Source organism: Glutamicibacter sp. BW80 (genome assembly GCF_002332385.1).
Classification (GTDB): Bacteria; Actinomycetota; Actinomycetes; order Actinomycetales; family Micrococcaceae; genus Glutamicibacter.
This window is the reverse complement of the sequence record NZ_NRGV01000031.1, coordinates 262261-317402: the sequence shown is the minus strand read 5'-3', so window position 1 is coordinate 317402 and position 55142 is coordinate 262261. Positions and strand designations below refer to the sequence as shown.

61 protein-coding genes and 4 tRNA genes (2 of these 65 only partly in view) are annotated in these 55142 nt (G+C 60.3%); 35 read left to right on the top strand and 30 right to left on the bottom strand.

Translation table 11 applies throughout. The annotated features are described in order from the left end of the window. Window positions 1-456, top strand: partial view of a LuxR family transcriptional regulator gene (locus tag CIK76_RS09845; protein ID WP_096285858.1) — the end only. The gene continues 2226 nt to the left of window position 1, outside the view; only the last 456 of its 2682 coding nucleotides appear in the window; its start codon lies beyond the left edge, outside the window; it ends in the stop codon at window positions 454-456. A gap of 44 nt (window positions 457-500) precedes the next feature. Next, on the top strand, window positions 501-1112 hold the full coding sequence (locus CIK76_RS09840) for a GrpB family protein (protein WP_096286043.1): 612 nt from the start codon (window positions 501-503) through the stop codon (window positions 1110-1112). A gap of 115 nt (window positions 1113-1227) precedes the next feature. Here CIK76_RS09840 and CIK76_RS19380 read toward each other — a convergent pair whose 3' ends face one another. The 6 genes from CIK76_RS19380 to CIK76_RS09815 form a co-directional block, all read right to left on the bottom strand. Further along, complete coding sequence (locus tag CIK76_RS19380) at window positions 1228-1380, bottom strand: hypothetical protein (RefSeq protein WP_176484160.1); 153 nt, start codon at window positions 1378-1380, stop codon at window positions 1228-1230. 163 nt (window positions 1381-1543) lie between these two features. Next, window positions 1544-2401 carry a catechol 1,2-dioxygenase gene (catA, locus tag CIK76_RS09835; protein ID WP_096285856.1) on the bottom strand — a complete coding sequence of 286 codons (858 nt, stop codon included), beginning with the start codon at window positions 2399-2401 and terminating at the stop codon, window positions 1544-1546. 194 nt (window positions 2402-2595) lie between these two features. After that, window positions 2596-2874 (bottom strand): muconolactone Delta-isomerase family protein, encoded by a 279-nt coding sequence (locus CIK76_RS09830; protein ID WP_096285854.1) that lies wholly within the window; start codon window positions 2872-2874, stop codon window positions 2596-2598. A 30-nt stretch (window positions 2875-2904) separates the two neighbouring features. Continuing rightward, entirely contained in the window at window positions 2905-4005 is a 1101-nt protein-coding gene (locus CIK76_RS09825; RefSeq protein ID WP_096285852.1) for an enolase C-terminal domain-like protein, read from the bottom strand. Beyond that, window positions 4002-4895, bottom strand: a complete 894-nt coding sequence (locus CIK76_RS09820) for a LysR substrate-binding domain-containing protein (protein WP_096285850.1) — start codon at window positions 4893-4895, stop codon at window positions 4002-4004. The genes CIK76_RS09825 and CIK76_RS09820 overlap by 4 nt, the downstream gene beginning before the upstream one ends. 181 nt (window positions 4896-5076) lie before the next feature. After that, window positions 5077-6333 (bottom strand): DUF445 domain-containing protein, encoded by a 1257-nt coding sequence (locus tag CIK76_RS09815; protein WP_176484159.1) that lies wholly within the window; start codon window positions 6331-6333, stop codon window positions 5077-5079. A gap of 75 nt (window positions 6334-6408) precedes the next feature. Here CIK76_RS09815 and CIK76_RS09810 point away from each other — a divergent pair, with 75 nt between their 5' ends. The 4 genes from CIK76_RS09810 to CIK76_RS09795 are packed head-to-tail and all read left to right on the top strand — an operon-like array spanning window position 6409 to window position 8990. Then, window positions 6409-7278 (top strand): glycerophosphodiester phosphodiesterase family protein, encoded by an 870-nt coding sequence (locus tag CIK76_RS09810; RefSeq protein ID WP_096285846.1) that lies wholly within the window; start codon window positions 6409-6411, stop codon window positions 7276-7278. Next, on the top strand, window positions 7275-7964 hold the full coding sequence (locus tag CIK76_RS09805; RefSeq protein ID WP_096285844.1) for a hypothetical protein: 690 nt from the start codon (window positions 7275-7277) through the stop codon (window positions 7962-7964). Before CIK76_RS09810 ends, CIK76_RS09805 begins: the two co-directional genes overlap by 4 nt. Continuing rightward, window positions 7945-8676: an AzlC family ABC transporter permease gene (locus CIK76_RS09800; protein WP_255248418.1), complete on the top strand. Its 732-nt coding sequence runs from the start codon at window positions 7945-7947 to the stop codon at window positions 8674-8676. Before CIK76_RS09805 ends, CIK76_RS09800 begins: the two co-directional genes overlap by 20 nt. Continuing rightward, entirely contained in the window at window positions 8673-8990 is a 318-nt protein-coding gene (locus CIK76_RS09795) for an AzlD domain-containing protein (RefSeq protein WP_096285839.1), read from the top strand. Before CIK76_RS09800 ends, CIK76_RS09795 begins: the two co-directional genes overlap by 4 nt. Before the next feature lie 48 nt (window positions 8991-9038). Here CIK76_RS09795 and CIK76_RS09790 read toward each other — a convergent pair whose 3' ends face one another. After that, a complete protein-coding gene (locus tag CIK76_RS09790) occupies window positions 9039-9488 on the bottom strand; it encodes a MepB family protein (RefSeq protein ID WP_096285837.1) in 450 nt (149 codons plus the stop codon). A 90-nt stretch (window positions 9489-9578) separates the two neighbouring features. On the opposite strand from CIK76_RS09790, the gene CIK76_RS09785 reads away from it, so the two are divergent. After that, window positions 9579-9887, top strand: a complete 309-nt coding sequence (locus CIK76_RS09785; protein WP_096285835.1) for a thiamine-binding protein — start codon at window positions 9579-9581, stop codon at window positions 9885-9887. A gap of 4 nt (window positions 9888-9891) precedes the next feature. Further along, a complete protein-coding gene (locus tag CIK76_RS09780; RefSeq protein ID WP_096285833.1) occupies window positions 9892-10581 on the top strand; it encodes an O-methyltransferase in 690 nt (229 codons plus the stop codon). Here the strand turns inward: CIK76_RS09780 and CIK76_RS09775 are convergent. Continuing rightward, window positions 10578-10955 (bottom strand): hypothetical protein, encoded by a 378-nt coding sequence (locus CIK76_RS09775; RefSeq protein ID WP_096285831.1) that lies wholly within the window; start codon window positions 10953-10955, stop codon window positions 10578-10580. The two genes, CIK76_RS09780 and CIK76_RS09775, sit on opposite strands and share 4 nt — an antisense overlap. A 141-nt stretch (window positions 10956-11096) precedes the next feature. On the opposite strand from CIK76_RS09775, the gene CIK76_RS09770 reads away from it, so the two are divergent. Continuing rightward, complete coding sequence (locus CIK76_RS09770) at window positions 11097-11612, top strand: GNAT family N-acetyltransferase (RefSeq protein ID WP_096286039.1); 516 nt, start codon at window positions 11097-11099, stop codon at window positions 11610-11612. Further along, window positions 11605-12429 carry a fused MFS/spermidine synthase gene (locus CIK76_RS09765; protein ID WP_255248417.1) on the top strand — a complete coding sequence of 275 codons (825 nt, stop codon included), beginning with the start codon at window positions 11605-11607 and terminating at the stop codon, window positions 12427-12429. Before CIK76_RS09770 ends, CIK76_RS09765 begins: the two co-directional genes overlap by 8 nt. Here the strand turns inward: CIK76_RS09765 and CIK76_RS09760 are convergent. Beyond that, a complete protein-coding gene (locus tag CIK76_RS09760; protein WP_176484158.1) occupies window positions 12422-12862 on the bottom strand; it encodes a DUF2087 domain-containing protein in 441 nt (146 codons plus the stop codon). The two genes, CIK76_RS09765 and CIK76_RS09760, sit on opposite strands and share 8 nt — an antisense overlap. Window positions 12863-13074: 212 nt before the next feature. Here CIK76_RS09760 and CIK76_RS19800 point away from each other — a divergent pair, with 212 nt between their 5' ends. From CIK76_RS19800 to CIK76_RS09750, 3 genes are all read left to right on the top strand, one after another. Further along, window positions 13075-13332 carry a hypothetical protein gene (locus CIK76_RS19800; RefSeq protein WP_255248416.1) on the top strand — a complete coding sequence of 86 codons (258 nt, stop codon included), beginning with the start codon at window positions 13075-13077 and terminating at the stop codon, window positions 13330-13332. Beyond that, window positions 13329-13535, top strand: a complete 207-nt coding sequence (locus tag CIK76_RS19795; protein ID WP_255248415.1) for a hypothetical protein — start codon at window positions 13329-13331, stop codon at window positions 13533-13535. The genes CIK76_RS19800 and CIK76_RS19795 overlap by 4 nt, the downstream gene beginning before the upstream one ends. A 247-nt stretch (window positions 13536-13782) precedes the next feature. Then, window positions 13783-15081, top strand: a complete 1299-nt coding sequence (locus CIK76_RS09750; RefSeq protein WP_096285827.1) for an IS1380 family transposase — start codon at window positions 13783-13785, stop codon at window positions 15079-15081. Between the two features lie 243 nt (window positions 15082-15324). Here CIK76_RS09750 and CIK76_RS09745 read toward each other — a convergent pair whose 3' ends face one another. Beyond that, window positions 15325-16773 (bottom strand): NCS2 family permease, encoded by a 1449-nt coding sequence (locus CIK76_RS09745; RefSeq protein ID WP_096285825.1) that lies wholly within the window; start codon window positions 16771-16773, stop codon window positions 15325-15327. Window positions 16774-16943: 170 nt separating this feature from the next. Here CIK76_RS09745 and CIK76_RS09740 point away from each other — a divergent pair, with 170 nt between their 5' ends. Next, entirely contained in the window at window positions 16944-17912 is a 969-nt protein-coding gene (locus CIK76_RS09740) for a universal stress protein (RefSeq protein WP_096285822.1), read from the top strand. Window positions 17913-18069: 157 nt separating this feature from the next. Here the strand turns inward: CIK76_RS09740 and CIK76_RS09735 are convergent, their stop codons facing one another. Further along, entirely contained in the window at window positions 18070-19788 is a 1719-nt protein-coding gene (locus CIK76_RS09735; protein WP_096285820.1) for a C40 family peptidase, read from the bottom strand. A gap of 767 nt (window positions 19789-20555) precedes the next feature. Between CIK76_RS09735 and CIK76_RS19790 the strand changes: the two genes are divergently transcribed. Next, complete coding sequence (locus CIK76_RS19790) at window positions 20556-20681, top strand: hypothetical protein (protein ID WP_255248414.1); 126 nt, start codon at window positions 20556-20558, stop codon at window positions 20679-20681. An 880-nt stretch (window positions 20682-21561) separates the two neighbouring features. Here CIK76_RS19790 and CIK76_RS09730 read toward each other — a convergent pair. Further along, entirely contained in the window at window positions 21562-21933 is a 372-nt protein-coding gene (locus CIK76_RS09730) for a metallopeptidase family protein (protein WP_096285818.1), read from the bottom strand. 134 nt (window positions 21934-22067) lie between these two features. Between CIK76_RS09730 and CIK76_RS09725 the strand changes: the two genes are divergently transcribed. The 4 genes from CIK76_RS09725 to CIK76_RS09710 all read left to right on the top strand — a co-directional run bounded on the left by CIK76_RS09725 (window position 22068) and on the right by CIK76_RS09710 (window position 22529). Continuing rightward, window positions 22068-22140, top strand: a tRNA-Glu gene (locus CIK76_RS09725). Between the two features lie 56 nt (window positions 22141-22196). Continuing rightward, a tRNA-Asp gene (locus CIK76_RS09720) sits at window positions 22197-22270 on the top strand. Between the two features lie 49 nt (window positions 22271-22319). Next, window positions 22320-22392: transfer RNA gene (locus tag CIK76_RS09715), tRNA-Phe, on the top strand. Between the two features lie 60 nt (window positions 22393-22452). After that, a tRNA-Asp gene (locus tag CIK76_RS09710) sits at window positions 22453-22529 on the top strand. A 77-nt stretch (window positions 22530-22606) separates the two neighbouring features. Here CIK76_RS09710 and CIK76_RS09705 read toward each other — a convergent pair. Further along, on the bottom strand, window positions 22607-23461 hold the full coding sequence (locus CIK76_RS09705) for a hypothetical protein (protein ID WP_096285816.1): 855 nt from the start codon (window positions 23459-23461) through the stop codon (window positions 22607-22609). 2 nt (window positions 23462-23463) lie between these two features. Further along, window positions 23464-24264: an exodeoxyribonuclease III gene (locus CIK76_RS09700; protein ID WP_096285814.1), complete on the bottom strand. Its 801-nt coding sequence runs from the start codon at window positions 24262-24264 to the stop codon at window positions 23464-23466. 105 nt (window positions 24265-24369) lie between these two features. Here CIK76_RS09700 and CIK76_RS09695 point away from each other — a divergent pair, with 105 nt between their 5' ends. Both CIK76_RS09695 and mmsB read left to right on the top strand, forming a co-directional pair. Next, on the top strand, window positions 24370-25422 hold the full coding sequence (locus CIK76_RS09695) for a 3-hydroxyisobutyryl-CoA hydrolase (RefSeq protein WP_096286037.1): 1053 nt from the start codon (window positions 24370-24372) through the stop codon (window positions 25420-25422). After that, window positions 25419-26315: a 3-hydroxyisobutyrate dehydrogenase gene (mmsB, locus tag CIK76_RS09690; RefSeq protein ID WP_096285811.1), complete on the top strand. Its 897-nt coding sequence runs from the start codon at window positions 25419-25421 to the stop codon at window positions 26313-26315. Before CIK76_RS09695 ends, mmsB begins: the two co-directional genes overlap by 4 nt. Here the strand turns inward: mmsB and CIK76_RS09685 are convergent. Next, window positions 26310-26813 carry a MarR family transcriptional regulator gene (locus CIK76_RS09685; RefSeq protein ID WP_096286035.1) on the bottom strand — a complete coding sequence of 168 codons (504 nt, stop codon included), beginning with the start codon at window positions 26811-26813 and terminating at the stop codon, window positions 26310-26312. The two genes, mmsB and CIK76_RS09685, sit on opposite strands and share 6 nt — an antisense overlap. Window positions 26814-26884: 71 nt before the next feature. Between CIK76_RS09685 and CIK76_RS09680 the strand changes: the two genes are divergently transcribed. Next, entirely contained in the window at window positions 26885-28027 is a 1143-nt protein-coding gene (locus tag CIK76_RS09680; RefSeq protein ID WP_096285809.1) for an acyl-CoA dehydrogenase family protein, read from the top strand. 331 nt (window positions 28028-28358) lie between these two features. On the opposite strand, the gene nadE is transcribed toward CIK76_RS09680, so the two are convergent. Continuing rightward, on the bottom strand, window positions 28359-29183 hold the full coding sequence (nadE, locus tag CIK76_RS09675) for an ammonia-dependent NAD(+) synthetase (protein WP_096285807.1): 825 nt from the start codon (window positions 29181-29183) through the stop codon (window positions 28359-28361). Between the two features lie 93 nt (window positions 29184-29276). Beyond that, the gene (locus CIK76_RS09670; protein ID WP_096285805.1) at window positions 29277-29711 is read right to left on the bottom strand and encodes a helix-turn-helix domain-containing protein; all 435 of its coding nucleotides are present in this window, start codon (window positions 29709-29711) and stop codon (window positions 29277-29279) included. Window positions 29712-29946: 235 nt separating this feature from the next. On the opposite strand from CIK76_RS09670, the gene pyrE reads away from it, so the two are divergent. Beyond that, window positions 29947-30504 (top strand): orotate phosphoribosyltransferase, encoded by a 558-nt coding sequence (gene pyrE / locus CIK76_RS09665; protein ID WP_096285803.1) that lies wholly within the window; start codon window positions 29947-29949, stop codon window positions 30502-30504. A gap of 98 nt (window positions 30505-30602) precedes the next feature. Here pyrE and CIK76_RS09660 read toward each other — a convergent pair whose 3' ends face one another. The 4 genes from CIK76_RS09660 to CIK76_RS09645 form a co-directional block, all read right to left on the bottom strand. Then, window positions 30603-32987: a glycoside hydrolase family 3 N-terminal domain-containing protein gene (locus CIK76_RS09660; RefSeq protein WP_217990366.1), complete on the bottom strand. Its 2385-nt coding sequence runs from the start codon at window positions 32985-32987 to the stop codon at window positions 30603-30605. 210 nt (window positions 32988-33197) lie between these two features. Continuing rightward, window positions 33198-34508 (bottom strand): TRAP transporter large permease, encoded by a 1311-nt coding sequence (locus CIK76_RS09655; RefSeq protein WP_096285801.1) that lies wholly within the window; start codon window positions 34506-34508, stop codon window positions 33198-33200. A gap of 8 nt (window positions 34509-34516) precedes the next feature. Then, entirely contained in the window at window positions 34517-35020 is a 504-nt protein-coding gene (locus CIK76_RS09650; protein WP_096285799.1) for a TRAP transporter small permease, read from the bottom strand. 29 nt (window positions 35021-35049) lie between these two features. After that, a complete protein-coding gene (locus CIK76_RS09645) occupies window positions 35050-36060 on the bottom strand; it encodes a TRAP transporter substrate-binding protein (protein ID WP_096285797.1) in 1011 nt (336 codons plus the stop codon). Window positions 36061-36254: 194 nt separating this feature from the next. Here CIK76_RS09645 and CIK76_RS09640 point away from each other — a divergent pair, with 194 nt between their 5' ends. From CIK76_RS09640 to CIK76_RS09620, 5 genes are all read left to right on the top strand, one after another. Further along, window positions 36255-37262, top strand: a complete 1008-nt coding sequence (locus tag CIK76_RS09640; protein ID WP_217990365.1) for a LacI family DNA-binding transcriptional regulator — start codon at window positions 36255-36257, stop codon at window positions 37260-37262. Window positions 37263-37343: 81 nt separating this feature from the next. Beyond that, complete coding sequence (uxaC, locus tag CIK76_RS09635; protein WP_096285793.1) at window positions 37344-38750, top strand: glucuronate isomerase; 1407 nt, start codon at window positions 37344-37346, stop codon at window positions 38748-38750. Further along, entirely contained in the window at window positions 38747-40141 is a 1395-nt protein-coding gene (locus tag CIK76_RS09630; protein WP_096285791.1) for a mannitol dehydrogenase family protein, read from the top strand. Before uxaC ends, CIK76_RS09630 begins: the two co-directional genes overlap by 4 nt. Window positions 40142-40195: 54 nt before the next feature. Then, entirely contained in the window at window positions 40196-41425 is a 1230-nt protein-coding gene (gene manD / locus CIK76_RS09625) for a D-mannonate dehydratase ManD (RefSeq protein ID WP_096285789.1), read from the top strand. Then, on the top strand, window positions 41422-41979 hold the full coding sequence (locus tag CIK76_RS09620) for a gluconokinase (protein WP_343252121.1): 558 nt from the start codon (window positions 41422-41424) through the stop codon (window positions 41977-41979). Before manD ends, CIK76_RS09620 begins: the two co-directional genes overlap by 4 nt. Before the next feature lie 158 nt (window positions 41980-42137). Here CIK76_RS09620 and CIK76_RS09615 read toward each other — a convergent pair whose 3' ends face one another. The 5 genes from CIK76_RS09615 to CIK76_RS09595 form a co-directional block, all read right to left on the bottom strand. Further along, window positions 42138-42863, bottom strand: a complete 726-nt coding sequence (locus tag CIK76_RS09615; protein ID WP_096285787.1) for an ABC transporter permease — start codon at window positions 42861-42863, stop codon at window positions 42138-42140. After that, the gene (locus tag CIK76_RS09610) at window positions 42860-43645 is read right to left on the bottom strand and encodes an ABC transporter ATP-binding protein (RefSeq protein WP_176484157.1); all 786 of its coding nucleotides are present in this window, start codon (window positions 43643-43645) and stop codon (window positions 42860-42862) included. The genes CIK76_RS09615 and CIK76_RS09610 overlap by 4 nt, the downstream gene beginning before the upstream one ends. A 41-nt stretch (window positions 43646-43686) precedes the next feature. Further along, entirely contained in the window at window positions 43687-44226 is a 540-nt protein-coding gene (locus tag CIK76_RS09605; RefSeq protein ID WP_217990364.1) for a TetR family transcriptional regulator, read from the bottom strand. A 115-nt stretch (window positions 44227-44341) separates the two neighbouring features. Beyond that, on the bottom strand, window positions 44342-44581 hold the full coding sequence (locus tag CIK76_RS09600; RefSeq protein WP_096285783.1) for a hypothetical protein: 240 nt from the start codon (window positions 44579-44581) through the stop codon (window positions 44342-44344). Between the two features lie 57 nt (window positions 44582-44638). Further along, window positions 44639-45487, bottom strand: a complete 849-nt coding sequence (locus CIK76_RS09595) for an HAD-IIA family hydrolase (protein ID WP_255248413.1) — start codon at window positions 45485-45487, stop codon at window positions 44639-44641. Window positions 45488-45623: 136 nt separating this feature from the next. Between CIK76_RS09595 and CIK76_RS09590 the strand changes: the two genes are divergently transcribed. The 6 genes from CIK76_RS09590 (at window position 45624) to CIK76_RS09565 (ending at window position 51298) form a co-directional block, all read left to right on the top strand. Beyond that, complete coding sequence (locus CIK76_RS09590) at window positions 45624-46280, top strand: RNA methyltransferase (protein ID WP_096285781.1); 657 nt, start codon at window positions 45624-45626, stop codon at window positions 46278-46280. Window positions 46281-46395: 115 nt separating this feature from the next. Continuing rightward, entirely contained in the window at window positions 46396-47814 is a 1419-nt protein-coding gene (locus tag CIK76_RS09585; protein ID WP_176484156.1) for a M23 family metallopeptidase, read from the top strand. Between the two features lie 191 nt (window positions 47815-48005). Then, window positions 48006-49028: a class II fructose-bisphosphate aldolase gene (gene fbaA, locus CIK76_RS09580; RefSeq protein ID WP_096285777.1), complete on the top strand. Its 1023-nt coding sequence runs from the start codon at window positions 48006-48008 to the stop codon at window positions 49026-49028. A gap of 2 nt (window positions 49029-49030) precedes the next feature. After that, on the top strand, window positions 49031-49444 hold the full coding sequence (locus CIK76_RS09575) for a DUF3151 domain-containing protein (RefSeq protein ID WP_096285775.1): 414 nt from the start codon (window positions 49031-49033) through the stop codon (window positions 49442-49444). A gap of 364 nt (window positions 49445-49808) precedes the next feature. Beyond that, a complete protein-coding gene (locus CIK76_RS09570) occupies window positions 49809-50462 on the top strand; it encodes a DUF4956 domain-containing protein (protein WP_096285773.1) in 654 nt (217 codons plus the stop codon). Further along, window positions 50459-51298: a polyphosphate polymerase domain-containing protein gene (locus CIK76_RS09565; RefSeq protein WP_096285771.1), complete on the top strand. Its 840-nt coding sequence runs from the start codon at window positions 50459-50461 to the stop codon at window positions 51296-51298. The genes CIK76_RS09570 and CIK76_RS09565 overlap by 4 nt, the downstream gene beginning before the upstream one ends. Window positions 51299-51361: 63 nt before the next feature. Here CIK76_RS09565 and CIK76_RS09560 read toward each other — a convergent pair whose 3' ends face one another. The 4 genes from CIK76_RS09560 to CIK76_RS09545 form a co-directional block, all read right to left on the bottom strand. After that, entirely contained in the window at window positions 51362-52030 is a 669-nt protein-coding gene (locus CIK76_RS09560) for a response regulator transcription factor (RefSeq protein WP_096285769.1), read from the bottom strand. Continuing rightward, window positions 52027-53469, bottom strand: coding sequence for a HAMP domain-containing sensor histidine kinase (locus CIK76_RS09555; protein WP_255248412.1), 1443 nt, complete (start codon window positions 53467-53469; stop codon window positions 52027-52029). Before CIK76_RS09555 ends, CIK76_RS09560 begins: the two co-directional genes overlap by 4 nt. Further along, window positions 53459-53905, bottom strand: coding sequence for a hypothetical protein (locus tag CIK76_RS19375; RefSeq protein WP_096285767.1), 447 nt, complete (start codon window positions 53903-53905; stop codon window positions 53459-53461). Before CIK76_RS19375 ends, CIK76_RS09555 begins: the two co-directional genes overlap by 11 nt. A 159-nt stretch (window positions 53906-54064) precedes the next feature. Beyond that, window positions 54065-54550 (bottom strand): Lrp/AsnC family transcriptional regulator, encoded by a 486-nt coding sequence (locus tag CIK76_RS09545; RefSeq protein WP_096285765.1) that lies wholly within the window; start codon window positions 54548-54550, stop codon window positions 54065-54067. Between the two features lie 106 nt (window positions 54551-54656). On the opposite strand from CIK76_RS09545, the gene kynU reads away from it, so the two are divergent. Further along, window positions 54657-55142: the 5' portion of a kynureninase gene (kynU, locus tag CIK76_RS09540; protein WP_096285763.1), read on the top strand. 795 nt of this gene lie beyond the right edge of the window; the window shows 486 of its 1281 coding nt (coding positions 1-486); the start codon lies at window positions 54657-54659; the stop codon falls past the right edge of the window.

Here is a 55142-nt window from a genome sequence, read left to right as displayed (position 1 = left end):
GGGGACATCGATGCGGCGCGAGAGGCCTTCGAGCGGGCGTTGCTTTGCTTCCAGGGCGTTGGCACCGCCTATCACCGGGCGCGGATCGATTTTGCCTACGGGCAGTGCCTGCGGCGCGCGGGAAAGCGGGCGGACTGCGTTGCCCCGCTAACCCGTGCGCTGTCGATCTTCACGCACCTGGACGCCACCGTCTACGTTGAACGCTGCACCCGCGAACTGCAGGCGAGCGGCATTGGCATGGCGCGCCGCGAAGCGATGGACTGGTCAACGCTGACCGCTCAGGAACAGGCGGTCGCCAAGCTCGTCTGCGAGGGCGCAAGCAACCGCCGAGTGGCCGAGGAGCTGTTTGTCAGCACCAAGACGGTGCAGTATCACCTGACAAAAATCTACGCGAAGCTTGCGGTATCCACCCGGACCGAACTTGCCGCGCTGACTCGCGAGGGTTTTGAGCACTAGGTTGCGCGTCGCAAGGCCCGGTGGCCATCGGCGAGAATGGTTTCATGCCAAAGCTCATCGACATCGTCACTTTCCACGAACCGCCTGTTCCTGAAGGGCAATCGCCGTACCTTCCGGGGGCCGGCCCATCGCCAGAGGTTGAGCTAGCCGATTGGAACGATGCCTGGCCGCAACAGTTCCAGCTGCTTGCCGAACGGGTCCGGGAGGCCCTTGGCTGGCGGGCCTTGGCTATCGAACATGTTGGTTCGACCTCGGTCCGCGGGCTCCCGGCCAAGCCCATTATCGACATCGACCTGATTGTCGCCGACCCAGACGATGAGCGTGCGTATGTTCCCGCGCTTGAACGGGCGGGTTTCGAGCTGAGGGTGCGCGAACCTTGGTGGTTTGGGCATCGGTTCCTGCGCCATCTCGACCCGGCCTGCAATCTCCACGTTTTCGGTTTTGACAGTCCCGAGACGATCAAGCATCGGCTCTTCCGTGAGTGGCTCCGTGCGAATCCAGGCGATCGGGAACTCTACGCCAATGCCAAGCGAAAAGCCTCAGAGCTGTCACGCGATGCCGGCGAGCACTCCATGCAGTACAACGCACGCAAGGAAGCGGTTATCAGAGAGATCTACCAACGGGCTTTTACCGCCATGGGACTCCTCGAGGCTTAGCCCGGGCAATACATCGCTGCTGCCGGGCACCGGGTGCGGATGTGCGGAAGGCCCCGGACAGCGTCTTTGCTGTCGGGGGCCTTGCGCATGCGTCCGCGCTGCAGCGGACGGAAGTCTAGGCGGCTAGTGTTGAGCCGCCGTGTTCGGCCTCGGGCATCCAGCCGGTCCAAGCCCAGTGGTTCTGAGGTTCCCGAGTGCCGGTAGCGGGCCACGCAACGGTTCCGGACTGGAATGCTACGGCAGGGTTGATCAGTGTTGAGGCAATCATGATGTTCTCCCTTGAGATCGGTTGCTGCTGGGGTGGATTCGAAGGCGTGCGGTCTTCTGCCTGGGCATTGGCCAGGGCGGCAAGCGCAACGTTCGTTGTACGACAACGGCGGGGTGCCCAGCAGTGTTGCCGGGAGCCCCGCCGTGAGGAGGTGCGCTAGGACCTACTTGACTGGGTCAAGCACGAAATCGTAGGTGACCTGCTTGCCGTCGCCGGACTGCGCTGGCTGCAAGTCGAGCATCAATTCTGGCTTCACCGCGGTGGCGATGTCATCATCGTTGTGCGCGTCGCCCGGGAAGTACAGCTGCGCGGTGAGCAGCTCGTGGCCCTCGGCCGAGACCTTCAGGTGCAGGTGGGCCGGGCGCCATGCGTGCCAGCCGGCGGCGGCGATCAGCTGGCCGCAGGCACCGTCGGTAGGGATCTGGTACGGAGCTGGCTGCATCGTGTTGATCTGGAAGTTGCCTTCCGCATCGGCGATGAAGGTGCCGCGCAGGTTCCACTCCGGGATGCCGGGAGCGAACTGCGAGTAGAAGCCTTCTTCATCTGCGTGCCACAGCTCGATCTTCGCGTTCTTCAGCGCGCTGCCGTCGGTGGAACGGACCTGGCCCTGGAAGAGCAGGTTGGTGCCCTTTTCGTCTTCGCGCATCGCGATGGTGGCGGGGGAATCCTGCTCCGGAGCATTTGGCACGTAGTAAGGGCCCTCGATGGAACCCTTGTTGCCTTCGCGGTGGTCGGTAGCGACCTCTTCCACCGAGTGCTCCAGCCATACGTCCATGAACAGCGGCCATTCGCCATCGTCGCCGACCTTGATCAGCCAAGCCTTGAGGGCGTTGAACTCGTCGTAGCTCACGCGCTCTTCGAGGATGATGTCGTTTGCGGCCTTGACTAGCTTGCTCGCCAAGAGGTTCACGCGCTCAACGGACGTCTCTATCGCGGCAAGCTTGCCGGAGCTGCGGAAGCTGTCGGTAGCGGCATTTCCCGACTTGGCTGCTGTTGCCTCTGCTGGAGTTTCGGCGGTCATGATGACTCCCTTGTCTTTGTGTGGTGTGGCTGCTGGAGATTCATATTGTGACCCCCATCATCCTGTGCGATTGATATTCAATGTAGTGCAGGGTCTATAGCGTGTAAAATACTTATTTCCCGCACACTGAGACTGTTTGCCTATCAATACTTGTGGGCTGGCGTACGAGCCGGTGGTTGGCTCTTAAAAAGCCGCTAGCTCAGTGAATTCGGGTGCTTCGCCAGGGGAGTTACCTTGATTTTCATGTGCGCGTACATCGGGAAGCCGCTGAGGATCTGGTGAAGCTCGTCATTTGACTCGACGTTGAATAGCGAGTGGTTCGCGTACTCTCCGACGATGCGCCACAGGCCCTGCATCTTGCCGCTTTGCTGCAGCTGTGCCGAATAGGCCTTCTCGCGGACCTGGAAGTCGGTGACCTCTTCGGCCGTGAGGTATGCGGGGAAAGTTACGTCCATACGTGCAAGGAACAACATGGGTTCTCCTAAAGTTGGGGTGGGCTACTGCTAGTCCTGGCGGTAGTGCGCCAGCTTGGTTTCGTCGATGGCGGCACCGACTCCTGGAACGTTGCGCACCGAAATGCGGCCATCGGTGATAACCAGTGGATCGGCAAGCAGGTCATCGGTCATGTCCAAGAAGTTTGACAGCTCGCCGGCCTTGCGGGTGGTTGCTTGGTGGGCGGCGCCGAAGGTGACGGTGGCCAGCGAACCGACCTGGGTATCGATCTGGTTGCCCATGGTGACATCCACGCCCAACCCGGTGCACAGGCCCAGGATTTCGGTGGCTTCGGTGAAACCCGAGCGGGCGGTCTTGATGCAGATCGCGTTGGCACCGCCGGAAAGCAGTTCGCGCGAGACATCACCGGCGGTTGGCACGGATTCATCGGCGACAATCGGGATCGGGGAGTGCTCGACGAGGCGGCGCCGGCTCATGGCTTCCTTGGCGTCGCAAGGTTCTTCGAGCATCGTCAGCCCGAGGCCTTCGGTCTGACGCAGGACTTCCATGGCCTCGTTGGCGGTCCAGCCGCGGTTGGCATCGAGGTAGATTTCGACGTTTTCGCCCAAGCCCTCGCGCAAAACCCGGCAAGCCTCGATATCCAGCGCCAAGGGGCGCCGTCCCACCTTGAGCTTGAAGGTGGTGATTCCGTACTCTTCGCCGAAGCGCAGCGCTTCGTCGAGCAAATCCTGGGCCGGGCGGAAACCAAGCATGTGCGAGACCCGCATCGAATCGGTGAAGCCGCCCAGGAGCTTGTGCACCGGGGTATTGGCAGCCTGGCCGATAGCGTCCCAGATGGCGATGTCCAGCGCACCCTTGGCCACCTGATTGTGGATGGTGCGCTCCATGATCTGGCGGATCTTTTCCCGGTCGAAGATGTCCAGGCCGATCACCTGGGGGCCAAAGATGTCTTGCACGATGGTGCGGATCGAGGTCTGGGTTTCGCCGTAGGTATACGGGCGGGGCGGTGCGTCGGCGGTGCCGATGATCCCCTCGTCGGTGTGCACGCGAACCAGCACGTGGTCCGCGGTATGCACCTCGCCGCTGGCGAAACGCAAGGGGTGGGTATAGGGGATTGCGTAGGGAATCGCTTCGATGCGCGCAATTTTCATTCGGAATTTCCTTCCACGGAGGTCAAGGTGGTGCAGAGTTTCAAGAAGTTCTGGACCAGGGGAGCCTGGTTGCCGGCCTTCCACGCCACCGCAAGATCCACTGCCGGTGCGTTGCGCAGCGGCCGGAAGACGATCCGCTCGCTGTGCGGCAGGTAATTGGAGGTCGGGACCATGCCAATGCCCAGGCCCGCCGCGATGAAGGTGAGCAAGGTTGAGGTTTCGCGGGCCACCTGCGCGGTGCGCGGGATGAACCCGGCATTGCGGCAGGTCTCAACGAAAATGGTGTTGACCGCCGACGCGGTGGGGTAGCAGATGAAGTCCTCGGTGCGCAGTTCGGCGATATCGATTTCCCCGTGCGAAGCCAGCCGGTGCCCGGCCGGCAGAGCGACGGCGAGCAAGTCCTTCTCCAACAGGGAGTATTCAACCTCCTCGTTGTGCACCGGTGGGCGCAGGATCGCGATATCGAGCCGGCCTTCGGCGAGGGCTTCTTCCATTTCCGGGGTGAGCATTTCCCCCTGGACGTTCAGCTGCAGCCCTGGCATATGCTCGCTGGTCGCTGCAATGACCTGCGGCATGATGCGGTAGGTGGCGCTGCCGGTGGAGCCCAAGCGCAAAACGCCGCTGGCCCCGGCGCCCACGGTGCGCACGTCACGAGCCAGCTGCTGGTGCTCTTCGAGCAGCGCCCGGGCGCGGGTGAGCAGCAGCTCTCCGGCGGGGGTGAGGTCCACCTTGCGGGTGGTGCGGATGAAAAGCTGGGTCCCCAGTTGCTCTTCGAGCTGCTTGATCTGCTGCGAGAGCGGGGGCTGGGCCATATGCAGCCGTTCGGCAGCGCGGCCGAAGTGGCGTTCTTCGGCAACTGCGACGAAGTAGCGTAAAAGTCTGGTTTCCATGGATGCTCCGATCGTCGATCCGCGCTGAAGGCTGTAGCGACGTTCATGGCAACTCTAGCCAGCCGGTTCGATAGTGAGAAATACTTATTCGACAGTTATTGAGACTGCTTGAATACTAATCTCTTGTCGGCCTCGATGGAAAGATGCATCAACGGGTGTGACGAACGGAAGAATTGGCAGGTCAGCTCGAAAAAGCCAAAATCAGCTCCCCGGCAGAGAAAATGACCACGCCGGCCAGCGCGCCAATCACGGTTCCATTGATTCGGATGAACTGCAGATCCCGGCCCACCTGCAGCTCGAGTTTCTCGCTGGCCTCGGCCGGATCCCAGGCCTGGACCGTGTCGCTGACCAATCCGGCCAGCGTCGCACCGTGCCGTGCGACGAGCGAGGCAACGCCATCGATGGCGCGGTCCTCCAAATTTCCACGCAATTGCGTGTCGCTTTGCAGGCGCTCGCCGAAGGTGGCGATTGCCGCACGGAGTGCGCTGCGCAAGGGGGACGCCGGGTCCTGCAGGGAATCGATCAGCCCGGTCTTCAGCGAAGCCCAGCCGCGCATTGCCAGCTCACGCAGCTGTTGATCGCCGAGCAGCGAGTGCTTGAACCCTTCAACCTTGTTGATGGTTTCGGGATCGTGCTGCATTGCCACGGTGAATTCCGCCAACCAGCCGGTGAGCGCCAGCCGCAGCGGATGGCGCTTAGTTCCGGCCACCGCAAAAAGCAATCCACGCAGTTCCTGGTGGACCTTTTGCGCCAGCATCTCGTCGACCAAACGCGGAACCCATGAGGGGGAGCGCCCGGAAACTACCTCGAGGAACACCTCCGGATGGTCCGCCACCCAGGAACCTGCCCGCTCCGCAAGCAATTCGACCGCGGCCTCATGGTGCCCATCATCTATGAGTTTCTGGCCGAGCGTGCCTAAGGTCGTGGACCATTCGGGAGCGACCATGTAATCGGTGGCCAGCACCTGCAGCACCGTCAGCACCTGCTCATCGTCCAGGGAATTCAAGGCACCGGTAGCCATGGCGGAAACCTGTGCCGCCGTGGCCTGCGCCCCCGGGTCGCTGGAGAGGTAGCGGCCCGCGCGCAGGCCCAGATCCGCTTGGCGCAATTTGGCTGAGATGACATCCGGAGTGAGGAAATTCTGCTGAACGAAGTCGCCTAGCGAGGCACCCAGCTCGGTCTTCTTCCGTTGAATCAGATTGGTATGCGGGATCTTCAGTCCGAAGGGGTGCCGGAAGAGCGCGGTCACCGCAAACCAGTCGGCGACGGCGCCCACCATGCCGCCCTCAGCGGCCGCCTTCAGGTAGCTAAGCCCGGGGACAAGCTCCTGGAACAGCACGCTGATGATGAACAGGGCACACATCAGCAGGAAGAGCAGGGTAGCTACACGCTTCATCCCTCGGAGGTCCTGGGCGCGCTGATCGAGAAGTTCTGGCATGCGCCCCACTTTACCCAGTGCGCGGCACGGCATTAATCACGTGCGCCACAGGGGCAAACCAGTAGCGTAGGGGTTATGGACACGCTCTTCTTCGCTCATCGCGGCAGTTCGCACAGATATGCCGAAAATACCCGTGCCGCTTATCTGCAGGCGATGGATGAGGGGGCGGACGGCATCGAATGCGATGTGCATCTGAGCCGGGATGGTGTTGTGGTCTGCCACCACGATCCGACCGTGGACCGCACCTCGGATAGCACCGGAGAGGTGGCCGGATACACGCTCGACGAACTGCGATCCATGGACTTTTCCTCCTACATGCCGGTAGCGGTTCCCGCGGAGTATGGGGCGGAAAATGAACAGCTGCTGAGCCTTGGCGAACTCCTTGAGCTCATCGACGAACGCGGCCTCGGCATCGGGCTGGCCGTAGAGCTCAAGCATCCGAGCCCCTTTGGCCACCTGCTGGAGGAGGAAACGCTGAAGGTGCTTGCCGGCTTCGGGTTCGACCCGCAAACCGGCAAAGCCGGTCGGAGGGGGCAGATCCAGGTGACGCTGATGAGCTTCGAGCCGGACTGCCTCCGTTTCCTCTCGCGTACGGTCAATCGTGCACAGCTTTGCCAGCTGATGACCGAGATCGATCCGCAATACGTCACCGAGCTGATGGCCGGCGGGCAGACCGGACGCGCGGCGCTCTATGAGGTCATGCGCCGTTCGGTGGCCGAGGGCATCGAACTCATCGATGCCGGTGGCGCCGGTATCATTGGCCCTGGCAACGCCTGGGTCCGAGCCAACGAGCCGCTGGTGCGCAGGTGGCTGGAGCGTGGATTGACCGCCCGGATCTGGACGGTTGACCGCCCCGCCGACGCGCAGTACCTGATCAACTTAGGCGTCACCCAAATTACCAGCAACCGCCCGGCAGAACTCCGGCAGGAACTAGAGCAATCATGAGCACCGAAACAACCACTACGCAATATCAGCTGTATCTTCACGATTCCTACGTCTTCACCGCCCAAGCCACGGTCATCGGCTCGGGCAGCGACGAGACGGGGAACTGGATTGCGCTGAGCCCGAACATCTTCCACCCGCGCGGCGGCGGGCAGCAGGAGGACCGGGGCACGGTCAACGGCGTTGCGGTCGATGTGGGCCGCTCGGCAAGCGGAACGGTGATTCTCTACGGCGCAGGAGACCATGCCGTCGGGGAAACAGTCACTTCGAGCATTGACGCCGAAACCCGGCGCAGCAATGCGGCCTTGCACACCGCGGGGCATATTCTTGGTTTTGCGGGGGAAGAGCGCGGTTGGGAACACCGCGGCCACTCGCATTTCCAGGGACAGTCACGCCTGGATTTTGACCCCTCCAGCGTGGACTTGCCGCTGGGCGACGAAGCCGAGCGGGCAGCGGCGGAAGCCTGGCTGCAGCAGCGGGTGGATGAGCTGATTTCCCGGGGTGGCGAAATCAGCACCCTGATCGATGAGCAGGGCCACCGTACGGTTAGCATCGCCGGAGTGAACAGCGAACCGTGCGGTGGAACCCATGTGCAACACGTGGAGCAGCTGGACGAGGTAAAAATTGGCCAAGCCCGGGTCAAACGCGGTGTCTACAAGATTCGCTACGATGCCCGCCACACCGTCTAGCTGGCTGACCCCGGCCACGAAGATGGGCCTGTCCATCGCGCTTGCGACAGGCCTCTACGGGATTTCCTTTGGCGCTCTGGCCATCGCCGCGGGGCTGAACCTTTGGCAGACGGTGGCGTTGAGCGCCCTGATGTTCACCGGCGGGTCGCAGTTCGCCTTCATCGGGGTGATCTCCGGCGGCGGGGCCGCCTCGGCGGCTTTCTCTGCGGCGACACTGCTCGGAGTGCGCAATGCGGTGTACGGGATGCAGCTCAAGCAGACCCTGCGCCCCGGGGCGCGCATGGTTCCGCTGATGGCTCAGGTCACCATCGACGAGTCCACCGCAACAAGCCTTGGACAGGCGAGCCAAAGCGAGCGGCACCGTGGTTTCTGGACCGCCGGGCTCGGCGTGTATGCGCTCTGGAACCTGTTTACGCTCGTTGGCGCCCTACTCGGCGAACGGATGGGGGACCCGGCCGCGTGGGGACTCGACGGAGCCGCGGTCGCGGCGTTCCTCGGACTATTGTGGCCGCGGCTGAAATCCGCCCAGCCGATTATCGTCGCCTTCGCCGCGGCCGTGGTCACCGCGTTTGCCGTGCCGCTGACGGTTCCCGGCGTGCCAATTTTGATCACCGCCGGCTGCGCGGTGGCGTTTGCGGTGCTCACCGGGCGCCGCGCCGAACCGGCGACCGAACACGGAGACCTGCAGCAAGTAGATCGGGAGAAGCCATGAGCGAATTGAGTTGGTGGCTGCTCGGCGCCTGCGCGGCGGCCTTCGCGCTGAAGATCTGCGGCTATTTTGTGCCGCGAAAAGTACTTGATTCTCCGTTGATGAGCCATGTGGCAGCAACCCTCACCGTTGCCCTGCTGGCCTCGCTGGTCACCATGAACGCGGTGACCAGCGGGCAGGAACTTGTCATCGACGCGCGTATCGGTGCGCTGGCCGCGGCAACGATCGCGCTGGTCTTCAAAGCCCCATACCTCGTGGTGGTGCTCGTTGGCGCCTTGGCTGCGGTCGCTCTGCGTGCCACCGGACTGGCTGCCTAAACGGGTCGGCAGGCGCTCGCCGGCAGCGGCGGCCCGCGGCCGGGATGCCTAGCTAAGTACGCTAAAGGCCGCAGCTTGGGCTCGCTGCGTGCGTCGCGCCTGCGGATTCAACTCGGCGCACCAGCTGGGGTAAACCCGAAATCCGCGTTTGCCGGGCTTCGCTTCCGAGCTGGTGATACCAAGATTGCGCAACTGTTCGGCGGTGAACCGGAAGACTCCGAAATGCTCGGCGTCTTGCACAAAAACCAGAAGTCCTGAAATCTGCTCGTCCGCGCTAAAAGGTTCGGTACGCCCGTCGGCGTTTCGAGTCCAGCAAGCGAGGAACGCTCCGGGTTTGGCATCGGTGATGCGGGCCGTTCGGATCCGCCACCGCTGGCCGCCGAAAGAGACCAGCCCGGACTCGTAATCGCTGTTTTGCTCTTCTGCCCGAACCAGGAGTGGATCCGCGTCCGGTGCTAGGCCAAGTGCGGTGTATCGAGAGAAGGCGCTGAAATCCATAATGCTCATTTTAGGCGTGTGCCGGCATCCCGACGCGGATAGCCGCAGCAACGTCGTGACAAGCTCTAGCGTCGGTGGGAGAGTAGAGATATGATCGTAGCTTTTTCAGTTGCCCCAAGTACCGACAACGCCGATGCCTCGGTTCATGGCGCCGTAGCCGAAGCGGTGCGCATTGTGCGCGCTTCCGGGCTTCCGAACCGCACCAGCTCGATGTTCACCGAAATCGAGGGCGAATGGGACGAAGTCATGGCTGTCGTCAAAGATGCCACCATGGCCGTAAGCAAGTATGGTTCCCGAGTTTCGCTGGTGCTCAAGGCAGATATTCGCCCGGGATATACGGGTGAATTGGACGGAAAGGTCCGGCGCCTGGAGCAGGCGATCGAGTCCAGCGAGGAGTAATGAGATGATCCGCCATTCTGCAGAACGTGAGAGCGCGGAGGTCGACACCTATCTCAATGAGGTGCTGGGGCTCGAAATCCCAGAACTTGAGGCCGGTAGAGAACACGCGCATGACGCAGGTTTGCCTCGAATCGAAGTCAGCACCGCTCAGGGCAAATTCCTGCAGCTGATGGCCGAGATAGTCGGTGCTCGGCGCGTACTTGAGGTCGGCACGCTTGGCGGGTATTCAACGAGCTGGCTTGCCCGTGGGGTGGGTGAGCGCGGGCAGGTGATCTCCTGTGAATTTGAGCCCCTGCATGCTTCTATCGCCCGTGAGAATTTGCAACGTGCCGGTCTTTCGGAGCGGGTTGAGATCAAACTCGGTGCAGCCAAGGGATCGCTTGAGAATCTGATCGCCGCGGGCACCGAACCCTTTGAACTGATCTTCATCGACGCAGACAAGCGCAATAACGTGAGCTACTTGGAACTTGCCCTACAACTCTCGCGTCCCGGGACGGTGCTGATCCTCGATAACGTCATTCGCGGTGGTGCGGTGCTCGACGACGCGGCCGAGCACGGGGCAAACGAGGCGGATGTGCGGGGCGTGCAAGAAGGGCTCAGCTGGCTGCGCGATTCACCGCGGGTCTCGGCAACCGCGCTGCAGACCGTCGGGGCCAAGGGCTGGGACGGATTCGCCATTGCTCGGGTGATCTAGCCGGAGAGCGAGCTGGTGGAGTACTGGCTCGCCACCGAGGAAGCCGGAATCTTGAACGGCGGGAAACGCCGGACGAGCAAGTTTGTCGCAAAACCACCGAGCACCGCGACGATGGCTCCGAGCCATAATGCGTAACCTGTTTCGCGCAGCAGGCCCCCGATCGTTGGAGCAAGGATCATGGGAAGAATGTAGTACCAGTGCTTGGCGGTGGTTGGCCCCCAGATGCCTTCAAATTTGGCCAGCAGGCTGAAACTGACAATCAAAAGCAGAGATCCGAAGCAGATGATCCAGAACGTCGGGGACAGGCAGACGACCAGCGTTAGGCCTGTCACGACGCCGCCGGTAAAGTTCGCGAACTTTTCGTTCCGATCCACCAGTGACCACCCTTTCGCTTCAGTCTTTTAAGTAACTATCTAGGCAGTTTTTCAAACTCCACGGCCACAAGCAATAGTCCTTAAGTAGGAGGGCAGTGGTGCTTAGCGACGCAGGGGGCCTCGCTGACGTACTGTATGTATGTGTCACTTTTGAACGAATATCGAATCCGACTAGCCCAAGAACATGATTTGCGGGCGGCCCTTGAAATGAAGTTGCTGGCCTGGCGCCAAGCCTATTCGGGCTTCCGCGACGAAGAGTTCTTCGCCTACCACGAAGCGCAGCTTGAGCAGCAGCTGGCCTGGTGGGAACGTGGGTTGGCCGGGGGAGCCCAATTCTGGATCGCTGAATCCGGCGACGGAAAGATCATTGGCTTGGCCGGTGGCACGCCAACCATTGAAGAAGATCAGGACACCGGGGTCGATATCGAACTAGGCGTGCTCTACGTGCTGGAAGAGTACTACGGCTGCGGACTCGGCGCCCATCTCATGGACACCGTGCTGGGCAAGCGTGACGCTCTGGTCTGGGTGCTGGCGGGAAATCAGCGAGCCGTCGCTTTCTACAGCAAGCATGGATTCGTCCCGGATGGAACTTCCGAAGAGCTCGTTGGCTCTTGGGCCGGACTGCGCGAGGTTCGGATGGTGCGCCGACATGGCTAAGACCGACAGCAACGTCATGCTCGGAAGCTACGAGATCGATACCGGGTTGGCCGAGATCGAGCCGGACCCCTATGGGGCGAATCGCTTTATCCTCAAAGTCAATGGTGTTCCCTCTTCCCACGTAGACCTCGATGACCCCAGTTATTTGGACTTCGAATACATGCGCTGGATGGAACCGGTATTTACCTTCGGATTCCCCGCCGAACAATTCGACGGTCGTGCTCGCAAGCTGCGCGTGCTGCACCTTGGCGGGGGCGGTTGCTCGATGGCCCGCTGGGTGGCGGCTGCCTATGAGAATGCCCGTCAAGTCGTGGTGGAACTCGATGCGAAGCTCGCCGAGCTGGTGCGTACCCGTTTCGAAGTGCCTCGCGCGCCGCTGGTGCGATTGCGTGTGGGTGATGCCGGGCAGGTACTTCCCACGCTCAGCGATGACAGCCGCGACATCATCATTCGCGATGTGTTCGCCGGTAGTACAACCCCGCGCGAGCTGACCACCATCGGCTACGCCAAGCAGGCCCAACGCGTGCTGGACCAAGGAGGCGTCTACCTGCTGAACTGTGGCGACTCGGCCGATCTGGCAGGCGCCCGAGCCGAGGCAGCCACCTTGCTTTCGGTCTTTGCACACGTGGCAATGATTGCCGACCCGCCGATGCTCAAGGGGCGGCGGTACGGCAATATCGTTTTCCTGGCCAGCGATGAACCGTTGAGTCTCGGGGCAAGTTTCGAAAAGAATCTGCGTACCGCTCCGTTGCCGGCGCAACTGGTTTCAGGCTCCGCGGTGGCGCGCTTCGCCGCCGGAGCCGCGCCGATTATCTAGCCGGCAGGCGGTAGCGGCTTCCGTCGAGATCGCGGTGGACCAGCTCATGGTCCACCAGGTAGCGGCGTAGCAGCGCCACGTCCTCATGGATCACCCGCAACCGCTCGTTGAGCTGGTCCTCGCGCAGGGATTCTCCGGTGAAGAGCACGTGGTCGCGGATATGGAGCATGACTTCAAGGCGATCCGCCGGACGTGCGGGTAAGGCATTTAGCCGTGGGCCGGTGAAGTAGCGCATGACCCCGGCCCGCTGGGTGTTGGAGTCTACCGCCGCGGCGAGGGTATCATCGAGCAGTTCATCGTTCAGCTGCCAGCGGCCATCATGAGCGGTGAGCAATCCAATCTTGGCCCAGCGCTGCAAGTCCTTGCTGGTCCGGGCCGAGTCGTTGAGCTGCTCCTGCGCACCGGCAAGGACCAGACCCAAAGCGGTTCGCATGCTCTGATTCTTCAACCCTGCGGCAATCTCAATCCATTTTTTACCTTGAGACATCCTCATCCTTTCGTCTGCGCCTAATTGCCTTAGCCCACATGCTACCCAACGGGTGCAGAGGCTTTGTTCTTTGGACTGCAGAGGACTAAGGCCAGTACCCTCGGCCCATCGGTGCGGGAACAGGTGCCATGCATGGTCGACTCAGCTAAGGGGCGGTCATGATGACCTCTGCGTTTGACGTTTTCAGTTCACTCGACGGGTTTGCCGCCGCGACCGAACCCTGGGCAGGGTGCTGGGGCAAGCAAGGTCCCGAACTGCATCGAACACCGCAGTGGTCTGTGCGATCAGCCGACGCGCTGGTTTTCGGCGCCATCACCTACGCGATGATGTCCTCTAAGCTGGCGGATTGGGCAGACCCGGACGCGTGGGTTGCCAAAATGCCAGCCCAACCCAAAATCGTCATCTCCCCACGATGAACGCCGAAACCGACCTGAGCTGGAAAAACAGCACGCTTGAGTCCGCGGATGCCGTAGACGTGGCGCGCAGGTTGAAGAATGAATCCTCCATGCCGCTGCGCTCGCATGGCAGCCTGTCGATGAACCGGGCTGATGGATGCGGGACTGGTGGATTTTCTGCAGCTCACCCTCTACCCGGTGATTACCGGAATTACCGGACGTGAGCGCATCTTTGAGCGGTTTGGCGATTTTGATCGTTAACTGATTTCCGCGACGCTGCACGATGGGCGTACGCAGGAACTGATCTACGCACCACACTCGAGCCCGCGCTCGGTGGCTTTAACCCGGGTATTTCATGACGACGGCAGTCATTAACTGACCTAAAAGATGAAAAGGTGAAAAGGTGATCTGAACTGGGAAAATGGGAGTGTCTAAGCTTCCAAAATACCCGTTCGAAGGATCACCTTTTCTGTGAACCATTCTACCCACGTTTTTCCTGCTATCCCGACCCAACTCACCGGTCAATCTCTGGTCTCCCATGCAGGGTTGTCGGTGCTGACCGGCTTCCTGAACGCGGTGGACTTCCGCAGGCTCTGCGAGGACCAGTTCAGCCAGTTCGTGCCCGCCGCCGCAACGCACCGTCCAGGCAAGATCCTCGGCGCACTGGCCCTGTTCTTGGCGGCCGGTGGTGAACAAGCCACAGATATTGACCAGCTACGAGCCGCACCAGAACTCTTTGGTCCTGTAGCGTCGGATGCCACGGTTAGCCGATTCATGGGCCGGGTCAAAGAACAGCCAGAAGTTTTCTCCTACGGGTTCGCCGCCATGACCCGGCGCCTGCGCTCCAAAGTCTGGAATGCGGCCGGGCCGCGGATTCCAGCCCGGCTGGCTACGGCAGCCATTCCGCTGATTATCGACCTGGATGCGTCGCTAGTGCATGTCCACTCTGACAAGGAATCCAGCGCTGGGACGTATAAAGGTGGGTACGGGTTCTCACCGATGATTGCCATGGCCGATGATGGCAAAGGCCACGGCACCGGTGAAGTCCTCGCTGTGCAGTTGCGCCCGGGAAACCGGGGCGCTAATTCCGCCGCCTCGCATATCGAGGTACTCAGCCAGGCATTGGCTCAGTTGCCTGATGATTTCTATGACGAGCACGGGAACCTTCGTGGTGAGAAGATCCTGGTCCGCACCGATAGCGCTGGGGCATCTCGTGAGTTCTTGCACCATCTGGATTCGTTGGGGCTCCAGTTCTCCACCTCGTATTCTTTGCCGGTGCTCAAGGAGCGGTTCATCCGGTGGGTCGATGAGAAGAAGTACTGGGAACCAGCGCTGGACGCTGATGGTGGTCAACGAGATAACGCGTGGGTGATTGATGCGACGAAGGTTTTGGAGTTGAGGCAATACCCGGCGGGGACAAGGATTTACCTGCGGGCTGAGCCGTTGCATCCCGGGGCGAAAGCGAACCTGTTCGATACGGACGGCAACCGGGTGACCGCGTTCTTGACCAATAGCCCGCGGTTCAACGTGGCGTTCCTTGATGCTCGGCATCGTGCCCGTGGCCGGTGCGAGAACCGGGTCAAAACGCTCAAGAGCACGGGGTTGGGCAAGCTGCCGTTTTGGTCTTTTGCGGCGAATCAGGCATGGGCGGACCTGGCAATGTTCGCGGTCAATTTGGTGTCTTGGCTGCAGCTGGCGGTGCTGCCTGGTGGTCATGGGGCTTCGGTGTGGGATTTGAAGCGGTGGCGGCGCGGTGAGCTGGCTGCTTGAATTGGCGGTTGTCCTGTTGTTTCTTCGGTTTTGAAAGATCATTTCAGTCCAGGTGGGTGGAGCCTGGCACCCAGCGCTGGTGTTTCGGCGCTCTTTGGCATGGGTGGAATCAGAAGCGGCCACCGCGAATCCTGGGTAGTGGATTTCGGTGACCGTCAGAGACCTCATGAAAAATCTGGGTTAAATAGCGTCGGCTCGGCATCGTATTTCTACGGTGCCGAGCCGGCGTTGCTTCTGCCTCGGTTACATTCCGATGAGATTCTCAATCAGGCCGATACCGAAGAACAGCACAAAGGCGGCCGCGACAACCCACATCAACGGGTGGATTTCCTTCGCGCGGCCCTGCGCGGCGCGGATGAACACGTAGGAGATGAAGCCAGCTCCGATGCCGTTGGCGATGGAAAAGGTGAAAGGCATCAAGGTGAAGGTCAGGAACGCGGGCAGGGCAATGCCCCAATCATTCCAGTCAATTTTAGATACCTGGGAAACCATCATGAAGCCCACAACGACCAGAGCCGGTGCGACCGCTTCGAAAGGGACAAGGTGGATCAGCGGGGTCAGGAACATTGCCACGATGAGCATCAGACCAGTGACCACCGAAGCTAGACCGGTGCGTGCACCTTCGCCGATGCCGGCGCCGGACTCTACGAAGATCTGGGCCGATGAGCTGGAGGTGCCGCCGCCGACAATGGCGCCAGCCGCATCGACCAGAAGGACCTTGTCGACATTTGGGATATTTCCGTCTTTATCCAAGACGCCCGCTTCGGAGGCCAGGCCAACCATGGTGCCCATGGCGTCGAAGAAAATCGACAGCAGAATCACGAAGGCGAGCAATGCAGCCGCCGTGACGCCAAGCTTTTCAAATGATCCGAAGAGATTGACCTGACCGATGAGGCTCAAATCCGGCAGTGTCCAGCTTGGCAGCGAAGGAACCACCAAAGACCAGGTGCTCGTTTCCTTCTCGCCAATGTTGAACACGGCTTCGAAGATATTTGCCAAAGCTGCGGCTGCGACGATACCGATCAGGATAGCGCCCTTGACCTTGCGCACTACAAGGGCCATGGTCAGCAGCAATCCGACCACAAAGACCACGATTGGCCAGCCCATTAGCTTGCCGTCGAAACCCAGGCCTACCGGCACGGTGGTATTCGCAGCATCGGGGATACGCTGAACGAAGCCCGCGTTGACCAGACCGATCAGCGCGATGAACATGCCGATGCCGACCACGATTGCTGTCTTCAGACCCGCCGGAACGGCACGGAACACGGCGGTTCTAAAGCCGGTGAGGACCAACAGGAACATGACGATACCTGCAACGACCACCAGCCCCATGACATCTGGCCAGGTAAGCTCCGGATTCGTCGCCACCGTAATCGCAACAAAGGCGTTTACGCCCAGCCCGGTGGCCATCGCGAATGGGTGGCGAGCCCAGATGCCCATCAGAATGGTCAGGATACCTGCAACGAATGCGGTGACGGCAGCTACGCGCTGGATTCCGAGTTCCCCGCCGGACGCGTCGGCGCCGGAAAGTACAAGCGGATTGAGCACAACGATGTAGCTCATCGCGAAGAACGTGGCGATGCCGCCACGAACTTCGGTTGCAAAAGTTGAGCGGCGTTCCGAGATTTTGAAATATCGGTCAACACGCGCCGGGAAGGATGTCTCAGACACAGTTTTGGTGGTGGAGGGCATGGTAAAAATTCTATGACGTTTTGGGTATAGACACATACCGATCTCATAGCTGAGTAGGCTTAGCGTGAAATCATTAGACCCAACTCACACTGTGGGCGAAGATTGGAAGTACATTGGTTGTAAGAGGGGTCACACCCAATGCCATCACAGGTCAATGAGGAGCGAGTCTGATGAGTGACGAAGCACCAGTCGAAACTGAAAAAATCGAGGGTATTGTCGTCGGCGCTGACGGTTCCCAGCAGAGCAAGTGCGCCTTGCGCTGGGCAGAACGAGAAGCGGTGCGCCGTGGCAGTGTTCTGAATATCGTGTCCGCCTACACAATTCCCGTTTTTGCCGCATCGTCCATGGACGCCGGATACTCCACGCTGGATGACGATTTGATCCGTGGCGGAGCCGAGGACATCGTGCGCCAAGCACGCGCGGACCTAGAGGGCAGCCAGGCAACAATTCGCACCTACATCGAGTCAGGAGATCCTTCTGGGGTTCTGCTGGATCTGAGCGCGGATGCCGAGCTCGTCGTCGTCGGCACTCGTGGCCGTGGCGGCTTCGTAGGCAGGCTTCTGGGATCGGTTTCCTCGGCTTTGCCGGCGCACGCCAAGTGCCCCACTGTGGTGGTGCCATTGTCCATGGCCAAGGAGCAGGAGCAGGCCTTAGAGGAGGCGCCCGAGCGCCAGACGATTGTTGTTGGTGTGGATGGTTCGGAGCGCGCGCGCTCGGCGGTGCTCGCGGCGGCGGAAGCCGCGTTGGCCCGGGATCTGAAGCTCCGCGTGGTATGCGCGGTCTCGCCGGTTTCGGCGGCACTCGCATGGATGCCCGCCACGGTCGACCAGGAAGCGGTGCTGGAGGACGTTCGCTATCAAATGGATGTCGGGCGCCGCTGGATCAACTCGCACTTCCCAAATCTTGAGGTCGAGACCGACGTGATCTCCGGTCCGCCTGTGGAGGTGCTGATTCGCGAGTCCGAACATGCCGTCCTCACGGTAACCGGTTCACGCGGACGCGGTGGATTTGCCGGCATGCTGCTTGGCTCCACCAGCCAAGGGGTCTTGCACCACTCGAAGGGCCCGGTGATGGTAGTTCCGGACGGGGATGATCCACGGCTCGCTAATCGAAAGGATTTCGATACCGGAGCCGAGTAGGCAGCTCAATATGGCCCGGGAGGAGATGTTCCTTCCGGGCCATATTTTTGAGTAGCGCCGAGAACGCTAGTCCTAAGCGCACTGCAGGAGACGCAGAAGAAAAATGCTCCGCAGCCAACTGGCTGCGGAGCATTTTTTCTCTCGAGGTCGCGCCTGCCTAGTAGCGGGCTGCCTTCGGATACATGTTGTTGACCCAGCTCAGCGGAGTCACCGTGATGCCGGCGTTCGGGTTGCGAGCGTGGACTACCTGGCCGTTACCAATGTAGATGGCCACGTGGTAGAACGAAGCTCCGCCATTCGAGCTGGAGAACACGAGGTCACCTGGGCGAAGCTGGCTCAGCGAGACATATTGCGGAGCGCTGGCGAACTGCTGGCTGGAAGTACGTGGCAAGCTGATCCCGGACTTGGCGAATGCAGTTTGCGAGAAGCTAGAGCAGTCGAAAACGTTTGGCCCGTTGCCGCCGAACACGTAGCGCTTGCTCGGGTCTTTGGCCGTCTGCAGGGCCCATGAGATCGCCGCAGAATAATTGCTGTTGTTACTCTGCTCCTGCTTCGGCTCTTCCTTCTTCACCTCTGGCTTTGGCGAAGGCTTAGGGGTTGCCTTTGGCTTTTCTGGTGCCTTCGGCTGGACCTTTTTAGGTTCTGGCTTAGGCTTCGGCTTTGGTTCCTCGATAACCTTCGGCTTTTCCGGTGCCTGGGGGAGAACCTTCGGCTTCTCGGTTTCCTTGGGGCTGGTCTTCGGCTTCTCGGGAGCCTTCGGAGTTGCCTTGGGCTTTTCGGGAGCCTTCGGGGTCTCAGTCTGCTTCGGCTTTTCCGGGGCCTTTGGCGCCTGGGTTTCCTTTGGCTTTTCTGGTGCCTTCGGAGCCTCGGTCTGCTTTGGCTTTTCCGGCGCCTTCGGCTCGTCCTTCTCGACTTCGATGACCTTCGGAGTCAGGGGCTTTGGCGTGGCTTCCTCAGAATCGATAAATTCGAGTTCCTGAGGAGCTTCGATAGCCAGTGGCTGCATGGTTGCCAAGTCATCTTTCGTGACTGGCTTCTCAGCCGCTGGAGCCTCAACGACTTCCTGGAGCGCCTTCTCCTGAGCTTGTTCTTCTGCTTCAGCGATCTGCTTGCGAACTACTTCCTCTTCCTGTTCCTTCAGGAATGCGAGGTGTCCAACGAGCTCGTCACGCAATTCTTTCTGCGGAGCAATCGCTGACTCGTAGGTGGTGAGCGTGGAGCTGGCCTTGGTCGCGGCCGCATCGTAGTTCTCAGCTGCGGCCTTAGCGGCCTTCTGCGCGGTGTCTGCGTACTCTTCCCAAGCTGATACCAGGGCTTCGGCCTCGGTAGCCGTGCTGACCGTTTGGGACCGGTTCTCACTCAAGGCGCTCATGGTGGCTGCCTTGTAGAAGAGATCGTTTGACTCGTCGTCCTGAAGCAAGATGCCCAGGCTGGAGTTGCTTGCGCCATTGCGGTACATGTCCGAAGCAACCGCACCCAGGTCATTGCGGCTCTGTGCGAGATACTGCTGCGCGTACTCGACCTGTTCGACTGCCTTGTCGGCCTCCGCCGAACGCAGATCACGTTCTTCTGCGGCGGTCAACAGGGACTCCTGGGCTTCCAGGGCCGCCGTTTCCACACGCTGGAGTTCTACGCGACTGGAATCGAGCGATGCTTCAAGGCGAGAGATCATCTCATTGGTTGCTGCCTTGTCTGACTTTGCCGACTCAACCTCTGTTGCCGATGGCAATGGGGAGTTCGACGGTGCTGCTGCAACAGAGACGGAGGTGGGAAACGCTGCCGACGGGGCGGCGGCTGCCGGGACGGCGCCAGCAAGGCAAGAGACTGCTAGGGCCAGGGTGCACGCGGCAACTCCGAGCGAGTGGCGGTTAGCCATATCGTTCCTCACTAGATTCAGGTGATGACAGGTGGGAAATGATCGAATTGTGATTATCCGAGAACGGAAGGTCGCGTTTTGATTAAGATCCCAAATAGCACACTAGGCTAAAAATTAGGTAGTTGGCAACACTGGTCACACCAGTCACAGGAATTACATGAATGGCATTTGTTCCGCCAATTCAGGGATGATTTGGGGGAAGTGCATCCAATTTGACGTGTTTTGAAAATATTCGTGGGAAATAAATGACTCAGGGCTAAATGTTCGAATGACGTTTGAATCGTGACCTTGTGGGCACTGGATGGCGACACGAGCATTTAATTGCGACGATGCGTTACACAATACGCGCGGCAAGAAACGGTGAGCGGTTACGTTTCCTCCAGTAAGTTTGGCAACTGCCGAGAGCGCTCCAAGAGTGCAGGAATTCGGCACAGACTAGACCGTCATTGTCGGTTCGTCTCTTCTGGGAAGCTGGGCATCGTCTGAGGTGCTGCGCTGAATCAGCCCGCGATGCACCAAATGCTCTGCGCTAGCGTTCTGGCCATCTTGCAGCCGCTGGCCTCGGTGCCTCGACCGTGCGCAATCCGTGCAAGGAACGCCCTCATGTGAATCCCGGACCGACGGCATCACCGACGAAGAATCCGAAGCCCCTGGTCACCAGCTGTTGCCAGCATTTCCTAGCAGGCGGTCCTGTCGAACGGTAGCAGGGGGGCATCCGGGAACATGCGGTCATCCAGTTCTCAGAAGCAGTTCCCGTCCGGGACCGTTTGAGCCGTCTCACCAAGGCCGCGGCGATCGGCGAGCAGAACGGCTCGCGTGCGACCTCGACTTTCCCGCCAACCCCGGAACAGTACTCGAACTGCTGGGGGATCCTCTCAGGCAGGGAACTGTGAATGACATTTCAGGGACCGAAAGCTCAACATGCGCCGTGAATAGCAAAACTAATGGAATGCGACTGATAGGTGCTCGGCGGTAGCCAACGGTGTGTCGACCAACAGGCCGGCGACCGACGCGAGGGAGCATCACCATGAAGAACTTCGCCCGAACCGGCGTCCCGGCGCTCTTACCCGGCGCGGCACTTGATGTTGACGTCACCGCACAGGTAGCTGCTGAAGCAAGTCTGACACCGAGTCCCAGCTAGGGGCGCTTGTCGACGCCGGTGCCATTTCAGCTTTTGGGCACCATCGTCTTCCAGAGCGGACGAGCAGAAGCCGGCGAGCAGTCTTGCTCCTCCGGCTTTGCCGCTGGCGGTCGTTGAGATCCGCTTGACGGGGTCGAATTGAATTTCGCAGCGGACGCTGTGGCGGCGGGGGCGTTCTGGTGGTTGTAAGCCTTGGACGCTCTCATTTCTCTACGCGATGCGCAGGGACCCTGTTCGAAATGGTGCGCACGTGGGCCCGAGCGATCATTTCGCAGACTATCTGCCCTAATGCCAGAGGACCCGCTCGCCGTGCTTGGCGTAGCGTGCATCTGCCAAATGCTGTGCCACCGAGGGACCCTGAGCGCGGGAACTGTTCATGGCGCCGAATCTAGAATTGGAGCCCGGTTTCGGGCGGCTTGGGAACGTTGAACCTCCGAGCGTTCTGCCTGGCCCGGACCTGGAAGTGGGATTTTGCTGCTTGCTCCAAAGGTCCCGCCGTTCTGCCGGCGCCGGAAGATGAAATGAATTTGGGCTACCGCATTCCCTTCTGAGGAACTGCGAAGCGGCACTAAGATCAAATAAAGAGTATTTTTCGTGACGCACATCTCAATATTAGTTTTTGCCGATTTGGGCTATCCCCAGCCCAAATCGTGCAGTTTTTCGTCGTCGATTCCGAAGTGATGGGCCACCTCGTGCATGACCGTAATGCGAACCTCCCGCACGACGTCATCGCGTGTTTCGCAGGCCCTGAGGGTCGGGTTTTTGAAGATCGTGATTCGATCAGGCAGTGCCCCTGAAGCCCAGTCAAGATCTCGCTCGGTTAGCGCAACACCCTCGTATAGCCCCAGAATGTCGGTGTTTTTCGCTTCTCCGGGAAGTGGCTCGTACTCGTCCTCGATGAAGAAAACAACATTGTCCATCATGGTTATCGCCGACTGGGGAATGCCGTCGATGGCAGCCTGAACCAGCTCGTCAAATTCGTCGTCGCTCATCTCCAAGTCCATGATTCAAGCCTACTGTTCGCCGTCGATTTGCGTCCCCTAAAAGTTCTCCGGATGCCGGTTTTGCAAATGGCAAAAAGGCCACGTATAGTTATTGAAGTCCGCAGCGGAGACGAAAGAAACCGCAGCAGATATAGGCCCCCATCGTCTAGCGGCCTAGGACACTGCCCTTTCACGGCAGCGGCACGGGTTCGAATCCCGTTGGGGGTACAAGCAGCCAATTCGTTGGTTGTCAGATGGAGAAATCCATTGGCTTGCGAAAGCAAGGCCCTGTAGCGCAGTTGGTTAGCGCGCCGCCCTGTCACGGCGGAGGTCGCGGGTTCAAGTCCCGTCAGGGTCGCTCGGTTTATTGTTTAGGCAATAAATCTGGTGTCCACTCAGTGGTGCCAGGCTCTGTAGCTCAGTTGGTAGAGCGTTCGACTGAAAATCGAAAGGTCACCGGATCGACGCCGGTCGGAGCCACGCAGCCCTCGGTATACCGAGGGCTTTGCCATGTGGTTTGAAGTTAGATTCAAAACTCATGGCCCTGTAGCGCAGTTGGTTAGCGCGCCGCCCTGTCACGGCGGAGGTCGCGGGTTCAAGTCCCGTCAGGGTCGCCAAAATGAAAAGCTCCGGTTTCAACCGGAGCTTTTTGCGTTAACGAAATACTTTTTGATTCGGCCGTCCTGGACAGAATTTAGTTGGCCCGGCCCAGATGCCGCGGACCCAACCAGCGGTTCGTCAGCCGTCGATAGGCCGCCGCCGCCGTGGGCAGATCTCCGTCTTCGATTGCTTGGATTCCGTGCATGAGGTCGTTGGCGGATTCATCTGGCCACACGATCTCGGCAAGCATCCCGTAGTCCAATTCGATCACCGAGCGGCTATCGAAGGATTCAAGCCAGCTGCCGAGCGCGCCAAGCTCCTCAAACAACGGTGCCTGAGGTGCATAGGTCACGAGCGTTTGCACTGCCCAAGAGAGGCGTTCTACCGCCTGATCGAAGGGTACTATGAGCCGCACTGTGAGCAACCGGTCATCAACGTGGACCTGTTCGTACTCGTCATCTTCCCGGAAGAGCGCAAACCAGCTCAGCGGTATACCCCAGGTGGAAGTGCGGGTATGCAGGTGTGTGAGATCTGCTGCTAGCCGATCGGGATTAACACGCTCGGCATTCGCGCTACGTGCTGCGGGAGGCACCAGGAGGTCCAGAACCTCGGTCCGGATGGCCTCCTCGGCTTCTTCTGCGGCCAGCAGGCTGCGCGCCTGCAGCTGGCCGGGACAGTATCGGGTGTGCTCGTTGCCCTCGTAGTCAAGGATCTTCAGCGAGCGAAAATGCTCTGCTTCATGGTGCGGGAAGGGGTCCGAGATGGGGCGCAGCGTGCGTTCCCAGAGCCGTTCGTTCTCGAAGCTGTCCCAATGGCTTGCGCTACGCTGCCCGGTGCGCAGGATAATTGACTGGGCCCAATCCTCGAAAGCGTCCAACGGTTCATAGACGCGCAAATGCGCGGTAGCTGCCGTAAGCTCTGCCAGTGGCCCAGTCAATTTTCTGGTCATGGTCAGTCGTCCAACTCCACGATAACCGGAGCATGATCGCTAGCGCCCTTGCCCTTGCGTTCCTCGCGGTCGATACTCGCGGTATTGACCCGTTCGGTTAGTGCGGGGGAGGTCAACGCGAAATCGATCCGCATGCCCTCGCCTTTCGGAAAGCGCAGCTGTGTGTAGTCCCAGTAGGTGTAGGCGCCCTCGGTGTGTGGGCGAACTACGTCGGTGAAACCGGCGTCTTCGAATCCGCCAAAGGCGGCACGCTCGGGGGCCGAGACGTGGGTGAGCTGGTTGTCCAAGAAGAACTGGATATCCCAGACGTCCTCGTCTTTCGGCGCGATGTTCCAGTCGCCGAGCAGTGCAATTTGAGCTTGTGGATCTGCGTCGAGCCATTCGACCGAATTTTTCTTCAATTCGTCGAGCCAGTTGAGCTTGTAGCCCATGTGCTCGTCATCCAGGGCCCGGCCGTTGGGCACATAGAGGCTCCAGATGCGAACCCCGCCGCAGGTGGCCGCGATGGCTCGGGGTTCTTGGATCGGGTCTTTCCCGCCCTTGCCGAACTCTGGCTGATTCGGGAACGTGCGCTGGACGTCATCCAGCCCCACACGGGAGGCGATTGCCACGCCATTCCACTGGTTGACGCCAAAATGCGCCACCTCGTAGTCGTTGTTCTCGAAAAGTTCCCAGGGGAAATTGTCGTCTTTGCATTTTGTTTCCTGAATTGCCAGGACATCAACGTCGGTACGGCGCAGCCAGTCTTCGACGCGGTCAGCCCGGGCGCGCAGGGAGTTCACATTCCAGGTCGCTATCTTCACTAGTTCAACCTATCAAGTTTGCTGTCATGCGCCACTTCAATTTACTTGGAAGTCCGAGTATATTCGAGAATGAACTGTGACAGCGATCACCGAGGGGTGGGTATTTTGACCGACATTCTGACCGAGCGCCGGGGGCATTTGGGACTCATCACTCTCAATAGGCCCAAAGCGCTCAATGCGCTCACTACGCAGATGTGCCGGGGCATGCTCTACGCGTTGCTTGAATGGCGTGATGATCCAGCGGTGCGACAGGTCGCGATCACCGGAGCGGGGGAGCGAGGCCTGTGCGCAGGGGGCGATATTGTGGCGATCTACCGGGATATCTTGGACCGAGATGGGTCCACCGAAGAGTTCTGGCGTATCGAGTATCAACTTAATGTACTCATTGACGAGTATCCGAAACCGTTCGTGGCGTTGATGGACGGGATAGTGCTTGGCGGCGGGATTGGGGTTTCCGCCCACGGCAGCCATCGCATCGTGACCGAGACCAGCCGCTGCGCCATGCCAGAGGTGGGAATCGGTTTCTTCCCAGATGTGGGAGGTACCCACCTGCTGGCCAAGGGTGCAAAAGCCGCGGGACGCCTAGCGGCACTAACCGGGATGAGATTCCACGCGGCAGACACCATTGCCTTGGGGCTGGCAGACGACTACGTGGCGCAGGCGAGCTTGCCGCAACTGCTGACCGAGTTGGAGACTCTCGAAGCCGATCAGGTGATTACGCGATTTACGAGCACCGCCGAGCAGGGAATACTGGACGAGGATTGGGTTCAGGCCTTCGCCGAACCAAGTATCCCGGCGATTCTCGCCGCGCTCGACGCTTGCGCGGACGCCCAGGCCAGCTTTGTCTCCAAGGCACTCCGAGCCGCCTGCCCTAGTTCGGTGCGGCTCGTCGATGATTTGTTGGCCAGTGCCGGGAAGAACCTGCGCGAGGATCTGCGTCGCGAGTTCAGGGTCGCGGTTAACCGACTGGATGACCCGGACTTCGCCGAAGGAATCCGGGCCGCGGTGATCGACAAAGATCGCAACCCCCAGTGGCATGAACGAGTGGGTAATTTGACCCGCGAACAGCGAACGGCACGACATTTCGCACCATTGCCTGGAGCGGAATTGAATTTTGCACTGTTGGAGCAGGGGTTACGAGAAAAGAGTGGAAGATGAGCGGAAAACCAATCATAGGATTCTTGGGACTGGGCCATATGGGGCTTCCCATGGCCATCAACTTGCACCGTGCGGGGTATCGCCTCAAGGCTTTTGATGTGGTGCCTGCCGCTCTTGAAGCGGCCGCCGCGGCCGGAATCGAAACTGTGGTTACCGGCACCGAAGCCGCAAGCGACGTGGATGTCGTGCTCACCATGTTCCCCACCGGGCAGCATGTACTGGATGCCTACCGGGACTACCTGCTTGGGGCTGCCAAGGCGGACACCTTGTTCTTGGAGTGCTCGACAATCGATGTGGCACAGGCGCGCGAAGCCGCCCAGCTCGCGGTGGCGGCCGGTCATCGAAGTGCCGATGCTCCAGTTTCCGGTGGTGTAGTTGGCGCGGAAGCGGGAACCCTGACATTTATGCTCGGCGCCGATGAAGCCGACCTGGCGCAGATCAACCCGGTGCTCGAAATCATGGGCAAGCGGGTCGTGCATTGCGGTGGGCATGGGGCGGGGCAAGCGGCCAAGGTTTGCAACAATATGCTTTTGGGCATCTCCATGCTCGGCGCGGCGGAAGCCTTCGTCTTAGGCGAGCGTTTGGGCCTGGAGCACCAGGCCCTTTTCGACGTGATTTCCTCGGCTTCGGGGCAGTGCTGGGCGGTGACAACAAATTGTCCGGTCCCGGGCCCCGTCCCTAGCTCGCCGGCCAACCGGGAATATCAGCCTGGATTTGCTGCCGCGTTAATGGCCAAGGACCTCGGTTTGGCCTCCAGCGCATTGGAACAGACGCAGACCGATGCGCAGCTAGGCAGTCTCGCGGCCGCGCTGTATCGGAAGTTCAGCGATGAGGGAAATGCAGGCACCGACTTTTCCGGGGTCATCAATGCGATTCGAGACGGTTCGTTATAGGAAGTCGCCCGAGGCGCGGCGGAAACGAGAGAGGATCTCGAATAGATCTGTCGCGTCTTTGGCTTCCAAATCGCTTTGGGCGAAGAGCTGTTCGTTCAAATCAGTTCGGGCGGCATCGAGCACCTCCAGGCCTTGGGCCGTGAGTTCCAGGAGCCTGGTTCGCCCATCGGTAGGGTGCGCAACTCGTTGCACCAGCCCGGTGGCCTCTAGCCGGTCCACCGAGTTGGTCAAGCTCGTAGCATGAACCTGGAGCAGCTCACTTGCGTGACTCATCGGGAGCGAACCGCGCTTGGAGAACCCAAGCAAGGCGAGCACTTCGAAACGCGCAAAGGTGAGCCCATGCGGTTTGAGAATCGCATCGGCTCGCTGCAAGAAAATCGACGCCGTGCGCATCACCGCGGTGATAGCGGCCATGGCATTGGCTTCGGATGCCCAACCATGGGCAACCCACTGTTCACGGGCCTGAGCAATCGGATCGCGTGGCAATGGAGAATTCAACATTTACCCCCTAAGGAAGTCTTAGTCCAACAATATACTTGGACTTCCAAGGGTTTGGAAGGAGAAATCGGATGGACCTATTGGGTGTGGCACACCAACTGCACGAGGCCGATCGGACGCGACTAGAACAGGTGCGTGAGTTTTTGCAGACACGCATTCGCCGGCAATCGATCGAGTTCTGGAATCGCGAGGAATTTCCCGCAGGGCTCGTGCAAGAGCTGGCCGATGCCGGTTTAGCGGGAGTGCAGCTAGATGGCTCCTCGCATCTGTTGCGCGGGTTGCTCCACGCGGAAATCGCAAGAGCCGACGTATCCCTTTCATCCATTGTCGGCATCCACAATGAGCTCATCGTGGGCATGATCGATGCGCTCGGATCGGATGAGCAGCGTGAATCCTGGCTTCCAAGACTCACCACGTTCCAAGCCTTTGGCGCCTTTGCGTTGACCGAACCCGACCATGGTTCGGACATTGCCGGAGGCATCCACACCACCGCGACCCGCGAGGGCGACGAATATGTGCTCAACGGGGCCAAGCGTTGGATCGGAATGGGGACCATCGCCGATTTTGCGTTGATCTGGGCAAAATGTCCCGAGAGCGGCGCGGTAGGGGCCTTTCTGGTGGAAAGCAACCGTCCGGGTTACAGCGCAACCAAGATCGAAAACAAGATCGGCCTGCGCATCATGCAGAATGCGGATATTTCAATGGAGAATGTCCGCATTCCGTTGGAGAATAAACTCCCTGGTGCGGTCAACTTCGCCTCGGCGAATGCGTTGTTGATGCAGTCTCGCGCCTGGGTCGGGTGGCAGGCGGTTGGCGCCATGCTGGCAACCTTGGATATCTGTACCGCTTACGCTAAGGACCGGCAGCAATTCGGCCAACCCATTGCCTCATTCCAGCTGGTGCAGCAATCCTTGGCGGAGATTGCGGGTAATGCGACGGCTTGCCTGTCAATGATGATGGACATCGCGCGCAAGCAAGAACGCGGCGAACTGGAAATGGTCGACGCGGCGCTGGCCAAATCCACTGCAACCCGGCTCGCACGCCAAACGGTCTCGTTGGGCCGTGCGCTGCTTGGCGGAAATGGCGTGGTGACCGACCATGAGATGGCCAAATTCTTTTGCGATGTTGAAATCCTGCACACCTATGAGGGCACCTATGAGATTAATTCATTGATCGTTGGACGGGCGCTGACCGGAGTGAGCGCGTTCGTCTAGGGAAAATCTCCATGTGTAGGTGGCCGAGTCCTAGTGAACTTTTGCGCCGAAAGTACGTTCCAATCCGGAAAGTGCTGGCTAGGGCAGATCATCAGCATGCGCCACCTGCACGAGGATCATGGCGGTCTAACGCTTCCGTAGCTGCGCGTGGGGCACAGTCACTGGGCTTGAGCTTCATTATGCTCGGGGCTGCAGTTGTCCTGCCATTGCTGTCTGCCGGTTTCTGGAAGAGTGCACGAGTAAGCGAACATCCACGAAAACAAATTAATGACGACTTCAAAACCCTGTGCGAAGCTCTCGAGGTAACCGACTCGGTGCCCGAGGAGAAGAGCTAGCTGCGCCACCAGGTATCGAGGTAGGTTGCGGGAACCGTACGCTTATGGCGCGAACCGAGGAAGCGGGATTCGATGGACTTGGCTGCGGCAGCATCGACTTCCCGGCCTTCGAGGTAGTCATCGATCTGCGAGTAGCTCAGCCCCAACTCGTCCTCATCAGTCCGCTGCGGCTGGCCATCTAATAGGTCCGCGGTTGGTTCCTTGGCCCAGAGGAGCTCTGGAGCACCCAATTCTCGCAGCAAGGCTTGGTTCTGGCGTTTATTCAACCCGGCGAGAGGCAAAAGGTCCGCGCCACCATCTCCGAACTTGGTGAAGAATCCGGTGACCGATTCGGCTGCATGATCGGTTCCGAGGACCAGCATGCGGCGATCGCCGGCCATGGCGTATTGCACGATCATGCGCATTCGGGCCTTCGCGTTACCGCGGTTGAAGTCGCTGATGCGTGGGTGGCCCGCGTTGTCCAGCGCTTCATCCAGAGCCTTGACGGGCATTTCGATATTTACTTCAAACTCCTCGTCGGCGCCGATGAACGCCATGGCCTTCGCCGCGTCATCGGCGTCGCTCTGCACCCCATGGGGCAGGCGGACCGCGACAAAGTGCGCCTCGCCGCCGGCGTCACGGACCTCTTGGACCGCCAGTTGCGCAAGCCTTCCGGCCAAGGTGGAATCGATGCCGCCTGAAATTCCCAGCACGAAACCCTTGGCTCCGGTTGCACCGAGGTAGTCCTTCAGGAACCCCACGCGCTGGTGGATCTCCTGTGCCGGAATGATTTGTGGCTTGACGCCAAGTTCTTCGATGATCTCTGCTTGCAGTTCGCGCATGCATCCAATACTAGGCATGAGAATGGGCGCAGCGGCCAAATACCGCTGTTCGGGGCGGAAAGTTAATCTGTTTTCAACATTCCACCCGGCAGGCTACTCGGTTTCAGCCTCGGCCCAGCCAAAGTTCTTGGCCATCTGTTCCAGGGAACTCACCGTGGTGGAATATGCCTCCGGGGTGAGCCCCTCGCCGCACTGGGTGCGGATTCGTTCGACCAGTTCGCTGAGCTTCACCAGTGACACATGTCCGCGTTCGGTGATCAGGTACTCACCGCCTTGGCGCGAAATCCACCCGGATTCCACGAGCTCTGCCAGGTGTTCGGTGACGGACTGAGGTTCATCGGGCGAGGCAAAAAACGGTGAGAGGCCCGTGGTGAGCTCGGCTTCCGACGCAGGATTCTGCTCGAGCAGGTTCAGCACCTGCCATTGCCGGCGCGTGACACCGTGTTCTTCCAAGGTCGCTGCAAACTGCTCGTCGATCAGCGAATCCACCAATTTTAACCAGAAACCCAAGGGGCGAGTCGCATTCATGATCCCACCCTAGCCGGGAGTTACGGCTGGGGCTAGGGGCTAAAATAAACAAGTACGGCCAGCTCAATCGCGGTTCCACCGATCCGTCACCGGGCCCTGATCAGGTAACGATGCACGGCTGCGAGGGACTGTTCCCGGAGTACCGCGTCTTGGGGCTGGATTGCACCGAGAAATAGCTGTCATACAGGGCATTCCGTGCAACGGCCACTCGGTTGTGGCGATTAGAATTGTGCCTATGAGCGAAACCAACGCCCGTGAGCGGCTTAAAGAACTGATCCAAGAACTTGCCATCGTGCGTGGCAAGGTCACTCTTTCCTCCGGCAAGGAAGCGGATTACTATATCGATCTGCGCCGGGTCTCCTTGCAGCAGGAAGCCTCCGGACTCATCGGCGAGGTCATGCTCGATCTGCTGGATGCGGCAAAGCTTGAATTCACCAATGTTGGCGGTTTGACCATGGGCGCAGACCCGGTGGGTACCGCAATCATGCATACCGCGCGGACTCGGGGCCGTAGCCTTGACGCATTCGTGGTGCGCAAGGCGCAGAAGTCCTATGGAATGGGACGTCAGGTTGAAGGGCCGAGTGTCGAAGGCAAGAACGTGATCGTTCTGGAAGATACCTCAACTACCGGTGGTTCCGCTCTGACTGCCGTCGAAGGCGTGCGCAAGGCCGGCGGCAACGTCATTGCCGTCGCCGTGATCGTTGACCGCGACACCGGCGCCAAGGAGCGCATCGAGGCCGAAGCTGGCGTTCCGTACTTGTTCGCCTATGGCAAGACCGAGCTGGGCCTGTAACTACATACTCAATAAGAACTGGCCCGGATGGGACGGACTTTTGGTCCGCCCCATCCGGGCCAGTTTTTATTGAGCTGCGGTTCCTAAGCCGTGGCTTGCTAGTACGTCAAACCGTAGCCGAAGGGGTAGAGCTCACCATCGGTGGTTTCCGCATAACCTGGCAGGTCGCTGTACTGCTCGCGGATGGCCTCGGCGGTGCCGGCCAGCGCGAACGGCATGCGACCCTGCGGTGCCACCTTTCCGGAGAGCACGTCCATCAGCGCGGTGTCGCTCATGCCGAATCCTGCCACGATGGCGCCCGCATCGCGCATTCCGCTGGCCTCATCCATGACGAATGGCTGGCGGAAGTACACGTGCATGACAACCTTGCTCGGGTCCTCGACCTCGTTCATGACCTCTTTGATGGTGTCCAGCGAGGGGCTGATTTCCCACGACTGCGATTCGGACATACCGGTGAAGTCAAGGACGCTGGACTCCCATGGCAGCGAGCCGCCGAAGACCAGGCCGTCGTCCGTGCAGCTCTCGGCATCCTGGGTCATGCAGGCATCCGCGGCGCCAAACGGACTGTTGCCGTCGAGCCCAGCGACGCCGTCCATGATGATCGAGCTGAGGTGCTCGGGGTTCATCCCGGTTTCCGGATCGTTGGACTTGTAGGCGCTGGTGTTTTTGTTGTTCACGGTCACCGAGATCAGCGCGTAGTCGCTGTCTTCGGCGCTTGGACGCGCGGCCGGATCTTCGGTGTTGCCGTTGGTGACGTCGTAGCCGTAGCTGGCGACCTTTTCCTCGGTGAAGTCACCCAGGATGTAGACATCCGAGTTCGGCTTCAGCGGAAGGACCTTCTCCCCGTCTGGAGTTTCCTTGTTCTGCAGCAATACCGCCGATTTGCGCTGCAAATCCAGTCCTACCTCGCGGTTCGCCTCGCTGCCAACGATCTTGCCGGCGGATTCGACCTCGACATAGGGGTTCTCAAACAGGCCCATCTGGAACATCGGGGTGGTCAGCCGCGTAGCTGCCAAATCGATGCGTTCCTCGGTGAGCAGTCCCGAGTCGACCAGATCGGTGATTGTCTTGACGTCGTGGAAGCCCGAAAGGGTGTCGGTTCCCCCGTTGACCGCGGCGGCGACCCGCTCCGGGACGCTCTGGTCTTCTAAGCCCCAGGCGCGGTCGTTGATGATCCCGGTGTCAGAGTTGACGTATCCGGCGAAGCCCAGCTCGTCGCGCAGCAGGTCATTGACGATCTGTTTGGAGAAGGCCATGCCGGTCGAGTCGTATTCGACGCCGTTGTTGGTGACCTCCATTGGTGCCCCGTAGTAGGGCATGATTGAGGAAACGCCGGCATTGATGGCTGCTTCGAAAGGCTTGAGGTGGTAGCCGAAGCCATCACCTGGGTAGACCTGGGTCTTGCCGAAGGAATAGTGCGCATCCAGGCCCAGTTCCTGCGGCCCGCCGCCGGGGAAGTGCTTCATGGTCAGCGCGACCGGGCTGTCCGGGTTCAACGAGACGCCTTCTTGGTCCGCTGGCCCCTGCAGGCCCTGGACGAGCGAGCTCATGATGTTCGAGTTGAGCTCAGCGTCCTCGGTGAAGGTCTCGTGGGCACGGTACCAGCGTGGTTCGGTGGACAGGTCCGCCATGTAGCCGTACATTCCGCGCAGCCCGATGGATGCCCACTCCTCGCCCATGACTCCGGTGAAGTCATCGATGATGGACATGTCTCCGGTGGCCGGATCCTGCCCGGTGCGCAGTGCCTCTTCGCCCAGAGCAGCGGCCGCCAGACCCGCCTCCTTGGGGAACGCGGTGAAGGCGCCGGCGGACTCGTTGATCCCGGCACGGGCATCCGGGTCGATGTGGTTGCGCGCGTTGGACTTGAACAGCATCGGGATGCCCAGACGAGTTCCTTCGCCGAGCTCCTGGACGGTGTTCATGTATTTGGCCGCTTCCTGCGGGGTCAGCGAGGTGCTGGCCCGGAAGCCGCCTTCGCTGCCGCCGCAGACTGCTTTGTCCTCGCTGGTCACCGTGTTGCGGAAGACGAAGCGGTGCATCTTCTGGTTGTTCACGTAGTCGCTGGCCTTTGGATCCAGCGTGCCGCGGGTTTGCGTTTCGACGTCGCAGGCGGCGTTCAGCGTATCGATCAGCATCAGTCCGGACTTCTCGTCCAAGGTCATCTGCGAGACCAGATCCGCAGCGCGTTCCTCCGCTGGCTTGCGCCAGTCTTCGTAGGTATCGAGCTTGCCGTTGGCGTTCAGATCCTTGAAGCTGCGGCCGTTGTGCTTGATGGTGTCCTTGACGCGTGCTTCAAGCGTTGGCGGTTTGCCGTGGTTCCCCTCATTGGACTTCGCCGCGGTAGGGAGTTCCGCGGCAGCTGGCTCGTTGCGGTTGCTTGGCATGGCTCCGGCTGCCGGGGCGGCCAGCGTAAGGGCCAGGGGAATGACTATTGCCGCCGCGATGCGTCTGCGCATCGCGAGCGGTGAATTCTTTCGGGACATCGGTGTCTCCATTGGTGGGTTGCGAATGATGGTTGGAATCCCTGAGCTGTGCGGATATTCCAAATCACTTCTACTGTGACTTGGCGCATAGTGAAGTTCGAAGCGGTTGCCATAAATTGCCGGGTTGCAGGAAAGTGCCTTGCAGGCCCGGATGCCAAAAATCCCCTGCAGGCCTAGGCCTGCAGGGGATCAAGGTGGAGCAAACGCTGCCTAAGGAGCGATCAAATCCAGCTGGGTTGGCAGCCAGAGGCTTAGCTCTGGAACGAAGACCACGAGGAGCAGTCCCGCGAGGAGTGCGATCAGGAACGGCAGCAGTTTCTGGATCACCGGTTCGATGCGCAGCCCCGCGACCCGGGCGCCGATGAACAGCACGTTGCCCACCGGCGGGGTGATCGTTCCAACGCACAGGTTGAAAACGAGCATGGTGCCGAAGTGCACCGGGTGAATTCCGAACTCCATGACGATCGGGAGGAAGATCGGGGTGAAGATCAAAATTGCCGGGGTCGGGTCCATGAATGTTCCCACGGCCAGCAAGATCACCATCATGATCATCAAGATGAGCGTCGGGTTATCGGTCAGGCTCAGCAGCCCGTCCGAAATCATATCCGGGATGCGCGCGAAGGACATCAGCCAGGACATTGCCGTGGAAACGCCGACGAGCAGCATCACGATGGCGGTGGTCTTGGTTGCGTTGAGCAGGATGCCGGGCAGATCGCGAACCTTGATTGCCTTGTAGATGAATCCCAGGATCAGGCAGTAGACCACGGCGATCGCGGCTGACTCGGTGGGCGTGAAGACGCCGCTGAGGATACCGCCAATGACGATCACGATCATCAGCAGCGAAGGAATGGCCTTGACCAGGGTCTGGATCGCGACGGCGAAGGTGACGCGTTCGGTGGAGCGAGTTTCCTTGTGCTTGCGCGAGTACAGATAGATCACGAGCATGCACGCGAGGATCCAGACCAGGCCCGGGCCGTAGCCCGCCACGAAGAGCGCGGCGATCGAGGTGCTGGAAACCAGCGAGTAGACAATGAAGGTATTGCTCGGCGGGATCAGCATGCCCGAGGGCGCCGAGGCGATGTTTACCGCGGCGGAGAAGTTGGGGTCGTAGCCTTCCTTCTTCTGCCGTGGACCCATGACGGTGCCTACGGCGGCGGCCGAGGCGACGGCCGCTCCGCTGACCGAACCGAAGAGCGCATTGGCCACGGTATTGGTCTGCGCCAGCGAGCCAGGCATCCGGCCGACCAGCACCTTGGCGGCATCGATCAGCCGCCCGGCAATCCCGCCATTGTTCATCAGCACGCCGGCCAGGATGAAGAACGGTATGGCCAGCAGCGTAAATGAATTAATACCGGCGAACACCTGCTGCGAGGTGGTCAATACGGCCCGGTCGAAGCCTAGGACCGCGATGATTGCGGCCACCGAGCTGAGTCCGATGGCCACCGCGATAGGCACCGACAAGATAATGAGTACAACGATTCCGACGAGGAGTATGAGCCCCGCGAGTAGTGCAGTTTCCACGGTTCCTCCTAGACGACGTCGGGTTCGGTGTCTGCGATGGGCTCTTCATCGCCGCGGATAACCGCAAGCGAATGGTAGATCGCATAAAAAATGATGATGATGCCGGTGATCGGCATGACCAGATACAGCGGGCCGACCGTGGCGGGCAGGCCGGTCAGGGCCTGCCCCCACGATTTCTCGGCCACGCGGAAACCGCCCCAGACCAGTACCAATGCGGAAAATGCCACAATGGCAAGCTGGACGAAAAGCGCCGTCGCTTTTTCCAGGGTTGTGGGCAATTTGCGCACCACGAAGTCCACCGCGATGTGGCCGCGTTCGGCGAAGACCAGCGCCGCGCCGAACAGGCCGAGCCAAACGAACAGGTATTGCGCGAGCTCTGAAGTCCAAGCGCTGGGGCTGTTGAGGACCTGGCGGGCAAAGACCTGCCAGACCACCGTGAGAACGAGGACCGCGAATAACACGACGCAGGCCACCGCGAGGATTCTGTCGAAGCTTCTCTTTACTACTTGCATGAAATTACCTGTCCGTTAACCAATGCTGATTACTTGGCCGCAGCGCGTGCAGCGTCGTAGATCTTCTTGGCGGAGTCGGTCTTGACATACTTCTCGATCAGCGGCTTCAACGCCGTCTGGAATGCCGCGGCATCCACGTCGTTGAATTCCACGCCGGCGGCTTCGAGCTCGGTGTGCGCCTTCTCGGTTTCGGTGGTCCATAGCGCGGTGTGCTCGGTGACCGCAGCATCCCACTGCGCGTCGAATGCCGCGCGGTCTTCTTCGCTCATGGCTTCGTAGGCGTCGGTGTTGACGACCACGTAGTCCAGACCCACCAGGTGGTTGGTGTTGGAGAAGAACTTGGCAACCTCGGAGTGCTTCTGGGTCAGGTAGGAGACTTCGTTGTTCTCGGCCGCGTCGATCACGCCGGACTGCAGCGCGGTGTAGACCTCGCCGAAGGCCATTGGGGTAGGGGCGCCCTTCATGGCCTTGATCATGTCCAGCTGCACCTCGGATTCCTGAACGCGCACCTTCATGCCGGCCATGTCCTCGGGGGTGTTGATCGGTGCCTTGGCGTTGTAGATGCTGCGGGTGCCCTGGGTGAAGCCGCCGAGTACGGTCAGGTTCTGGTCCTCCAGCGAGGAGTAGAGCTCGCCAACGATTTCCTCGTCACCGATCACGCCCATCTGGTGCTCGACGCTGTCGAAGACCCCTGGCAGGTTGAAGACCTGGAATTCGGGGTTCAGGTTCTCCAGCTGGGTGCCGGAGACGACCGCCATGTCCACGCTGCCGTCGCTGACCAGCTGAATCGCTTCCTGCTGCGCGCCGAGGGTTTCGTTGGCGTATACGTCAACGGAGACACGGCCCTCGGTAGCTTCGTCGAGGTTCTTTCCCATATTGTCCAGTGCAATGAAGGACGGGTGGGTTTCGGTCTGGTTCAGGGCTAGGCGAAGCTCCTTTGAATCGCCACCTCCCGAAGCATCGGTGCCACCACAGGCCGCGAGGGTCAGCATCATTACTGCCGCGGCGCCGGTGAGGCCCAAAAATTTAGTGGAACGCATGTGTTACCTGTTTCCTGCCCGCATGCGGGCATCTGTAAGGGCTCGGATCCCCGGCCGATTCACTTGCAATGGGGACACGCCACCAAGTGCGGCGGGTCCTTGCCATACTCCATAGAGCCAAACCCCGTTGCCATATTGCAACATGTTGCCACTAGTTGCATGGGTCACGCTTACACTGATCGATGGAGGTCCAGATGACAGAATTACCAAAGCAACCCTCGATCTATGACGTGGCCGCGGCGGCAGGAGTTTCCGCATCCACGGTTTCGCGTGCCTTCGCCAGACCCGGTCGGGTCAGCCACCAAACGGCGCAACGCATCTTCGATGCAGCGACCGCTATCGGCTACCGCTCGGCCCACATGCCGGGATTCAGCCGTGCCGCGGGGCGCCACACCTCGATGATTGCCGTGGTGATTGCCGATATCAGAAACCCGGTGTATGCGGAGATCGTGCGTGGGGCCGAGGCCGCCGCCTCGGAATCCGGCTACATCACCCTACTTGCCCACACCCAGGAATCCGAGGTTCGTGAACGCCAGGCGTTGGAACGTGTCCTGCCAATGGTTGACGGCATCGTGCTCTCCAGCTCGCGCATGTCCGACTCCGCGATCCGGATGCTTGCCAAGCAGAAGCCGATGGTCGTGATGAACCGTGCGGTCAAGGACGTGGCCAGCGTGGTCACCGACAATGCGCGCGGAATCCGCCGCGCCGCCGAGCACCTGGCCGAACTTGGCCACCGCAATATCACCTACCTGGCCGGGCCCGAGGCCTCCTGGGTGGACGGCATGCGCTGGCGTTCGCTGCGCGAAGCGGCGAGCGAACTCGGACTCTCGGTGCGGCGCACGAACTCGTCCAAGCCGACTATCGGCGGGGGTGAGGCGCTGGCAACCGAATGGCTGCAGCGCCGGACCAGCGCGGTCATTGCCTATAACGACCAGATGGCCATCGGCTTCATGCGCGGGCTGACGCAGGCACGGGTGCAGGTTCCCGGCGAGGTGAGCGTTGTGGGATTCGACAACAGCTACGGTGCGGCCTTGGTTACTCCGGCACTGACCACGGTGGAAACACCGTTGTACTCGCAGGGCGCCACCGCGGTGAACAACCTTCTGGCCTTCGCCGCGGGCGCCAAGTCGAGGTCAAACGAACCGGTGGTGCTGCCCGCAAGGCTGGCGGTGCGCAATTCGACGGGACCGGCGGCGGAATAGGTAGTTGCACTCGGGCAACTGTTGTTGCCAACAAATGGCAACTTGTTGACGAAGGTCATACAACTTGGAAACCATGTTGCCATGTCCTCATCGATTGCCGCCGCGCCAGACCGGCTTCTCCCATCCGATCCCGGAACGCGTGCCATTGCACGAAATCTCCTGGAGCTGGTCCAAGACCTGCCGATTATCTCCCCGCACGGCCACGTCGATCCGGCCATGCTGGCCACCGATACCCCGTTCCCGGATCCGGCGTCGCTGTTGGTCACCCCCGATCACTATGTCAAGCGGCTGATCCATGCAAGTGGCGTCCCGATGGACCGCTTGGTGCTGGGCACCAGCCCGGACGTTGATGCCCGCTCCATCTGGCGCGAATTCGCCAAGGCCTGGCCGTTGTTCGACGGCACCGCTTCGGGCTACTGGCTGCGTTCCGAGTTCGAGCACGTATTTGAACTGCGCGACGAAATTTCCGAGGCAACCGCAGACGCCAGCTTCGACGCGCTGCAGCGCAAGCTGAACGAGCCGAGCTTCCGCCCCCGCCAGCTGTTCAAGGACTTCAACATCGAGGTGCTGGCCACCACCGATGACCCGATGGACGATCTGCGCTACCACGCGGAAATTGCGGCAGATGCGAGCTTCGCAGGACGGGTGCTGCCGACCTTCCGTCCCGACGCCTACCTGAACATCGCCCACCCGGATTGGGTGGAGAACGTGGATAAGCTCATCGGCGAGGCCGGCGACGGGGCTTCGGGCTACGCCGGCTACCTCGCAGCCTTGGAGAATCGCCGCAATTACTTCATCTCCCACGGTGCGGTTTCCGCGGACCACGGCGTGCGCACCCCGCTGACCCTGAAGCTGGACCGCGCCGAGGCCGAACGCCTGTTCACCAAGGCCCGCTGCGGGGAGGCCACCGCCGAGGACCGCGACGTGTTCGAAGCGCACATGATGTACGAGTCCGCGCGGATGTCGGTGCAGGACGGTCTGGTGATGACCGTGCACCCCGGCTCCTTCCGCAACCACCACCTGCCGAGCTTCGAGAAGTTCGGTGCCGATACCGGCCACGATATTCCGTTCCCGGTCAGCTTCACCGAAGCGGTGCGCCCGGTATTGCAGGACTTCGGCACGGCGGCGGACTTCAACTTCATCCTGTTCACCATGGATGAGACCGTTTATTCCCGCGAGTTGGCGCCGCTGGCCGGGTTCTACCCTTCGGTGTACATTGGCGCCCCGTGGTGGTTCCTCGACGCCCCCGATGCGATGCTGCGCTTCCGCTCCGCGGTGACCGAGACCGCCGGGTTCTCCCGCTCCTCCGGGTTCATCGACGACACCCGCGCCTTCTGCTCGATCCCGGCCCGGCACGACGCCTCACGGCGCATCGAAGCCTCCTTCCTGGCCCGGCTGGTCGCCGAGCACCGGGTCAGTGAGGACCGCGCCGCCGAGCTGATCGTTGATGTCGTCGACGCCGCACCACGCAGGGCTTTCAAGCTGTGAGCGGCGTAGCGCAGCGCAGCGGCACCCGCCCGCAGATCCGCATCGTGCATCTAGGGCTGGGCGCCTTCCACCGCGCCCACCAGGCCTGGTACACCGCGCAGGCCGGCGACGGCTGGGGGATCGCCGCCTTCACCGGGCGTTCGGCGACCGCCGCGCAGACGCTGAACGCGCAGGACGGGCTGTACACCCTGGTCACCCGCGGGCCGGAGGGTGACCGCTTCGAAACCATCGAATCGATCGCCACCGCCTACGCGGCCAGCGACCTCGACGCGTTGCGCGACCTGCTCTCCCGCGGCACCACCGCCATCGTGACGCTGACGATCACCGAAGCCGGGTACAAGGTCATCACTGCCCAGGGGCAACCGGTGCTCGATGCCCAAGATCCAGATGTGCGCCATGACCAAGAAGCGCTGGCCAGGATGCTCGACGGCGGCGAAGCGGTGGGAGAATTGCGCACCGCCCCGGCGCGCATCCTGCTGGGGCTCGCCGCCCGCAAGGCCGCAGGTGCCGGCGCCCTGGCGATTGTCTCCTGTGACAATCTGCCGGGCAATGGCGCGGTCACCCGCGCCGCGGTGCTCGGCTTCGCCGCCGGAATCAATGCGGAGCTGGCTAAATGGATCACCGCCAATGTCAGCTTCGTGGACACCTCCATCGACCGAATTACCCCGCGGACCACGGAAGAAGACCGTGCCACGGTCGCCGCCGAAACGGGTTTCCAAGACGCGTCCCCGGTAGTCACCGAACCGTTCACCTCCTGGGTGCTGCAAGGAGACTTCCCAGCCGGACGTCCGGCCTGGGAAAAGGCCGGCGCCTTGTTCGTTGATGATCTTGAGCCCTTCGAACGGCGCAAGCTCTGGCTGCTGAACGGTGCCCACACGCTGATGGCCTACGCCGGACAACTGCGTGGACACGAAACCGTTGCCCAGGCGCTGGCCGACCCGCAAGTCAACCAGTGGGTCCAAGAGTTCTGGGATGCTGCGGCGGCGCACCTGAGCGAGCCGGGACTGGATATCCCCGGCTACCGTCAGGCGCTGGCCGAACGCTTCGCTAATCCGCGCATCGCCCACTACCTAGCTCAGATCGGTATCGACGGGTCGCTGAAGCTGGCAGCCCGCGCGATCCCGGTCTACCGGGCAGAGCTCGCCGCCGGACGCGACGGGCGCGCAGCCTTGCGTCCCATCGCCGCCTGGTGCGATCAGCTCACCGCCCAACGTGCCGCGGGCGCGGAAGTGGCAGACGCGCAGGCTCCGGCCCTGGAAGCGGCGCTCGCCGATTCCTCGGGGTCCCGGGAGCAGACCATCGCGTTTCTCACCGTGCTTGATGCGCAGCTCGCCGCCGAAGGCCCGGCAGTGGACGGCGTGCACCAGCTGCGCAAGGGATTTACCAGCTAGTTTTCTCCACCTCTCACGTGAGCATCGAAGCTCACGTTTCCCGAAAGGATTGCCATGAAAATCATCAAGGCAGAAGTATTTGTGACCAGCCCGTCACGCAACTTCGTGACCCTCAAGGTCACCACCGAATCCGGCCTGGTCGGCATCGGCGACGCAACCGTGAACGGCCGCGAACTCGCCGTCGCCTCCTACCTGAAGGACCACGTCGCCCAGCTGCTCATCGGCAAGGACGCGCACCGCATCGAGGACACCTGGCAGTTCCTCTACCGCTCCAGCTACTGGCGCCGCGGACCGATCACCATGGCCGCGATTGCCGCGGTGGACATGGCCCTGTGGGATATCAAGGGCAAGGCCGCCAACATGCCGGTCTACCAGCTGCTGGGCGGCGCCTCGCGCAACGGCCTGCGCGCCTACGGCCACGCCTCGGGCACCGACACCGAGCAGCTCTTCGACTCGATCCGCGAGCACCTGGAACTGGGCTACAAGTCCATCCGCGTGCAGACCGCCGTCCCGGGCATTAAGGCCGTCTATGGCGTTGCCGCCCAGACCCAGGCCTCGGGTGAACGCTACGACTACGAGCCCGCCGGCCGCGGCGCGTTCCCGCAGGAAGAGGACTGGGACACCCGCGCCTACCTGCGCCACCTGCCGAGCGTCTTCGAGGCGGTGCGCAACGAATTCGGCCCGGAGATCCCGCTGCTGCACGACGGGCACCACCGCATGACCCCGATCCAGGCCGCCAAGCTGGGCAAGTCCCTGGAACCCTACGACCTGTTCTGGCTCGAGGACTGCACCCCGGGCGAGAACCAGGAAGCGCTGCGCCTGGTCCGCCAGCACACCACCACCCCGATCGCCATCGGCGAGGTCTTCAACACGATCTACGACTTCCAGTCGCTGATCAAGGAACAGCTCATCGATTACGTGCGCGCGGCCTCCACCCACTTCGGCGGCATCTCGCCGCTGAAGAAGGTCATGGACTACGCCGCCCAGTACCAGGTCAAGTCAGGCTTCCACGGCCCGACCGACATCTCCCCGGTGGGCTTCGCCGCCCAGCTGCACGTGGGCCTGGCCATCCACAACTACGGCATCCAGGAGTACATGCAGCACTCGGACGCCACCAACACGGTCTTCGAGCAGTCCATGACCTTCGAGGACGGCTACCTGCACCCGGGCAACAAGCCGGGCCTGGGTGTCGAATTCAACGAGGAAGCGGCGTTGTCCTACCCGTACCAGCAGGCCTACCTGCCTTACAACCGTCTCATCGACGGCACCGTCCACGACTGGTGAGCGCCGAAATCATGGATGCCGTTGCGCACGGAGTGGAAACGCCGAATCCCACCATGCTGCACCGGGTCATCGTCATGGGTGTCTCGGGCTGCGGCAAGTCCACCGTGGGCGAGCTGCTCGGCGCGGAACTGGATGCGGGATTCCTCGATGGGGATTCGCTGCACCCGCAGGCGAATATCGACAAGATGGCTGCCGGGCAGCCACTGGACGACGCGGACCGCGAACCGTGGCTTCGCGAGGTCGGCAATCGTTTGGGAACGGTCGGCAACGAATCAATGGTCATCGCCTGCTCTGCGCTGAAGCGGAAATACCGTGACCTGATTCGGGCGCAAGCGCCAGGAACGGTGTTCATCCACCTGCACGGCTCGGAGGAGCTGTTGACCGAGCGCATGGGCTCACGTCCCGGCCACTTCATGCCGGTGGGACTGCTGCAGTCGCAGTTGGCAACCCTCGAACCGCTGGAAGCTGACGAATTCGGTCTCGTACTGGACATCGCGCAGCCACCTAGTGAGCTGGTTCAGGATGCGGTTGCTTGGCTGGAATTCCGAGACTAGAACTCAGATTAAGAGGCAGTGGGGACTGATTCTGCTCAGTCCCCACTGCCTTTTGCCTCCAGACGTTTACAGCGCTTCGAGTCCTGCCCTGCAGAGAGCGTTGAGAAACCCCAGGCAGATTGGTGCCTTTGCCGCGCCGGGCCTCGGGGCCGGGGCCGCTACGGCGTCCGGCGGCGCAGCGTCAGCGAACCGATAATAAGCGCCGCAATAATCCACGCGATGATAACCAGCAGGCTCGCGGTCGTGGCCGAATCTTCGGTGCCATTCGCGATCGCCGTCAACGCATCGATCGCATGCGACAGCGGCAGCCAATCGCCGAAGACCTCCAGCGGACGTGGAAGCTGCGCACGTGGAAGGATGATCCCGGCCAGCAGGAACTGCGGAAAGATGAACAGGGGCATGAACTGCACCACCTGGAATTCGGTACGGGCAAAAGCGCTTGCCATCAACCCCAGGCTGGTGCCCAACAAGGAGTCGAGCGCCGCAACCGAAAACAGCAGCCAAAGGCTCCCCTGGATTTCCAAGCCGCACACCCAGACGGCAAATGACACCGCGATCACCGTTTGGAGGATTGCGATCAGGGTGAAGGCCAGCGCATAGCCAAGAATGAATTCCCCCTTGGCCAGCGGCAAACTCAGCAAACGCTCCAGGGTTCCGATGTGGCGCTCACGAAGCGTGGCAATGCTGGTCACCAGAAACATGACGATAAACGGAAACAGCGCGATCATGGCTGGGCCGATCAGGGCAAAAACGTCTGTATCGGTGAAGATCCAGGACATCAAGCCAATGAGCAGGCTGGGAACCACCAGCATGAGGGCAATGGTTCGTGGATCGTGCCGAACCTGCTGCAAGACGCGTCCGGAGGTGGCGAGCGTGCGGATCATGGTGAACTCTCCTTGCCCGCGGCGCGGTGTTTTGGAGTCGGCCGTGCAACGTTCGGCGTTGCGCCGCCAACCCCGCCAACAAGGGCCAGGAAGGCTTCTTCTGGATTCTCGGTTCGAGTGCGTGCAAGCAGTTCAGCCGGGGTGAGCTGGGCTAGCAGTTGGCCCTCGCGGAGCAGGAGCAACTCGTCGCAGCGCATCGCTTCATCCATGACATGGCTGGAGACCAGTAGGCACATTCCGGTGGCGGCAAGTTCGGTAAACAGCCGCCAGAGATCGGAGCGAAGCACCGGGTCAAGCCCGACCGTTGGTTCATCGAGGATGACGAGATCTGGCGTTCCGAGCAACGCAATGGCCAATGACACTCGGTTGCGTTGTCCTCCGGAAAGATCTATGGCTAATTTTTTCGACTGAAGATCGAGATCGGTCAACGCGATGACGCGGTCAACATCTGCGGTGGATACGCCAAGAATCCTTGCGAAGTAGGCGATATTCTGGCGCACGGTGAGATCGTCGTAGACGCTGGCAGCCTGCGTCATGTAGCCAACTCGGTGGCGCAGGGCCTTGCTGCCGGCCGAGGAGCCGAGCACCTTCACGCTGCCATGGGTGATAATTTGGCTCCCGACGATGCTCCGCAGCAAGGTGCTCTTGCCGCTGCCGCTAGGGCCCAGTAGGCCAATGACGCGTCCGGGGGACAGCGCAAAACTCAGCTCGTCGAGCACAAGCATCTTGCTTCGCTTCGCGCTCAAACCGTCCACGACAACGCAGGCCGATTTATTCATCATGCAATGAATTAAAGACCCCTTTAAGGCCGGGGTCAACGCTTTCAGGACGGCATTTTTCCTGTCAGATGCCACTGGACGGCGGGCCCAATGCAGGCGACTACCTCCTCGTCCTCCATCGAAGCCAGCGGCTCGAGCTGAATGATGTACCGCCCGATAATCATTCCGATGACCTGTGTCGCTGCCAGCGCGGCTCGTCGGTCGGCGTCGGCGGGCGGCAAGGATTTGCCAAGCCGCGCGAGCAGTTCTTTTTGGAGGAAGGGCCGCATGAGCTTGGTTGCCGACTGACTGGAAAGCATGCCACGGATCAAGCTGGTGGCCGCAGGACGAATGGCGGGGTTTGCCCACGCCGTCACGACGGTGCGCACCAGGGCTTCGCCCAGTTCGTCAAGCGGGCTGGTCATTGCCTGAGCAACCAGCTCCCCAGGATTAACCGGCATATTGAGCGCTTCGAGGAAGAGGCCGGTCTTGTCTTTGAAGTAGTGGTGAACCAGAGCCGAATCGACACCAGCGCGGCGCGCCACGGAACGAATGCTTGCCGCCTCGAAACCGACGGTGCTGAATTCCTCGGTCGCGGCTTTCAAGATTTTCCGGCGGGTTGAACCTGTGGTGCTGCCCCTAGGCCGCCCGCGGCCACGTGGTGCGGCGCTCGGGTATTCGGATTCCTGATTCACGGATCAAGCATACGTCTTGGGTGCCTCAGCTGCGCTTGGCCCACAGGCCGAGAATTACGAGCAAGTAGGCGAGCACGGCAAATCCGAGCAGGCGGTGCTCTCCCCACACCACGGTATTGGATACGGAGCAGTGCAATTCGGCGCCTTGGCCCAGACAGGAACGCATCGCATAATTCAAGGCGATGAAAAGGGTCAGGCCCAAATAAATGCCAACGGCAAGCAATACGAACTTCAACAGCCTCCGCTGGGAGGGACGGCTCATCATGCAAACAAGTATCCGCCCCTTTCCACGGTTGGCAAGGGGCGGATCTCAAGGCTCAGGCTACGGCTTTTTAACCTTGCCGGCAGCTGGTTCGCCGGTGCCTTCCGCTACTAGCTCGCCGTGCAGGGTAGCCACCGAGGGGTACTGCAGATCCGGGCGGAACGGGAAGGTATCAACATCGCTGGCCGAGGTGATGCCGGTGTGGACCAGCGCGGTCAACAGCCCGGCTTCCATGCCGGCAATGATGTCGGTGTCCATCCGGTCACCGATCATTGCGGTGGTTTCCGAGTGCGCGTCGATCCGGTTCAGGGCCGAACGGAACATCATCGGATTGGGCTTGCCCACCACGTACGGTTCGCGGTTGGTGGCCCGAGTGATCAGCGCCGCCACCGCGCCGGTGGCCGGCAGCAGACCCTCGGACGAAGGGCCGGTGGCATCCGGGTTGGTTGCGATAAAGCGTGCGCCGCCCTCGATCAAGCGAATCGCCTTGGTGATGGCTTCAAAGGAGTAGGTGCGCGTCTCACCGAGCACCACATAATCCGGATTCTGATCGGTCATGATGAACCCGGCATCGTGCAAAGCGGTGGTCAAACCTGCTTCACCGATTACGAATGCGCGTCCGCCGGGGCGCTGACGTGCCAGGAACTCGGCGGTGGCCAGGGCGGAGGTCCAGATGTTCTGCTCCGGAACGTCCAAGCCCGAGGCGAGCAGTCGGGCGCGCAGGTCGCGTGGGGTGTAGATCGAGTTATTGGTCAACACGAGGAATCGCAAATCGTTCTCGCGCCAGTACTGAATCAGCTCGGAGGCACCCTTGATTGCCTGATTTTCATGGACAAGCACGCCGTCCATGTCGGTCAGCCAGGTTTTGATGTCGTGGATGGTGCGCGAAGCTCGAGTTATGGTCGTCACGAGGTGTTATTCCTCCTTGGGCAGTGATGGTGGGACGTTTCGTCATTGATCAACTTCCCTGGTACTAAAAGCCTACACAGCAATTGCCGTGAGTGCCGTGAACGTGGACACCTCGCCGAACAACTACCCTTAAAGGGTGAACGAAGAATCGCAGGAACCCACGGCAGATCCAGCAGCGCAACACATCATCGGCGTTGGCCCTTGGCAGGGTGAACTGCCGACGGAGGCGCACTATGACCCTGAGCTGTTGGCCCAGGGAGATCGGCGCAACGTCGCCGACAAGTACCGCTACTGGTTGATGGACGCGATCATTGCGGATCTCGACGAGCGCCGCCACGATTTTCATATCGCTATTGAGAACTGGCAGCACGACATGAATATCGGCACAGTGGTGCGCTCGGCAAACGCGTTTCTGGCCAAGGAGGTCCATATCATTGGCCGCCGACGCTGGAATCGCCGAGGTGCTATGGTGACCGATCGTTACCAACATGTACGCCACCATGCCACCGTGGATGAATTCGTGATCTGGGCCGAAGGGGAGGGGCTGACCATCTTGGGGATAGATATTTTCCCCGATTCGGTCCCTCTGGAGACATACGAACTTCCACGAAACTGTGTGCTGGTGTTCGGCCAAGAAGGCCCTGGCCTCAGCCCGGAGGTACATGCAGCAGCGAAAGACACTCTTTCAATTGAACAGTTTGGTTCAACTCGATCGATAAACGCAGCTTCGGCTGCCGGTATAGCGATGCATGCCTGGGTCCGCAGGCACGTCTTCGGGCAACGGGTGAGTTAACAAAGGGATAAACATCTGTCTTTTAGGCAGAAGTTTATTCGAGCATCTGGATTAGTTGTGAAATACACCATAGGCTAGGCCTTGGTTATGCATTCGTGATCTGGGAGCGGCAGTAGTGAAACGGCGACATCAGGTAAACCACGACTTATTACTTATCGGCTTGCCCCGGAAAAGGAAACGTCTGATCGTATGGGCCACCTCAGTGGTGGCCGCCATTGGTCTCACCGGCGCGCTCGCAATTCCTATTGTTGCGCAAACAGCCGATGATCGTCAGGGCAATATGCCCATAGCCATCGATGCGCAGGCCGCGCCCGCAAACTTCAGCAACCCGGTCTATGTCAATCAGGACGCTCCGTTGAACGCCTTCGGCGGATCGGGGCGGGCGCTTGCCATCGATGGCCGCCCCTTGGGGATGGTTGAAGGCGCCGCCGAAACTTCCGAGGAGTCCGAGTCCGAAACCGAAACCGCACTTCTCGCAGGAGCCGTTGGCGCCATCGGGCAGCTTCCCGGTGACTTGCAACTGATGCACCCGGTCCCTACTCGACGCATCTCCAGTCCCTACGGGTGGCGCAGCAATCCCACCGGTCCAGGAAACCAGATCCACATCGGTCAGGACTACCCAATCTCTTGTGGTTCTCCGGTGTACGCCAGTGAAGCTGGTCGCGTCATCGTCTCCGGATGGCACGGCCACTCGGGCATGCGCGTCACCATCGACCACGGTAGCAATGTACAGACCGGCTATAGCCACAACTCGAAGCTGGTGGCCAAGATTGGCCAAGAGGTCAAGCAGGGCGAGCTGATCGCGCTCGCGGGAACCACCGGTAATTCGACGGGTTGCCACGTGCACTTCGAAGTGATCGTCAACGGTCGCTGGCACGATCCACGCAACTATCTGCCAGGGATCCCCGGCCAGCCCAAGGCAATGATCGATTCGACCCGCCTGACGGTGAACTCGAACAGTGCTCCAAAGGGCAACGGCTCCAACGGTCCACAAACGCAGGGACCGGATCGCAACGAGAGCTCGGATCCTGATGTAGTGGTTCCACGGGACGACACTCCAGTGGTGCCGAAACCTAAGCCAAAACCGAAGCCAAGCCCGAGCGATTCGAACTCGCCATCACCGACGGACTCCAAGCCGCCTTCGCCTACGGAATCGAAATCTCCGTCACCGACGGACTCGAAGTCGCCGTCGCCTACGGATTCGAAGTCGCCGTCGCCTACGGATTCGAAGTCTCCATCACCGACCGACTCCGAGTCGCCTTCGCCAACCGACGAGCCGACACCGACTGAGGGGTCGGGGGATACCCCGCCATCCGAGGATCCAACGCAGGATACATCTACCCCGACGGAGCCTAAGGCTACGGATACAGCGCCGAAGACCAGTGATTCTTCTACCCCGGATAAGAAGGAATCGACTCCTACGACCACGGAAACCAAGGGTTCCTCGGCACCGCCGGCAACGTCAAGCACGGTAACCCCGGAGGTGACCGGGTCATCCGATGCTTCGCAGTCCTCGGGGTCGGCCAGCAAGTAGCAGGTCACCGATAACCGCGGGTGGAAATCAGCCAAAGGCTGGCTTCCACCCGCGGTTTTCTGCTCCAATATGCTTCATCACGTGTCACGTTCGGAGATCTACGCCACGTCACGCCCCGCTGGCGATAGGATGGGGTGAGAAACGCCGTCAAAGGCGACGCGTCCACCCTCGCTAATCACAAGGAGTGAAGCATGCCTATCGCAACCCCCGATAAGTACAATGCAATGATCGATGCCGCCAAGGCTGGCGGGTACGCCTTCCCGGCGGTCAACGTCACCAGCTCGCAGACGCTGAACGCCGCAATCCGCGGCTTCGCCGAAGCCGAATCGGATGGCATCATCCAGGTATCCACCGGTGGCGCAGCCTACTGGTCCGGTGCCTCCATCAAAGACATGGTGACCGGCTCGCTCGGTTTTGCCGCCTTCGCCCGCCAGGTCGCCAAGAGCTACGGCGTGAACATCGCGTTGCACACCGACCACTGCCCAGCCGACAAGCTGGACTCCTTCGTGCTGCCGTTGCTTGCAGCCTCCGAGGCAGAGGTCGCCGCCGGCCGCGACCCATTCTTCAACTCGCACATGTGGGACGGCTCGGCCGAAACCCTCGAAGAGAACCTGCGCATCGCAGCCGAGCTGCTGCCGCGCACCGCTGCCGCCAAGCAGATCCTCGAAGTCGAGATCGGCGCAGTTGGCGGCGAAGAAGACGGCGTGGAGAACGCCATCAACGACAAGCTGTACTCCACCGTTGAGGACGCCTTGGCTACCATCGACGCCCTGGGCGCCGGTGAAAAGGGCCGCTACATCACCGCGCTGACTTTCGGCAACGTGCACGGCGTGTACAAGCCGGGCAACGTCAAGCTGCGTCCAGAGATTCTGAAGGACATCCAGGCTCAGGTTGGCGCCAAGATCGGCAAGGCCAACCCCTTCGATCTCGTCTTCCATGGCGGTTCGGGCTCCTCCGATAAGGAAATTGCCGACGCGGTGTCCTACGGTGTCATCAAGATGAACATCGATACCGACACCCAGTATGCCTTCACTCGCCCGGTGGCAGGCCACATGCTTGCCAACTACGACGGCGTGCTGAAGATCGACGGCGAAGTCGGCAACAAGAAGACCTATGACCCACGCGTCTGGGGCGCCAAGGCTGAAGAGTCAATGGCGGCTCGCATCGTTGAGGGTGCACGTCAGCTCGGCTCGGCCGGAAAGTCGCTGAAGTAATAATGGCCGGAGAGAATCTACTGGGTATTCCAGAGACACTGCTGCCCGAGGAAACCGACGTGCTTGCGCGTTTGGATGCCGGGGATGAGCCACTAGACCTTGCAGCGAAGTTCCCTTCATCTTCACTGGTGTGGGCGCTGTTGGCCAATGAGGCGCACGCAGAAGGCCGGACTGTGGAATCCTACGCGTTCGCCCGAGTGGGTTACCACCGTGGTTTGGACTCGTTGCGCAAATCAGGCTGGCGCGGACAGGGACCGGTCCCTTGGCGCCACGCGCCGAACCGCGGTTTCCTCCGTTCGCTCTATGCGTTGGGTCGAGCGGCCGCAGCCATCGGCGAAGCCGAGGAAGTCGAGCGAATCGAGAAATTCCTCAACGATTCGGATTCCAGCGCAAAGGGCGCAATCGAAGCCGAGTAGTAACGGATTAATAAGACGGACGAAAACCATTCGGGTTTTCGTCCGTCTTTTTAATTCCTGAATGCTGTTCGCAAAGTGTCCTTTAACCGGAAGAGAAGAGCATTGAGCTTGCAAGCCATCTGCAAACCGAGCCACGCTTCATATTCCGGATGCTACCGAGCGGGGATTTGGTGGCGATTTCGACCCCGGATTCTCTGTTTGACTTGTTTTTGCAGAAGTAGTTGGAGGGGAAGGTCAGAAAAGTATCCCCACTGGATGAAAATGAGATCGTTCTCATCAAGTTCTACTTTAGGGCTCATCTTGTTAACCTAAAGTTCAATTTAGTGAACGAATCACCACATCATCGCAGTGAAGGGAATCCGCCATGCTGTCATTCTGGTTGGCACTAGCTTCTAACGTTATCGGCATTACCGTCCTCGTCTATTTCGTATATTTCCGCCGTCACTTCCGGCGAGATCTGGTTTTGGCCTACATCGCCTTGAGCATGGGTATTTTCGCCGTGACAATGCTGCTTTCGGGCAGCGGAGCTGGAATGGGCTTGGGGCTTGGCCTCTTCGGCATCCTCTCGATCATTAGGCTGCGTTCGGATACCTTGACCCAAGAAGAGGTCGCTTATTACTTCATCTCGCTGGCGATTGGCCTGGTCAACGGACTTCATCCGGATCCGGCCTGGCTGGCACCGGCCGCCACCGGCGCGTTGGTGCTGGTCATGTTCCTCGCCGACCACCCGCGCTTTGCACCTCGCACGGATCGCCAGACGGTGACCTTGGAGAAGGCCTACCCGCAGAAGCATGAATTGGTGGCCGCGCTGGAAAAACTGCTTAACGCGAAGGTGTTGCGCACCGTGGTCATTGAGCTCGACATGGTTCGCGATCTGACCATCGTAGATGTACGTTTTCGCACGAATCAGGCCAGCAAGCCGAAGGTCAAAACCGATGTCTTCTCGGGAACCTATGAACTGGCCAATACGTTGCCTGCCTCGGATAACACCGCCAAGCAGGAGTCGTGGTCCAAATGACCGCCGAGGTGAGAACCGACTCCTGCGCGCGTGAAGCCATTGAAGCGGCCGTCACTGACCGCTCGCCGATAGGATTAGCGGAAGTCATTTCGGAAGCTGCCCTGCAGACACGCGTGGACCGCAAGTTTCTGCTCACTCCAGGTGAATTTACCGCCCTCTCGGAGCGCCTAGGGGATGGTTTCAAGATCATGGAGATCGACGGGCTTCGCACCTTCCGCTATGAATCCGTGTACTTCGACACCGAGGACTTCGAACAGTACCGGGCTCACCGCCAGGGCCGTCGCAGACGTTATAAGGTCCGCTCGCGTACCTACGCGGACACCGGATTGTCGATGTTCGAGATCAAGACCAAGGGACTTCGCGGATCCACCGTGAAACACCGCGTGGAACAAGATCCGCAGTTGGCTGGCGAGCTGACCGCTGAGAACGCCGAGTTCCTCGAACAGGTACTGGCAACCGAGTACGGAGAGGAAGCGCCGGACTTGGCGCCGGTGCTCGATAGCTCCTATGTTCGTGCGACTTTCGTAAACCCCATCGACGGTGAACGAGTAACCTGCGATGTGGAATTGAGCTACGCGAATGGTGAGCAGCAGATCGCCGGACCAGATCTGATCGTCGTGGAAACCAAATCTGCCGACGGACGTGGAGCTTCAGACCGAGCGCTTGCCGATTTGGGCATCCGCGAGGTCAGCATGTCGAAGTACTGCATCGGCATCGCGTTATTGCATCCGGAACTGCCTGCTAACCGCTGGAGCCGCCTCTTGGAACAACGCTTCGGCGCACGGCACCGCCCGGTGTCTTATCCGGCACGTCGCAGGACGGCAGTACGCAGCTAAACGCCAAGATTTGCAGCCCTTGGGGATGATCTCCTATAAGAGAATCCCCAAGGCTTTTGCGCGCTAGCGCGTTGCGGCTAGCCGGTATCCGACCCCGCGCACGGTTTCAAAGCGTTCCCCGCCGAGTTTGTTACGCAGGTAGCGCACGTATACGTCCACCACATTCGATCCCGGATCAAAGTCGTAGCCCCAGACACGTGATAGCAGCTGCTCGCGGCTGAGCACCTGGCCTGGATTGCGCAAGAACGCCTCGGCTAGGGCGAATTCTCGGGCGGACAGTTCGATTTCCTTATCTGCGATGGTGACCCGGCGGCGCAATAAATCCATTTCCAAGTCGCCGTGGTTCAGTACCGAAGATTCACTGGCGCTATCTTCGGTACGCAGGCGCAAGCGAACCCGGGCCAGCAGCTCGTCAAAATGGAACGGTTTTGCCATGTAGTCATCGGCGCCGTTCTGCAAACCGGTGACGGTGTCTTCTACACTGCCTCGCGCGGTAAGAATGATCACTGGCGTTTCGATCTGCGCTGCACGCATCCGCCGCAGCACCGAGAAGCCATCTTCATCAGGCAGCCCCAGGTCCAAGATGATCAGTTCATAGTCGCCGTCCAGGGCCAGATCGAAGCCGTCGCGCCCGGTCCCGGCAACTGCTGAAGTCAGCCCTGCGGCACGTAACCCTTTGGCGACAAATGAACTAATGCGAGGTTCATCTTCAATGATCAGGATTCGACTCATGCTTCGGTACCTCGTGTAGTTAGTGGGATATCGATATAGAACGTGGAGCCCTTGTCCGGTTCGGAATCCACCCAGACACGGCCGCCATGGGCGGTGGCAATAGCAGAGACAATATTGAGGCCTAGCCCCGATCCATCTGCGCGGACCGAATTCTTGCCTCGACCGAAGCGCTCGAAAATGCGGTCGATGTCATCGGGCTGGATGCCGACACCGGTATCCGAGACCCACCAGCGCAATAAGGTATCCCCGTGGCCGTCTCGAAGCACCTCGTTGCCCAACCCGATTCGCGTTCCTTCCGGGGAAAACTTCACAGCATTGGCGCAGAGCTGCAACATGGCTTGGGTAATGCGCGTTTGGTCCAGGTTAACCGTGGATTCGGAACGATAATCCACTCTCCAGTGGCGATCGCCCAGACCCCGGGCTTTGTCCAGAATGTCGTCCAATAGCGTGCCAACCTCGGTTGGCTGTGGCTGGATGAAGTCTGCTCGATTGGATTTAGCCAACATGACCAGATCATTAATGAGCAGGCTCATACGCCCCATCTCATCCAGCGCTATTTCTTTGCTCTGCTGCACATCTTCCGGGTCGTGTGTGTCCATGAGCTCCAGGTGGCCGCTGACGATCGTGACCGGGGTGCGCAGTTCATGCCCGACATCGTCGAGCAGCTGCCGCTGTGACTTCAGCGCACCTTCCAAGCGGTCAAGCATTTCGTTAATGGTCACCGTCAGCTCGGCGAATTCATCATTCCCGGTGACTTCGATTCGCCGTGAGAGGTCGCTTTCCGAGATTTGATGCGCGGTAGTCTGCAGCCTGCGTATCGGCTCCAGGGTCCGATTCACCACCAGCCACGAGGCACCGGCCGCAAGCGCCATCACCAGGACACCAACGGCAGAGAAAATAGCAAAATTCCGGTCATCGGCGCGTGCTTCTCCAAGGTAGTCATAGGCGAGCACAAATGCGCTGAAACTTGGATCTTCTGGAAGCTGCACCGGGACGATCACCGCCCGATACGTGGTCATCTCCGTCTTGACGGTCCCCAAATGGATATGGCTGTCGGTTTTGCTCCGTTCGGCCCAAGCCAGAAATTCTGGGTCGTCCTCCAGGCGTAGCTGGACGACATCCGGTGCGGTCCACTGAACCTCGCCTCCGGCCAGGCCGAGCATTCCCTGATGCCGTGAAGGCAACGTGCGCTGCATGGCCGTGTAGAGCAGGTCCTCGGCCTTTTCGAAGTGCTGCAAGGTGCGCGGATCCACGCCAGTTTCGGCCAGTACGCCGAACTCCTGCACGGTACGCGACAACGAGTCATCGAGCCGTTCGTTGAGCTCGTGGCGTTGTACCGCGTAGCTCGCAGCGCCGGCGACGAGCAATGCCAAGCCAACGACTAGTAGCATTCCGGTGAGCACCCGTGCGCGAATAGACCATGAGCGCCTAGTCGTCATCGTCGTCTAGCTCGTCGTCGTCGTCATCGTCGTCATAATCGTCATCATAGTCGTCGTCATCATCGTCATAGGTGTTCGCCGAGGGTGGCAGCGGGACCACCGGCTTCTTCGTCGGTTTTGGCTTCACCGTGGGCTGCTTTGTCGGTTTTGCCTTGGGCGTTTCCGTGACGGTGCTCTTGCTTGGAACAGGGCTCTTCGTCGGGTCCTCGCTTATTGATGGCGAGGGAGAAGGCGAGGGAGTCTCGGAGGTGGTAAAAGTCGGGGAATTTGGAACCTCGCTGGTGGGCGAGGTGCGATCTTCGTTAATGATGAAGCCATTGCCCAGATCCTTGTCCATTGGGTCTGCGATGACCTGCCGAATACCTAGAAATCCCAAGAGCACTACGACGATCACGATGATCGACAGCGCGAGGCGGCGCAACGTTTCCAATCCCATACCAACCATTGTCTCTGAGCCAGATTAGACCAAGATGAGAAGTGGCCTAAGCCGCCACGAATAGTTGATTGCGATACTGGTCCACTTGCGGCACGAACGTTGAAGCATCATCGGGTTCGACTCAAATTCTAGATTCTGCTGTTCAAGGCAGCCTGGGATTCAACGCAGGTGTTCGAAAATGATGTTCGTTTGTGTGGAAGAAAACGCATTGTTGGAGCCCAAATGGCTCGCAACGAACGTGCGCAATTCATCGATGGAACGGGCGGCCACGCGGACCAGCAGATCCGGAGTGCCACCTAAGACAAATACGTCACGGACCTGTGGCAGGTCGGCTAGGTTCTTAGCCGCGTGGAGCATCCGGTCGCGGGCTTGTGCGGCTACGACCACGGAGATCATGGCATGGACCGTGACACCGAGGAGTTTTTCATTGATTCTTGCTTCGTATCCCTCAATGATGCCGCGGGTCCGCAGCGCCTTGACCCTGCCAAGGCAAGTGGAGGGGGCAAGGCCCACGCGTTGAGCCAAAATATTGTTGGCCAGCCGCGCATCCTTGTGAAGCTCGACGAGAATCGCCAGATCGGTTTCGTCCACCTGAACGGAATTCGACTGGGCTGGTCCAGAGCTGGCCCAAGCTGAACCTGGCACGGAATGTACTCCTAGTTCTTCAAGAAAGTTCGAAAGTTAAACAAATCTTCCACTGTTGATTCTACGATGAATGCAACGGTTAGTTCTCAGAGAAAGCAAACAAGATATGAGTACAGTGGTCAGTCGTGAACAGTTGGAGCTATTGGATCACCAGGATGCGCTAGCCTCCTTCAAGGATCGGTTCCTATTGCCCGACGGGGTGTTGTACCTGGACGGAAACTCGCTGGGACCACTGCCGGCCGGTGTCGCCGAGCGTGCTGCAGAGGTGGTGAATGTCGAGTGGGGACAAGGATTGATCCGTTCGTGGAACAGCGCCGGCTGGTTTGAGATGCCCACTCGATTGGGGGACAAACTCGGATCCTTGCTAGGTGCCAAACCGGGCGAGACGGTGGTTACCGATACCACCAGCCTGAACCTCTTCAAGGCCTTGGCTTCGGCGCTTCGCATCCAACAGGTTGATGGCCCGGGCCGCCGTGTGATCATCACCGAACGCGACAATTTCCCCACCGACATCTACATTGCAGAAGGTCTCGCCGAGTTGCTGAACTCGGTCGGTGCAGAAACCGGCATTCGCTACGAAGTGAAATTGATC

Coding starts and splice junctions, on each gene's coding strand:
- uxaC (WP_096285793.1), top strand. CDS start 37,344: ATGTCCTCATCGATTGCCGCCGCGCCAGACCGGCTTCTCCCATCCGAT.
- CIK76_RS09660 (WP_217990366.1), bottom strand. CDS start 32,987: ATGTCCCGAAAGAATTCACCGCTCGCGATGCGCAGACGCATCGCGGCG.
- CIK76_RS09680 (WP_096285809.1), top strand. CDS start 26,885: ATGGACCTATTGGGTGTGGCACACCAACTGCACGAGGCCGATCGGACG.
- nadE (WP_096285807.1), bottom strand. CDS start 29,183: ATGCGCGAACTGCAAGCAGAGATCATCGAAGAACTTGGCGTCAAGCCA.
- CIK76_RS09575 (WP_096285775.1), top strand. CDS start 49,031: ATGGCCGGAGAGAATCTACTGGGTATTCCAGAGACACTGCTGCCCGAG.
- fbaA (WP_096285777.1), top strand. CDS start 48,006: ATGCCTATCGCAACCCCCGATAAGTACAATGCAATGATCGATGCCGCC.
- CIK76_RS09760 (WP_176484158.1), bottom strand. CDS start 12,862: ATGCGAACCGCTTTGGGTCTGGTCCTTGCCGGTGCGCAGGAGCAGCTC.
- CIK76_RS09650 (WP_096285799.1), bottom strand. CDS start 35,020: ATGCAAGTAGTAAAGAGAAGCTTCGACAGAATCCTCGCGGTGGCCTGC.
- CIK76_RS09670 (WP_096285805.1), bottom strand. CDS start 29,711: ATGAATGCGACTCGCCCCTTGGGTTTCTGGTTAAAATTGGTGGATTCG.
- CIK76_RS09765 (WP_255248417.1), top strand. CDS start 11,605: ATGGCTAAGACCGACAGCAACGTCATGCTCGGAAGCTACGAGATCGAT.
- CIK76_RS09785 (WP_096285835.1), top strand. CDS start 9,579: ATGATCGTAGCTTTTTCAGTTGCCCCAAGTACCGACAACGCCGATGCC.
- CIK76_RS09560 (WP_096285769.1), bottom strand. CDS start 52,030: ATGAGTCGAATCCTGATCATTGAAGATGAACCTCGCATTAGTTCATTT.
- manD (WP_096285789.1), top strand. CDS start 40,196: ATGAAAATCATCAAGGCAGAAGTATTTGTGACCAGCCCGTCACGCAAC.
- CIK76_RS19800 (WP_255248416.1), top strand. CDS start 13,075: ATGATGACCTCTGCGTTTGACGTTTTCAGTTCACTCGACGGGTTTGCC.
- CIK76_RS09740 (WP_096285822.1), top strand. CDS start 16,944: ATGAGTGACGAAGCACCAGTCGAAACTGAAAAAATCGAGGGTATTGTC.
- CIK76_RS09555 (WP_255248412.1), bottom strand. CDS start 53,469: ATGACGACTAGGCGCTCATGGTCTATTCGCGCACGGGTGCTCACCGGA.
- CIK76_RS19795 (WP_255248415.1), top strand. CDS start 13,329: ATGAACGCCGAAACCGACCTGAGCTGGAAAAACAGCACGCTTGAGTCC.
- CIK76_RS09800 (WP_255248418.1), top strand. CDS start 7,945: ATGCCCGCCACACCGTCTAGCTGGCTGACCCCGGCCACGAAGATGGGC.
- CIK76_RS09570 (WP_096285773.1), top strand. CDS start 49,809: ATGCTGTCATTCTGGTTGGCACTAGCTTCTAACGTTATCGGCATTACC.
- CIK76_RS09735 (WP_096285820.1), bottom strand. CDS start 19,788: ATGGCTAACCGCCACTCGCTCGGAGTTGCCGCGTGCACCCTGGCCCTA.
- CIK76_RS19380 (WP_176484160.1), bottom strand. CDS start 1,380: ATGATTGCCTCAACACTGATCAACCCTGCCGTAGCATTCCAGTCCGGA.
- CIK76_RS19375 (WP_096285767.1), bottom strand. CDS start 53,905: ATGGGATTGGAAACGTTGCGCCGCCTCGCGCTGTCGATCATCGTGATC.
- CIK76_RS09820 (WP_096285850.1), bottom strand. CDS start 4,895: ATGGAAACCAGACTTTTACGCTACTTCGTCGCAGTTGCCGAAGAACGC.
- CIK76_RS09795 (WP_096285839.1), top strand. CDS start 8,673: ATGAGCGAATTGAGTTGGTGGCTGCTCGGCGCCTGCGCGGCGGCCTTC.
- CIK76_RS09565 (WP_096285771.1), top strand. CDS start 50,459: ATGACCGCCGAGGTGAGAACCGACTCCTGCGCGCGTGAAGCCATTGAA.
- CIK76_RS09640 (WP_217990365.1), top strand. CDS start 36,255: ATGACAGAATTACCAAAGCAACCCTCGATCTATGACGTGGCCGCGGCG.
- CIK76_RS09600 (WP_096285783.1), bottom strand. CDS start 44,581: ATGATGAGCCGTCCCTCCCAGCGGAGGCTGTTGAAGTTCGTATTGCTT.
- CIK76_RS09805 (WP_096285844.1), top strand. CDS start 7,275: ATGAGCACCGAAACAACCACTACGCAATATCAGCTGTATCTTCACGAT.
- CIK76_RS09730 (WP_096285818.1), bottom strand. CDS start 21,933: ATGGACTTGGAGATGAGCGACGACGAATTTGACGAGCTGGTTCAGGCT.
- CIK76_RS09830 (WP_096285854.1), bottom strand. CDS start 2,874: ATGTTGTTCCTTGCACGTATGGACGTAACTTTCCCCGCATACCTCACG.
- CIK76_RS09780 (WP_096285833.1), top strand. CDS start 9,892: ATGATCCGCCATTCTGCAGAACGTGAGAGCGCGGAGGTCGACACCTAT.
- CIK76_RS09705 (WP_096285816.1), bottom strand. CDS start 23,461: ATGACCAGAAAATTGACTGGGCCACTGGCAGAGCTTACGGCAGCTACC.
- CIK76_RS09840 (WP_096286043.1), top strand. CDS start 501: ATGCCAAAGCTCATCGACATCGTCACTTTCCACGAACCGCCTGTTCCT.
- CIK76_RS09815 (WP_176484159.1), bottom strand. CDS start 6,333: ATGCCAGAACTTCTCGATCAGCGCGCCCAGGACCTCCGAGGGATGAAG.
- CIK76_RS09790 (WP_096285837.1), bottom strand. CDS start 9,488: ATGGATTTCAGCGCCTTCTCTCGATACACCGCACTTGGCCTAGCACCG.
- CIK76_RS09825 (WP_096285852.1), bottom strand. CDS start 4,005: ATGAAAATTGCGCGCATCGAAGCGATTCCCTACGCAATCCCCTATACC.
- pyrE (WP_096285803.1), top strand. CDS start 29,947: ATGAGCGAAACCAACGCCCGTGAGCGGCTTAAAGAACTGATCCAAGAA.
- CIK76_RS09745 (WP_096285825.1), bottom strand. CDS start 16,773: ATGCCCTCCACCACCAAAACTGTGTCTGAGACATCCTTCCCGGCGCGT.
- catA (WP_096285856.1), bottom strand. CDS start 2,401: ATGACCGCCGAAACTCCAGCAGAGGCAACAGCAGCCAAGTCGGGAAAT.
- CIK76_RS09645 (WP_096285797.1), bottom strand. CDS start 36,060: ATGCGTTCCACTAAATTTTTGGGCCTCACCGGCGCCGCGGCAGTAATG.
- CIK76_RS09810 (WP_096285846.1), top strand. CDS start 6,409: ATGGACACGCTCTTCTTCGCTCATCGCGGCAGTTCGCACAGATATGCC.
- CIK76_RS09610 (WP_176484157.1), bottom strand. CDS start 43,645: ATGATGAATAAATCGGCCTGCGTTGTCGTGGACGGTTTGAGCGCGAAG.
- mmsB (WP_096285811.1), top strand. CDS start 25,419: ATGAGCGGAAAACCAATCATAGGATTCTTGGGACTGGGCCATATGGGG.
- CIK76_RS09615 (WP_096285787.1), bottom strand. CDS start 42,863: ATGATCCGCACGCTCGCCACCTCCGGACGCGTCTTGCAGCAGGTTCGG.